Here is a 57,671-nt window from a genome sequence, read left to right as displayed (position 1 = left end):
AAAGACACTCCGGGAGGCAGACATACCGGACTGTATCATCATCGGGAAACTACAAAGTTTTATCCGGTATGGATAATGCCCTATTATAAAATAAACAAGGAAATATAAACTATTTAATGTACAATGTTATGGAATATCCAAGTTATAATGTAAACACTCCTCAATGGAGGGAAATTACAGTCGGTTCACATCTTCCCATGGAATTGGGAAAACTTGCGGAAATAGCACGTAATCTATGGTGGACATGGAATGATGACGCCAAAAGTATGTATTGCGACCTAGATCCGGAGCTTTGGGAAGAAACGGAGCAAAATCCGATATTGTTCCTGGAGCGGATGAATTATGAGAAGCTGGTAACACTGGCACATGATGAGTTTTTTATCCGCAAGATGAATACCGTCTATACTGCTTTCAAGGAATACATTAATGTAGTTCCAGATCATAAACGTCCGTCAGTAGCCTATTTCAGTATGGAATACGGCTTAGACAAGGTCCTCAAAATATATTCCGGTGGTCTTGGAATACTTGCGGGCGATTACCTGAAAGAGGCATCAGACAGCAACGTTGACCTTTGTGCCGTAGGACTGTTGTACCGTTATGGCTACTTTGACCAGTCTCTTTCCATGGACGGGCAGCAGATTGCCAATTATGAAGCACAGAATTTCGGACAGCTCCCAATCGAAAAAGTGATGCAACCAGATGGAAAACAGCTGGTAATCCACATTCCCTACGCCGACAGCTTTATTGTACATGCCAATGTCTGGAGAGTCAATGTAGGAAGAATCCCCCTTTATCTACTGGACACGGACAATGAACTCAATAGCGAGTTTGACCGTCCAATTACCCACCATCTGTATGGCGGTGACTGGGAGAACCGGCTGAAACAGGAGATTTTACTCGGTATAGGCGGCATGATGACACTGAAAGCTTTGGGTATAGAAAAAGACGTATATCACTGCAATGAAGGCCATGCCGCATTAATCAACATTCAGCGGTTATGTGATTATATAGCCGGTGGTCTGGATTTCGGCCAAGCGATGGAATTAGTACGCGCTTCTTCTCTTTATACCGTACATACACCTGTACCCGCCGGCCATGATTATTTTGACGAGGGACTTTTCAACAAATACATGAAAGGGTATCCCGACAAACTGGGCATAACCTGGAATAACCTGATGGATCTCGGACGCCATAATCCGGGAGACAAAGGAGAACGTTTCTGTATGTCTGTATTCGCCTGTAAAACCAGCCAGGAAGTAAACGGAGTCAGCCTGTTGCATAAAACTGTGTCACAGGAAATGTTCGCTCCTATCTGGAAAGGCTACTTCCCGGAAGAGAATCATGTGGGCTATGTGACTAATGGCGTACATTTCCCTACTTGGTGCGCCACCGAATGGGAAAAGCTTTTCAAAGACAATTTTGATGAGAGCTTTATTCATGACCAGTCCAATCAAAAAATCTGGGAAGCTGTCTACGACATTCCGGACGAAGAAATATGGAATACCCGCCTGAAACTAAAAACCAAACTGATAGATTATATCAAAAGAAAATGCAGCAAAGACTGGCTTAGAAGCCAGATCGATCCGTCATTAACCATTTCCATTTTTGAGAAGTTTAACCCGAATGCCCTTCTGATTGGTTTCGGACGACGTTTTGCTACATATAAAAGGGCGCATCTTTTGTTTACCGATATCGACCGCCTGGCTAAAATAGTGAACAATCCGAAATATCCGGTACAATTCATCTTTACAGGGAAGGCTCATCCCAGTGACGGTGCCGGCCAGGGACTAATCAGGCAGATTGTGGAAATATCCCGGCGTCCTGAATTCCTAGGTAAAATCATATTTCTTGAAAACTATGATATGGATCTGGCAAGACATCTTATCGCAGGGGTGGATATCTGGCTGAACACTCCCACACGTCTGGCCGAAGCCTCAGGCACATCAGGGGAAAAGGCACTGATGAACGGTGTACTTAATTTCTCAGTGTTGGATGGTTGGTGGTATGAAGGCTATTGTAAGGATGCAGGATGGGCGCTGACCGACAAAAGTATCTACCAGAATGAACAATATCAGAACCAGCTGGACGCCGAAGCAATTTACTATCTATTGGAGCATGACATTCTTCCTGCATATTATGAACATGGAGATAAGGAGTATTCGGAAAACTGGATTAAGTACATCAAGAATTCAATCGCACAAATAGCTCCCCGTTTTACCATGAAAAGGCAACTGGACGATTACTATGAGAAATTCTATATCAAACTGTCGGAGCATTTCCACATTCTCTCTGCTGACAATAATGCAAAAGCCAAAATGATATCTGACTGGAAAACCGCTGTCCGAAACAGGTGGGATTCCATTGAAATCAAATCCATAAAAGCCGGAAACGGGTTGGATGCGACAATCGAAGCCGGAAAGGAATATGAAGTAACAGTTGTTGTCGATGAGAAAGGTCTGGATGATGCAATTGGAATTGAATTGGTCATTATTCAGCATGAAAGTGGTCAAGATCATATCTATGAAGTCATACCTCTTCCACTAGTTTCCAAAGACGGGAATCTATATACCTTCAAGGGGACATCTCAAATTTTTAATGCCGGAAGTTTCAAACAGGCTTTCCGCATGTATCCCAAAAATAATCTATTACCACATAGACAAGATTTTTGTTACGTCCGATGGTTTTAAAAAAAAGGGAGGTGTGTCATAATGAATAATAAAACGCAAATTATCGCAGAAATAATTTCATAAATCGTTGATTAATATATAAATATAATTGAAATAATCTGCGATAATTTGCGTTAATCTGCGTTTTGACACACTCCGCTTTTATACATGACAAGTTTCAAAGGTTATTCAATAAAAGATAAAGAACAATGAAACCGAACATTATTCTTATGAATTTCACTCATGTCTATGAGCAGGAAAGATTTATAAACGACATCCATTTCCAGTGGATAGATTGTACCGACCTAAACGGAACCAACTGCTACTGTGATGCAGAAGCAGCCAAAGTCATTAGACAAAGAATGGCCCCCTACTTACCTGAAGGAATACATTTCATTGATTCCGGTAACTATCATTATATCAGTAAATTTTGGACGGATAAAATAAAGACCCCATTCTCACTAGTTGTCTTTGATCATCATCCAGATATGCAACCTTCCTTATTTGACAATCTAATGTCATGCGGATGTTGGGTGAAAAAAGTATTGGATACAAATCCTTATCTTCAAAAAGTATGTATCGTCGGTGCTGCTGAAAAGTTGATCAAAGCACTGCATCCCAATTATGGAGAAAAATTAAAGTTTTATAGCGAAACAGAACTTTCTCACGAAGAAGGATGGAACAGATTCTCTCATGAACATCTGAATGAGCCTGTCTATATATCAGTGGACAAAGATGTATTGGACATAAAATCAGCAGTAACCAATTGGGATCAGGGTTCCCTATCACTGACCGAATTGGAGAAACTCCTCTCCATCATTCTAAAAAAAGAAGAAATTATCGGAGTAGATATCTGCGGTGAATGTTCCAGTTCTTTGGATGTTTTCCAAAAAAACAGAGAACTTTCAATTAACAGTAAGGCCAATAAGGAACTATTAAATCTATTCCTGTCCAATCAAAACGAGATTCATCCCCTATAAGTAAATCATTAACATAGTCATGAATATTATGCTTAGCACAATAATTAGTGAATTGACCGTACATGATAATTCCACATCTCTTTACACTTTTCTAATTCTCCATCTCTTGATATTGCTATTTTCAATAGAAGGTTGTACTTTTGTCATCATTTTATCAGTCAATCTTTTATACAAATGGTCTTTATACACAATTTATTACTTATTCTGGGACGTGGAATAGGACAAGTGATGTTTCAGAATAATGCGTTATCCGGATTATTCATGCTAATTGGAATATTTCTAAACTCATGGCAAATGGGAATACTAGCAGTCTGCGGTAATATAATAAGTACACTGACAGCCCATTTTTCGGGATATAAGTATGATGATATTAAAAATGGATTATACGGATTTAATGGAACTTTAGTAGGTATAGCAGTTGGCGTATTTCTACAATTATCGGTAGGAAGTTTAATCATGTTGATTATCGCTTCGGCCCTTTCCACATGGATTGCCTATTTTTTTAATCAGCAACGTTTAATTCCTGGCTTTACTGCTCCTTTCATTCTTGCTGTATGGGGAATGTTGGGAGTTTGCAGCTGGCTTATACCAGATTTACTATCAGTTTCCTATACGGTTATTGATACCACACAGAATATTAATTATTTCCAAGCCTTCTGCTTAGGTATAGGGCAAGTCATGTTTCAGGGAAATACAATTCTATCCGGATTATGTTTCCTTATAGGCATTTTGATTAATTCTCGAAAGGCAAGTCTCTATACTATCTTGGGAGCACTTCTTCCTATTCCCCTAGCCATTTTACTTGAAGTGGATGCTACAGACTTAAATGCCGGATTAATGGGCTATAATGGGGTATTATGTGCAATAGCTTTAGGAGGAACGGGCTGGGAAAGTGGCGTATGGGCAGGATGCTCTGTCTTACTGTCCACCGTATTACAGATTCTAGGAATGAGTTTGGGTATCACTACCTTAACCGCTCCCTTTGTTATATCTGTATGGATCATACTAATGATACAAAAAGTAATAAGAACGCAGAATAACTAAATTAGTCTTCAAATAAAAGTTTGTGATATTTTTTTTCAAAGAAAAAGATAAAAGATATCATCTTGTCACCCGAAATATTTGCTTTTGTATTATGAATACTACACCATAATGCAGTAAACTTAAAAATAGCATCCAAACTCCTTGAATTAAAAAGAGTTTGGATACCTCAACATTTACAGTAAAAAATATTATTTATAAAGTCTCAATCAGATCTTAGTTATGCTTACAACATAAAGGTGATAACTACCCATATAAACAACAGACAGAAGTGTATCACATAATTATGATAACATCATCTCATATCTTTTCACCCACAATCAGCAACAGTTTTTCATTTTCCCCTCTTAAAAACTTTATTTCTTCTTTCAACCAATCTATTTCCTTGTTTTTTGAGGAAATCAATTCAGCTATCATTGTATCAGGAATATAACTACTACTGATAAAATTCAATATCTTGGAGATATTTATTTCTTCTCTTTTTTTAAAGTTTCAAATTGTTCCTTTTGTTTATCCAACAGCTTTTCGAAAATCTCAATTACCTGTTCAACAGGAAAACTATTAAAGGTCTGATTATTGCCTGTATTACTGACAGCACTTTTAACACCACAATTCTCGTAGAAGTTATTCGTATTATACAGGATTGTCTCTTCATTAAAACTCTTCAGCCCATCTACAGTAACGCCTAGTGCTGAAGCAATCTCACCTAACCGTTCATCGTCAAACTTCTCTGTTTGTTCTATTTTCGAAACAGCCTGTTTCGTTATACCTAACAAATCACCGAGTTCCGCTTGAGTCATTCCCCGAAGCCGACGCACCCGTTCAATTTTTCTTCCCAGATGAATTGTATTTGTGTACTTTTCCGTTTCCATATTCCAGTCTGTTGATTATTTTCCCTGCTTTATGCACTCTCTTAGAATCTCTATTTTCTCTTGTTCACTTTTCAACAAGCGTTCATACAGTTCAACCACCTTTTCAATAGGATTAATCTGTTGGTTATGAGCATAAACAGTAGCAATTGCTCCCGGAGAAATGGTAGCATCTTTATAATTATTAATATTACAAATGGCTTTTTCAACATCAAAATCCTTGATGACATCAGTAGATATTCCCAAGACTTCAGCTATTTTTGTCAACAGTCCGTCTTCTATTTCATCTTGTTTCTCTATTTTCGAGATCTCCTGCTGACTAACACCCAGATCAGAAGCCAACGCTTCCTGTTTCATACCCAGATACACACGGATTCTTTGCAGATTGCGACCGACATGCCTTTGATTCACCTTGTCTTTTACTTTAATATCCATATCATTGTTGCTTTAGTAAATACATTGAGACAAAGATAATGAAAATAAAATTCGCAACTACATATCGCCCTTTGAAAAAGACAGCTTTCTATCTGTTTCTCTTTTAAATATAACCTAATTAGATCTATTTTATCCCAGTCTTTATCATTTTATCTACTTCTAAAACTTTACTACCGTAAAGTTTACGACGGGTAAAGGTTTAATCAACAACAATATTACTTTATAAAATCAAATATACAACAGGTAGTAAGAAACAACTCAGTCTGATAAAAGTCAACTCTATATTTTTCAATCCCCAGTTCTATATGCATAATTTTGCCCTGTCAGTTTTTAGCTGACATGAATCGTGGCGCCACATTTAAAACAGTGCAGAAGGATGTGCAATTGACATTCTGAACAATCATCATTAAACCAATAAAATCTAATAGCCTATGGGGTAAGTAAAGTCGTTACAATCGAGACATAGCTTTAAATCGGCCGAAAATTTAGCTATCCAAAAACAAATTAGTAAACATACAATTAAACAAAAAGCATGAAATCATTTTCTGATAAAACAAACATAGGGTGGAATAATTCCCTAAAGACTGTTTATAGAATGAATTTTTACCTATTATTCCTATTAATAGGTTCATTATCGATACTTGGATCAACACGGGCTTATTGCCAACAGAGCAGAACGATCTCGGGTATAGTGAAAAACTCTCAAGGAGAGACGATTATCGGAGCGAATATCGTTGAAAAAGGTACCAGCAACGGGACGATTACGAATGTAGACGGACTGTTCACACTGCACGTATCGCCCAATGCAATATTAAAGGTATCTTATATGGGATACACGGAGCAGGAAGTCAATACACGCAACAAGAACAAGCTGGAAATCATACTGACGGAAGATGCCAGACTGATTGATGAAGTAGTGGTGGTAGGATACGGATCGGTCAAAAAACGGGATTTGACGGGGGCGGTAACCTCCGTCAAAAGTGCGGAAGTACTGGCCGCTCCTACCAATAATGTGATGGAAGCCCTTCAAGGCAAGATACCCGGAATGGATATCACCAAAACTTCGGGACAGGTAGGAGGTGATGTCACTATCCTGTTACGTGGTTCACGATCTATTTATGGCAGCAACGAACCATTGTTTATTATCGATGGAATCCCCGGCAGCTATAGCCAGGTCAGCCCGTCGGATATTGAGAGTGTAGATGTATTGAAAGATGCTTCTTCCACCGCCATTTATGGTTCCGCAGGAGCAAACGGCGTTGTCATTATCACCACCAAAAGAGGAAAAGAGGGGAAAGCTACCGTAAACTTCGATGCTTATTACGGATTCAGCGGTTCACCCAACTACAGGCATGGGATGACGCGGGATGAATGGGTCACCTACCAACGGGAAGCATATAAATATAAAAACGGTGACTATCCCACCGATATGTCCGCCCTACTGGGAAAACAGGATTTTATAGATGCATACAACGATGGCAAATGGATAGACTGGATAGATGAAGTGTCGGGCAACACGGCTACCACACAGAAATACAGTCTTTCGGTCAGCAGTGGCACTGAAAAGACAAAATTATTTGCTTCAACTTCTTACAACCGGGAGGAAGGTTTACTTAATAACGAAAATCTGAACAGATATTCGTTACGCCTCAACCTGGATCAGCAGATATTTTCGTGGGCAAAGGTGGGCTTTACCTCCAATTTAGTCTACCGGGACTTGAACTCCGGTGTAAAAAACACATTCACCAAATCTCTCTCCGCCATCCCGTTGGGTGATGCATCTACCGAAAAAGGGGAGATCAATCACGAATACATCACGGGACAATATTCCCCAATGAGTGATTTCATAGAGAATCAGTATGTAGACAACACACGTTCCACCTACCTGAACGTGAGTGGCTATGTCGAACTAACTCCCGTCAAAGACCTGACTTTTACCAGTCGTGTCAATGGTACGTTGAATCACTCACGCCGCGGGCAATACTGGGGAGAGAAGTGCAATGCCAACCGTCCGTCTTATGCAGGTTCACCGCATGCTTCCATCACCAACAACAATGCCTGGAATTACACTTGGGAAAATATTCTCGCATACAACACAACCATCGCCAAAGACCATAATCTGGGAGGTTCACTGATTACTTCCTGGAATAAGAACCAGTCGGAAAGTAGCATGGCTGCCTCCAGCGGTCAAATGGTAGATCAATGGTCTTTCTGGCGACTGACATCGGGCACTTCCCAACATGTAGAATCCGACTTCGCACAGACGCAGAAAATGTCTTTTGCCTTCCGTCTGAACTATTCATACAAGGGTAAATACCTATTTAACTTCTCTACCCGTTGGGACGGTGTTTCACAATTTTCTACCGGACATAAATGGGATGCTTTCCCCGCAGGTGCACTGGCGTGGAGAATATCAGACGAGGCATTTATGGAAAAGACACGTAGTTGGCTAGACAACCTGAAGTTGAGAGTGAGCTACGGTATCACGGGTAACTCGGGAGGAACCACCGCATACAGTACCACAACACAAGCATACGTATATGCCGCTTCGGGAATTTCCATTAATGGGAAGATTGTTCCTTTCACGCAATACTCCGGTACCTACGGTAGTTCCGATCTCGGCTGGGAGAAGTCATACAACTGGAATGTGGGGTTGGATTTCGGTATCCTAAACGGTCGCATTGACGGATCGGTAGAATGGTTCAAGACAACCACCAAAGGATTATTATTCAAACGTACATTGCCCATCACCAGCGGTCTGACCGGATGGGGATCGCCTCTGGCTATCTGGCAGAACATCGCCCAGACCAGTAACCAAGGCGTGGAAGCAACGATCACTTCGCACAACATACGGAATAAAGATTTCACCTGGAATACCACTTTATCCGTCACCTGGAACAAGGAACAAATAGACGATCTGCCTGACGGTGATCTGATCGCCGAAAACCTGTTTGTCGGTGAACCGATTAAAGCTATTTACGGATATAAATATACCGGAATTTGGGGAACCGATACTCCACAGGAAACATTGGATGCCTACGGCGTAAAACCCGGATTCATCAAGATAGAAACCTTAGACCAGAAAGGCGATGAAGGTGTGCATAAATACAGTACGGAAGACCGGCAAATTCTAGGACATTCCAATCCGGACTGGATCATCGGATTCAGCAATTCCTTCACCTACAAGAATTTTGATTTATCCGTCTTTGCCATGGCGCGTTACGGACAGACAATCAACAGTGACCTGCTCGGTTATTATACCGCCGAACAGAGCGTAACCAAGAATCAACTGGCAGGCGTAGACTACTGGACAGAGGATAATCAAGGAGCCTATTTCCCCCGTCCCGGAACGGGAGACGAACAAAAAACCGTATATCCTTCATTAAGAGTGCGCAACGGCTCCTTCATTAAGATTAAGAATATCACGCTGGGATATACACTACCCGTCAATATTTCCCGCAAAGTTTTAATGGAGAAATGCCGTATTTATGCCACAGCCTACAATCCGTTCATCTTTGTAAAAGATAAGCAGTTGAAAGATACTGATCCCGAAACCAACGGTTCGGATGCATTTCCTACCTACCGGCAATTTGTTTTTGGCGTTAATTTGACATTCTAACAAAAGATTATAATCATGAAAAGGATATATATAAAATTCATATTTTGCAGTGTGCTGTTCTCGGCCTTATCTCTACATTCCTGCACCTTGGAGGAATACAACCCGGGCGCATTTACCAAAGAGGCTTTGGCTACTTCCATCGATGGATATGAAACCCTGATTAACCAGTGTTATTTTGCTATGGAAAGGTTTTACTACGGTTCTGCGGACTGGATGTCACTGACTGAAGGCGACACCGATCTTTGGACGTATAAAGCCAACGAATCAACAAGTTACACACAGTGGTTCTGGTTTTTCGCAGGAACATCACCCAATACGACTTACACCAATAATTGGTGGAACGGGACGTACGACGGTGTGGGAGCCTGTAACGAAGCTATCGCATTAGGAGACAAACCTCCTTACACCACGGAAGAGGAGCGGAATGCCAAGATTGCGGAAGCCCGTTTTCTTAGAGCTGTCTATTATTTCAATGCAGTGGAACAATTCGGAGCAGTGACAATGCTCACAGAACCGATAACAGCGGAAACACTGACTTACTCCCCCACCCGTACCGATCCGATGACTATCTATCAGGAAGTAATCCTGCCCGATTTAAGATTCGCATCCGAATGGTTGCCAACAGGTACGCATGCAACTACTACCACCCCGACGAAGAAAGCCGCTCTCGGTTTTCTGGCTAAAGCCTGCTTACAGACGTACGAATATGGAAGCACCGAATATTTGCAGGAAGCTCTGGATACAGCCAAAAAATTGATTACCGATTGCGAAACTGGCGGTGGGAAATACAATACGTATATGTACCCATCTTATAGCGAAGTATTCAAAGAGAGCAATAACTGGGAAAACAAAGAAGCTCTCTGGAAACATCGCTGGTATGCAGGAGCAGACGGTCACGGATCAAGCAACGGAAATTACAAGCTAAATCGCAACGATGAGTATTTCTTATGCAATATCAATAAGTTTGGTGCTCGTGAAGATAATCAGGAGACACGCCTTACTTGGGAAGGCTCAATTACCGGTATCTTTATGCCCACACAGCATTTGTTGAGTTTGTATGTACAGAAAGACGGAACATTGGACCCCAGATTTCATGAATCGTTCACTACTGAATGGAACGCGAACAAGAATTACACGTGGGATGAGAGTGCCGTACATATGTATGACAAAGAAGAAACCGTCATTGGCAAAGCTCTGAATAAAGGTGACTTAGCCATTAAGTTTATCATGCCCCAGGACATTGATTATGCTACAGAAAAGCAAAAAGAACATATTTCTGATTACTTGCTGATTGATTATCACCATGTATATAGTAATGACAATAATAACGTGAACATGAATTATGCTTATACAAACATCACAGGCAATTACAAGGATGACGGCACAAACGAGAACCAGTTCCGCTACTATTATCCGTCACTGAATAAGCATAACAGCAGTAATTATTATGTAGCCAATGCTTCCAAACAGAGAAACGGTAATCTGAATGCAACATTTATCATGCGTATGGCAGAAGTTTATTTGATTGCGGCAGAAGCTGATATTTACCTGAATGGTGGTGCAAATGCAGCCGGTTATATCAACAAGGTTCGTGAACGTGCCGGAGCAAATCCGCTTACAGGGAGTATTACGGTGCGTGATATCTTAGATGAAAGAGGCCGTGAACTTTGCGGAGAATATTGCCGCTTCTACGACTTGAAACGGACAGGAATGTTTAAGAACTCGGAGTATCTGGAGAATACTCATCCGGACTTAGCACAATTCTTTCACCCGAATTATGCATTACGTCCCATTTCAACTACATTTACTGCAACAATCACCAATGGCAGCGAGTATCAAAATCCGGGATATTAAGTAGGAATTTCAATATGTACAGGTATTATGGAATCAATCTTGGCACCTGTACATTATTATAAATTAAGGAATGCTCCCTGTCTCGTTTTGAGATGGGGAACATACTTTTCAAATATGAGAAAAACAAGGTATAGATTAATTATATCGAAAACTGTTTGCTAGTCAGAATAAAGTCTCTACCTTTACAGAGGATAACCATGCCACTTATTAACGGCTATTTTAAACCGCTTATGCCTGTTGAAAATGAAAACAGCTATCATATATTATTCAAAACATGGAACTACCGAGCGAGTAACACACCTTATCGGAGAAAAGTTGACTAATAAAGTTGACTACATCTCATTAAAGGAGTGTCCGAGACCTGATATCCGAACTTACGATCGAATAATTCTTGGAACAGCTATTTATGCGGGCTCTCCAAACCGAAAAGTTACTCAATTCTGTCAAAATAACCAACCGTTATTAGAGCAAAAAGTAATAGGGTTGTTCATCTGTTGTATGAACGAAGAACAAGAAGCGGAAGAAATGAACAAGGCTTTCCCGGAGTTCTTACAGAGATTATCGATTCCCAAAGCCATTTTAGGTGGTGAGTTTCAGTTTGACAAAATGAATTTCATCGAAAGGTTTTTAACGAAGAAAATAGCGAAAGTAAACTCTTCTGTTTCGAAGCTGAGATATGATGCCATAAATGAGTTTACAAGTCAGATAAAAGATAATCATTTATGGTAACTTCTTGAGTTATCTATTGAGCAACTTTGTATTCAAATAATAAATAGAATGGCCGTATAAGAAAACTTCTTTCAAAAGATTTCTTATCTATTTAAGACAATACCTATAATCGCAATCTTTTACTTTTACGAATCCATTACTTAACAATGTTCTTATGGATAAAACATTAGCCTCATCAGGGTCAGCCAATATCTCTTTCCCTCCTATTTCGGCAATTTCCCCGATCAGCTTCTTTACAATAATCTTCCCGATGCCCTTACCCAAATATTCCTCTTCGCCTATGAGATAACCTATTTCAAAGACTGTCTCTTTCTCATCGACAGTTTTTCCGTAATGTTCCGGTATATATTCTTTTTCAAAATAACAATCCAAGTATAAACAAAAGCCAATGGCTTTATCATTATAATAAACAATGAAATGTTTCATATAATGATATTGGGTATTTCTATTATTTACCTCATCCAACCAAGCCATTTTATGTTCTTCTCCGTCAGGGCAGAACCATTTATAAATATATTCTTTAGCCAACCATTTACTGAAAATGCCTACATCTTTATCACGCAAAGGCTTTATTGTGATCTTATCATTCTTAATATCCATACTTTTTTGTGGTGAAACGCCAGCCTCTTTTATAAACTCCATAAATCCAACTATCTGAAATACAAAGATATAATTTTCAATACAATAAAGAAGAACTAAAGGATATTTATAAAGCAACTCATGTCCACAGATATCACAACAAGAAAACGAATGAGCAAGTATAAAGAATCTAAAACAAACACAAATGTCGAAATCATACGTTGGGAATCGTACATGATTACTTATATTTGCGTTATCGAGCAACTTATTAAGAACCGGATGATATGTTAAAACGGATTAAATTTCAAATTCTGTAGAAGTGTACATCCCAATAAAATACTAAAAAGGCAAGAACATGAAACTTTGGAAATATAGTGGAACACTTTTAACAGCAACAGGAATCATTCATACCATTTATGCGCTATTTCTTGGAAAAGAAGCTTTTACGGAAATGCTTAACAATGGATTAATAGACTCTATTGGAGAAAATCATAACCTGGGCTTTGCTTTCTGGTTCCTAATCTGCGGAATAATACTTATTCTTTGGGGAGAGACACTTCAATACTATATCAGAAAAGAACAAAAACCGGCACCTTTATTTTTAGGTTACTTCATTCTACTGTTCACCATAATCGGTTGCATAGTCGAACCAATATCCGGTTTCTGGCTTTTCTTACCGCAAGCACTTATTATTATTTATTCAAACATGAAAAAGCAGTGAGAAGCATCATCCATAGCGAACTCAAAACCGAGTGCAGTGCTTAAATGCAACTTATTAAAATCCCATAGCATCTTTCACTAAAACCATTTCTTTATGAGAGGTCAACTTCTCTAATAAAAGCAATGCAACCCCGTATGATGTTTGAGGACAATAAGAAGTTATGATATTATCATCCACCACGATGGGAGAATTTACGATAGTTGCTCCAAATCCCTGAAGCACTTTCTGTTTATGAGCACCCCTAAGATGATAAGTTGTTGCTTTCCGACCGTTCAACACTCCACTTTTCCCAACAGGCAAAGCTCCCACGCAGACTGTTGCGATCCATTTCTTTTGCGAGTCAAACAGTCGTATCAATTCCAGAAGTTGTTCATTATATGCCTCCTCATAGAATCCGAATTCTTCAAATCCGCCGGGTATCGCAAGCGCGTCATATTCATCTGCAGACACTTCATCCATAACTTTATCCACCAAAACAGGAACATTGAAAGAACTAATCACTTTTTGATTCAAGCCACAGGTCACAACATCTATTTTACAATCAAAATCCGTCTTTGCCCATCCCATAACATCTATAAAAGCACTAAACTCAATCGTTTCAAACCCTTTAGCAAGGAATACCAATAATTTCATAATCAAATTAGTTATATATTAATAATATAAGAAACAGCATTGCACTAAAAAGAATGTGAACTAAAATCACCTTCATTCTTTCCTATAATCCCCTCTTTACCTCACCTTTTGCAGCCTCCCAACCAATCATTGCAGTCTTGCGAATCTCTCCCCAATGGTAATTTCCCAACTCACCGGAAGCACGAATGACCCGATGACACGGAATAAGGAAAGCTACGGGATTCTCACCAACAGCCGTTCCAACAGCCCGACAAGCTCTCGGATTATTGATTCCTGCGGCTATATCTCCGTAAGTAGTCAATCCACCGACAGGAATTTTCAGTAAGGTTTCCCATACCTTTAGTTGAAAGTCGGTACCTTTCAGATGCAATTTTATTTCTTTGAGTTTACTCCAGTCCTGCGTGAAGATAAATAAAGCATTTTGCTGCACTTCATCCACAATCGAGGTAAACTTTGCATTAGGAAACTTCTTCCGTAAAGAGTTAAAAGCCGCGTCATGTTCGTCTGCAAACTCCATACAACAAATACCTTTATCGGTAGACGCAATGAAGATTTCACCGAAAGGACTTTTGGCAAAACTGTAATTGATAGAAAGACTTTCACCTCCGTTTTTATATTCGCCCGGCGTCATCCCTTCTATATTTACAAACAAGTCATACAATCTGCCCGTACCGGAAAGCCCTGTTTCCTGTGCCGCATCGAATAAAGACGCATGAGTTTCATTCAAGATTCTCTTGGCATATTCAATACTAGTATATTGCAAGAACTTCTTAGGGCTAATTCCCGCCCACTCAGTAAACATACGTTGGAAATGCGCTGTACTCAACGCCACCTCCCCGGCAATCTCATCCAATCCAGGTTGCCTTTTAAAATTCTCCCTTATATACCCGATTGCCTGCGCAATACGTGCATAGTCAAGCGTTTTTTGCTCATTCATAACAGAGGTTTGCCATTTAATTCCAAATCCAGCAACCGCTTTTTGGCAGGCAATCCGCCTCCATACCCAACAAGCGTGCGGTTACTACCGATGACACGATGGCACGGAGCAAAAATAGAAATAGCGTTCGCCCCATTAGCGGCAGCAACAGCACGGACAGCTTTCGGCAAATCGAGTTGTTTTGCCAGCTCACCGTATGACACAGTCGAACCGTATGGAATCTCCAACAACTTATACCATACACTCTTCTGAAACTCCGTACCAACAAAAAGCAAAGGCACCTCAAACACAGTCCGCTCGCCATTGAAATATTCATCTAACTGGCTCATCGCCTCCTGTATCACATCTGACGTACTTTCCTCATAACCAGCTTTCAGCACTTTCCGCAATCTCCTGTCTACGATATCCCTATGACTTTCAGCCGCCCAGTCACAAAGACAAAGCTTATCCTCCAGCGAGCCAAGCATCAAATCACCACAAGGAGAATGATAACGCTGTATCTTAATCACATTCGTTTTATCTTCCATACTTCCAAAGATACGTTTATTATATTTACAGTTGAAATAACAGCTAATAATATTTTCGTTTTTATACTCGCACTCTTATTTCCAATGCCGCAAAATTACTACACGCATCACTGATAAACGACCCGAAAATTGCTATTCTTACATAGAAAAGACAATCTCCCCTCCCACTCCTCCATACAATCAATCGTTCTCAATATACTTTATTACCCGGCAAGGACTGCCGATCGCCACACAATTCTTAGGAACAGCATTGGCCTTCATACTCGTACAAAGTGATATAAAGCAGAAAGTGGGAAAACCTATCCCTCAATTCAATCTCCAATTATTTTTTATACATGATTTACTCTCACACCCTCACACTTTCCCTGCATTCCCCTATTCATCGTCCTTTCAGTAATGAGGGTAAGAGTGAGGTAGGTGAGGGTAAAAAGTTACCCTCACCCTGTCTCGTCCTGATTTTGGTTGACAAAGCCCCCTTTCACACCACCTTTATCAATTACTCCACTTTCATCAAATGATAAAGCGTCCCTTTACGAGACTTACGACAAGGAATATTCAGTTTTTGAAGTGCACGCCCAAACTGTCCTACCTTATTAATAGCCAGTTTATCCCGTGTTTTCGTCTGTAAATAACTCAAAATCTGCATGGCAGTCAGCCATTCGCCTTCCATTTCCTCTTCTACGGGATTAAGATAGCAGTGGAACAGCTGTTCCAGCGGACTCGCCTGTTCAAACTCACGGTTAGTCTGTTTTAATATGTTTTCATCCTCATCATTCAGCCAATAACGTTCACCTTTATAAATAGCCTCCATCGCTTGAGCATAAAGCTGCTTGTAATTAATCGTAACATTCGTATTAATAGGAGCCGTCACCTCGATGCAAATAAAACGGCGGCTACCGCTAGGATCGGTAAGCAAATCTTTCTGATTGCTGGTACCGATAAAAGAAGCATAACGCCTCATTTCCCGAATCGTATTACCGTATGGTTTGCGCAGATTCGCCACAGGCTTCTGCAACAAATGCTTCAAGAACCCCTGCTGACTGACATTAATCTGATCGAACTCATCAATATTGATCAGAAAAAAACGTCCCAAATAGCGTTCCGCCTCCTGTTTACTTTTGAAATCAATACTGTCCGTATAACCGAAACGCAACTCCGGCGGCAAAATAATGCGACAAAATGTAGACTTGCGATACCCCTGCGAACCGACCAATAAAGGCGAAGTATTATTACCATGTTGCCGATCAACTCCCCTCCAATGCGCCACCATACTAAGAAACCAGCGGTAAAATAATTCCTGCCAATGCGGATTATCACAAGGCACCAGACCAGCCAATGCACGGATACGATCCTTCCCGTCCCAGCGACCTGTCTCATAAAGATATTCCTCCACAGGATTATACAAAGGAACACATTCCGAATTCAGAAAACGATCCACATCACGGTCCCACGCACTGATGCCTTCCTTCAAAGCATTGATCGCAATACTGTTGCGCACCCGTTTATCCACCGGCTTAAAGCAAAAGTGAACAGAATCGCGCTGCCGATATTCCAAATCGTCCTGCACCGTATTGTAACGGAATTCATACCGACGTTTCATAAACTCTTCCAACAGAAAAGCCGTCTCCTGCTCTTTACTGATACTGCTTTTCTTGCCGAATCCCTTACATTCCTGATAAAGATTATGCAATATCGAACGGATCACCTGCTCTTCTTCTTCGCGATAATAATGAATCATCGTCTGCCGTATCGCTTCCTCTTCGGGAAGCCCCGCTTTGAAACAATGCTCGGCAAGGCGAACCAATAAAGGCTGCAAGTCGTCCCCACGTTTCCAATCCTCCATTTCCTGAAGTGCCCTGTTCAAGGCCGCTTCATAAATCTTCGTGAATGTTTGCGCCGACTCATATCCCGGCTGCAACCGTAATAACGGATTTTTCTCTCCCTGTTTCCGCTGGCGGAAAGTCTCTTCTCCCAGCATCGTAAGCGGTTGTTCCAGGCAGAACGGCACCGCATCCGGATTATAATAAGGAGATTCGTCCAGCGTCATACGGCATCTCTGTGCCAAAACCGGTTCTTTCAAGTCAATATCGAAAGGCAACATCGGCTGATAACATTTCACAGCCAGCCAATAAGCATGAACATGAAATAATTCCGCCTCCGCTTCCTTGACCGGCAACCCTCCGTCATCCGGCAAAGCGAAACGCACCCATATTTTCACGCTACGCCCGCTGGAGCCACAAAAAGCGGCAAAAGTCTGTGGCAGAAGTGCCGCTTGCCGTTTCACAAACTCCGCTTCCGAGCCACCGGCCAACCGGCTCACTTCCAACTGTACCAAACCGTTGTACTGCTTCATTTTCCGTTCGCCCTCTTTGGTACGGGTATATTCCACAGCAGAATAAATGTATGGCAATTTATCAATATGTTCGTATCGGGCATACGTACCTTCCAGCAACGGTATAATCTCCCGCAAAGCCGTGATATGTCCCGCTTTAGTTTCCGTCTTCATTTTGTCGAATAGTGTGCCTGTCTCACAAATGCTAAGAGTTTCTTTTCCGCTCCCGTTGTCTTGTCTGATTAAAGTAACTTTCATCCTATTTTTGTCTATTTTTTCTACAATCACATCTACATATTTAATTCCTGTAAAGATACGCTTTTATCCTCCGGTAAACAAGCATTTTATCCGATAAATACCTGCATATTATTTGCATTTGCCTTATTATTTATGTATCTTTGCTTAGTAGTTGTCAAGGGCTCACCCGTGTGAACAAACAGGCTATCAATTGTAAATAAAAACGTCTACAGACGTAAACAGCCTTGTTCACATGGGTGAGCCCTTGCAAATCATTAGAGTTTAACAAAAGAAACATTAAGCATTAATGTATTACTATCTAAGAGAATACATAACAAGAAGAGTTCATTTAAAACAAATATAGAGCTATGGCAATATTATTCGATTGGTATGAAGACCCGAAGCCTTCAAACAAACAGCAGGGAGAAAACGGAAACACCCTGCATCCGCGCATCAAATACAACGGTTCCACAGGGACCGACGTACTGCGCCGACGTATTCAAGAACGTTGTTCACTGACAGAAACAGACGTCACAGCCGTACTTGATGCGCTTTCACACATCATGGGACAGGAATTGGCGGAAGGACGCCAAGTTCATCTGGACGGCATCGGTTATTTCCATCCCTGCCTGACGACCACGGAACCTGTAACGGTAGACACAAAACGGAAAGTGACCAAAGTGAAGCTAAAGGCCATTCAGTTTCGTGCCGACCAGACATTGAAAAACGAATTCGGCGTTCTTAAAGTGAAAAACCTCAAAGGTGGACTGGATTTCACCCAACTGACGAACGAGGAAATTGACCTGCAACTGACTAAGTACTTCCGTACTCATCCATTTATGCGGAGACACGACTTCCAATATCTTTGCGGAATGGCAAGAAGTACAGCCATGCGACATATCCGACGTCTGCGCGACGAGGGTAAATTGAAAAATATGGGTGGAGCCATGCAGCCGATTTATGTGCCGGGAAGTGGATATTATGGTAATAATAAAGAAGTTAGTGTAAAAACGGAATAAGATTGGTCAACTCAAATCAGGACGAGACAGAGTGAGAGTAAAAAGTTACCCTCACCTACTCTCACCTTTACCCTCACGCCTGTAACCCCGATGAATAAATGGATTGAGCACAAAGGGTGAGGGTGTGAGGGTAAAACGTCACCAACATTTATTTGAGAGCATTCTTAATGCGAGCAACTATTATACAAGAGCACCTCCATACCGTTCCATATTTTACCGGGGAATCTTAACCATTTCAACCGGCTGCTCCTGTATCTTATCCAACGGTTGTGATTGATATTTTACCTTTGAGAAATCAATAGCTTTTAAGTCAATGCAACGTATCGAATTGTTATAAGCTGTTTTATAATAACCTTCCGGTTCGTGAGGTCGATAGCTGAGGTCCATTGCGTAGCACTGGGAATATCCGGAATATCACCCTGTGAATGTTCTATACCAATAGGAATATCAAAATTATTAAGCAAGTGGAAACATTGCTGCACGGTATCAAAGCCTGTGGCACGTTGCGGAGCTGTCCCCCGGTAAAAGGCCGCACGCACAAACCGCGAAGGAGGCGTGGCATCACCCGGAATGCCGAGAAAACCGGAGTTGCCACCAGTAGGTTGCAACGTAATACCGCTCAATTTTTGCACGGAAGCGTCACCCGGATGAAGATTGACGTAATTGTTCAAATTTGTAAGTTGCCATTCAAAACCGGGGGCATTCGTCAATACTCCTACTTCATTCTCATAAAAATGCGGCACACCACCTACAATTTCCAACACAACCTGACGCCCCGACGGTTCACCGATACGCCAATGTACTACCGCTGTCTTTTCCAATCCTACAACACGTACAGAAGAAAGGGCTGCCTTCACCTCGTCGATAGTGGAAAACTGCGACAACAGCCACTCCGTCACTTGAGGTCTGCCAGTGTCCGCTGGTTCTGTGCAGCATCATACGTTTTATATCCCCCATAATGAGGAAAGAAAAATAGTCCGGCCGAAAGTCCGGCCTCATTGATTCCTTCGGCAATAAATTCTTTTTGTACAACAGCCAGACCAACCACTCCATATTTTGCCGTAAACGTTAGTCCATTGACACCTGTAGGAGTGAATGACGTGAGCTGTTGGCCACGTGGAATAATCACATACTCGCTTTGCAACACACCGCGCGCCCATTCAATCGTACGGGCCTGCACATAACTGCCGTCACGGGATGTCAGCGAGATTCCCGTACAAGCTACAGCCTGAAAAGTGCTGCCACATACGGCAGCAATCCCTAGCAATAAGTTCTTTGTCATCTTCATCATTATTTATATATTTATTTGCTAAAAACTCAATACTGTATAAAGACAACAAAATATGGGTTATTTTAGTTTGCAGACACCTCTCTCAAGAAAACTATTGTTTTTTGTTCGTCCCGTACTTTGCGGAACAATATACGTAGTTTGCTTCAATATGCAATCTCTTTTTTTTGGTTAAGCACCGGGAACATACGGATGAGTGAACCAGAAGCACGACCCTTCCCCCTCACGGGATTCGACTCCAATCTTTCCGCCCATCCTATTGACCAGGCTTTGACAGATGGATAATCCCAATCCGGCACCTTGTACAAATGAGTCTAATTTTACAAAACGATTAAATATTTCATGTTTTTGTTCATCGGGAATCCCTTTGCCCGTATCCGTTACACAAAAACGCACCTGACTCTCATCTTCCAATGAATAGGAAAGTGTGATTGAGCCTTTAGTCGTAAACTTCAAGGCATTAGTCAGAAAATTAGAGAGTACTTGCATGATTCGGTTTTTATCAGCATCAATCACAATCTGCGGTGAATTTTCATCAAACCGCAGTTCGACCGCAGTGTCACGTTTTTTGTGTGAGAAGGTAGCAATCACTTCCCGGCAAAGTTGTGGTACATCCACCCGTCCCATAACAAGATCTATCATACCGGCTTCGATTTTGGAAATGTCCAGAATGTCGGAAATAAGGTTGAGCAACAGCTCATTGTTCTCCTGCACTAAAGACATATATACATGACGCAGCTCCGCCTCATCGGTTTCGGCAAGCAGACTGGAAAAACCGACGATGGCGTTAAGAGGAGTACGTATCTCGTGGCTCATATTGGCAAGGAATGCTGATTTGAGCCTATCCGATTCTTCCGCTTTTTCTTTGGCCTGAATCAGTTCCAGTTCCACCTGTTTGCGGGTGGTGATATCGGTAGCCAGTTCCATGATTGCCCAACGTCCGTCGAGCCATTTTATTGCCATGCTCTGGATGGTATACCAACGTTCGGTGACCGGATTGTAGTCTTCCCAAAAATGAACGCCTGTAAACTTACGGTTGGCATCAAGCAACTTCGGCTTCGGGCAGTGTTTACACCCATTTTCCAATCCTGCATTCAACATTCTCCAACATTCCGCATTTGCCGGGACTTCCCCGGCTTCTTTTCTGAAAGGCTTATTGGCAAAAATCACTTTCAACGTATCGTAATCACTCACAAAAATATTGGCATTGATATTATCCAATACCTTTTGCATGGTTCGCTGTGACTGTTGCAACGATGTTTCAACTTGCCAGCGTTTGGTAGCAGTAGATACGATTTGCGATATCTGGCTCATCAGTTCCACATCTTTTTCATCCCATTGTTTGTTCCAACAAAAGTTGAACGAAAGAAAGCCGAAATGTACTCCCAATTGTGACAGGGGAAAAACTGCGATGGCTTTTACGCCTTGCACTTCGAGCATTTGAGTAATAAAGGGATCGAGCGAATAAATATCGGACGTGCAAATGATATGGTTTTCTTCCAGCATGTCGAACCAGGGTTTTCCCGCTTCAATGGTCATACTCCGCAGGTAATCGATAGCGGGTTCTATACCGTCGTTGCACCATTCGTTGGTGCAGCCATACGTAACTCCGTCGAGGTGGTTTTCCCATGTCGCCAAACGGTTGACACCAGTATAACGGCCAATTTCGGCCAGTGCCATATTCATAGCAGTAGGTATATCCGGTTCCAATTGCAGAATTTGCAGTACCTTGATAAATAATGCCTGCCGCCGGTTGGTTGCTTCGAGATTTTCCTGAATAGCGATCAAGTCTTTAGATTTCTCTTCAACCATCTGTTCGAGGCTGGTACGGTACTGTTCCAGTTCCATACCGCCCTCTTGAGGTTCAGAATCAGTGGATTTCATGTTTAACAGATAACAGTAAATAGAATTTTAGTTTAGTTTCGAATCCGGACGAGATGCGTCCCACATTCTGCAAATATATACATTTATTTTAGAAACCAAACTTTTTCCCATCAAAACGACTTCTTATAAATGCCTAATAATCGCAGAATTACGAAAGCAGATATTACATAATCGACCTCGTCAGTTCCAAACTTCCCCAATATTATACCGGATGGAATCTTTTCAACAATATATGACTTACACTGAAAAAGTCCTTATTACACTTTTCTATCTATTAAAACTAAATCCTATTCGTCTGATTATATCAGTTTCAACCCTACGATTGAAATAATCAGAGTCGTCATAAAAAACAAACGACCCAAAGTTGCCGGTTCATGAAAGAACAGGATACCGTTCAATACGGTTCCCACCGCTCCTATCCCCGTCCAAACAGGATATGCAGTGCCAATAGGCAATGTTTGCGCAGCCTTTGCCAGCAGGAACATGCTTAAGGTTACAGAGATTACAAATCCCGCTCCCCACAAATAAAAATCGGTGCCTGTCGCTCCTTTAATCTTGCCTAGGCAAAAGGTAAAACCAACCTCAAACAGTCCGGCAATAATCAATATAATCCAATTCATATCCTTCTATTTTAATATTAGATTGCAAAATTAACAAGATGCCCGGAGCTTTCACTTTACATTTGATAAGAAACGCCGGTGTAAGAGTATCATCAATTCTTCTTTTCCTAATATAACTTTTTGTATTTTTGCAGAATAATGATTCAATGCGATATGGATATACACGAGATTATAAACAGGATATATCGGATGCCGGAGGCTTCAGCGGATAAGGTGGTCAAACATCTGTCAAAAGTCACATATCCCAAAGGTTATCATATATTGGAGGCTGGCAAGACTGAAACGAATATCTTTTTCATCGAGAAAGGGATTGCCAGAGCTTATATTCCCGTAGACGGAAAAGAGGTAACGTTCTGGATTGGGAAAGAAGGGTCAACCATTGTCTCATTGAAAAGCTATGTAAATAATCAACAGGGGTATGAGTCAATGGAACTGATGGAAAACTCGGTGTTGTATCTATTAAAGCGCAAAGACTTACACGAATTATTCAAGGAAGATATCCATATTGCCAACTGGGGGCGCAAGTTTGCCGAATCAGAGTTCCTGCAAACAGAGGAAAGACTTATTTCTCTCTTATTCACCACCGCGTCCGAACGGTATATGAAGCTGATACAAAATAATCCGGAGCTATTACAGAGAATACCATTGGAATGTCTTGCTTCTTATCTGGGAATAACTCCGGTAAGTTTAAGCCGGATAAGGGCGAAATGAAACGGGTACTTTGAGATAGAAACATATTTTTCAAAAGCGAACAGAAAGTGATATATTTGTGTTTTGAATGAATCAAAAGAGAGAAGCCATGAATAGAAGATTATAGAGAATATTGCCTGTCAGTCAAAGGAGCAACAGAATGTATGCCGTTTGATGAACATACTTTGGTTTTCAAGGTTATGGATAAAATGTTCACTTTTGCTACATTACGTCCTAAAAACGGAAGATTCTGGGCGGATATGAAATGTAATCCTGATAAATCAGAAGAGCTCATAGAACAATACGAAGACATTTTTTGGGGACCTTTTTCGGATAAGAAACATTGGATAACCGTTTACTTGGAAGGAGATGTTCCCGATAAACTCATAAAGGAGTTGATTAGCCACTCGGTAGAAGAAGTTATAAAGAAGTTACCCAAGAAAAAACAAGAGGAATACAAGAACATGATTTAGGATTCGAAAAATAGACATATCCGGCACTACTATTATTGCTAAAAGTAGAGCCGGATAAAATCACTATACACCCCAAAACGCACACACGGATAAAATCATCGTATATTTAAAAACGTATGTCCCAGGAACACTTGCATTCTTCATTCCGGCAATCATGAATCTGGAGAAAAAATAAATGACTAATTTTATTAACTAATGCTTTTTTAGAAGCATTTTTTTAGGTTATTTTGCGGAACAAATATCACGAACTCGTCAAATTATGGATTGGATTGGCCTTGATTTAACATTCCCTATCACCGACCCTACATGGATATTTCTCCTTGTACTCCTAATTATATTGTTTGCTCCGATATTATTGAATAAACTGCGCATCCCTCATATTATCGGTATGATCCTGGCAGGACTGGCTATTGGCGAACATGGATTTAATATCCTGGCACGAGACAGCAGCTTTCAGTTATTCGGGAAAGTCGGACTCTATTACATCATGTTCCTGGCTGGTCTGGAAATGAATATGGGAGATTTCAAAGAAACGCGAAACAAAGCATTGGTACTGGGATTACTGGCTTTTATCGTTCCTATCGGGATTGGATTCGTGGCAAATGTATCTTATCTGAAATATGGTGTAATCACCTCTGTATTATTAGCCAGCATGTATGCCTCCCATACGCTCGTGGCCTACCCTATCGTCACCCGCTTCGGCATATCACGCCGTCGTAGCGTAAGTATTGCCGTAGGAGGAACGGCCGTAACGGATACACTCACACTGCTGGTACTGGCTGTTATAGGCGGATTGTTCAAAGGAGAAACCGGAGGATTGTTTTGGATTTGGCTGGTGGTAAAAGTAATCTTTCTAGGGGCACTAATTATTTATTTCTTTCCGCGCATCGGTCGTTGGTTCTTTCACCGGTACAATGACAACGTGATGCAATTTATTTTCGTACTTGCGATGGTCTTTCTAGGAGCAGGGTTGATGGAGCTTGTTGGTATGGAAGGTATCTTGGGAGCTTTCCTCGCAGGATTGGTACTTAACCGGCTCATCCCACACGTCTCTCCATTGATGGATCATTTAGAGTTCGTTGGTAATGCACTTTTTATTCCTTATTCCTTATCGGAGTGGGAATGTTAATCAACTTACGTGTTATTTTCGGAGAGGGGGATGCCTTAAAAGTTGCCGCCGTGATGATAACCATGGCGCTGACAGGCAAATGGATTGCTTGCTGGCTCACTCAAAAGATATATAAGATGTCTGTTCTTGAACGAAATCTGATGTATGGTTTGAGTAATGCACAGGCGGCAGCCACATTGGCGGCTGTGTTAGTTGGATACAACATTATTCTGCCCACCGGCGAACGGTTATTGAATGATGATGTACTAAACGGAACAGTCTTGCTTATCCTGGTTACTTGCGTAGTGAGTTCACTGATTACCGAACGGGCAGCCAGAAAAATGGCGATGGATGATTCACAACCTGAAAATGAATCGTCGAAAGAAACAGAGAAGATTTTAATATCTATAGCCAACCCGGACACTATCGAGGACATGGTGAATCTTTCTCTAGTCATACGTGACCCCAAATTGAAAGATAATCTCCTGGCATTAAATGTCATCAACGACGATAATAACTCTGATAATCTACGAATTCGAAGCAAACATTATCTGGAAAAAGCCGAAATGATAGCAACGGAAGCAAATGTACCACTCAAAAAGGTCACCCGGTATGATTTGAATATAGCTTCCGGTATTATCCATTCAGTCAAGGAGAATGAGATTACGAGTATTATCACCGGCCTGCACCGCAAGAAAAACATCACAGATTCATACTTTGGAATACTTGCCGAACACTTATTGAACGGATTAAACTGTGAAATAATTATCTCTAAATTTCTGATACCGGTCCATACAATCAAACGGATTGTCGTTGCCGTCCCTCCTAAAGCCGAATATGAATCCGGTTTTCCTCATTGGATGGAGCACTTTTGTCGCATGGGGAGCACTCTTGGATGCCGCGTACACTTCTTTGCCAATGAAAAGACTACCATCCGCCTACAAGCGTGGATAAAGAAAAGGCATAAACAGACGCTTACCGATTTCTCTCTCTTAGAAGACTGGAATGACCTGCTGGTATTGACAGGACAGGTAAGTTACGATCATTTATTGGTTATTATCAGTGCACGACCAGGAACTCTTTCGTATGACAGTTCTTTTGAGAAGTTACCGAGACAGCTCGTGAAATATTTCTCCAACAATAGCTTTATCGTGCTGTATCCCAATCAGTCGGGAGAGCCATTGGATACGTCTTTCTTCTCTAAGCTATATACTGATACCGAAACCCGACATTACGAAAAGGTCGGTAAATGGTTTTACAGGTGGTTTAAGAAAGAGGGATAAAATTAGAATTGAAAAGTTCCGTTTAATTTATAAATATCGACACATTTATCTATATTTGTACCATTAGCAATTTTGCTATAAACACCTAAAGGAAAAGAATGGTATGTCAAACGTCGATTTTTCCAAAATAACAGAAGGAATCTATCATGTGATAGAAACTGAAGAGAAAATACTAACCGGGCTACAAAATGATACGATCACGTTGAAACGTAATAAACAAAATCGTACCATCAAACAGATTCTCGGACATTTGATTGATTCGGCATCAAACAATCACCAACGCATGGTCAGATTGCAATACAGTAAAGATTTGCTTTTCTTTCCCGATTACCGTCAGGATAATGATCTGTGGATAGCATTACAAGATTACCAAAATGAAGATTGGAATAACCTGATTCAACTATGGAAGTTTTTTAACCTGCATATCATTCAGGTTATAAAATCTGTAGACCAGACAAAACTGAATAGCTACTGGTGTGATTTTGAAGGAACAAAGGTTACGCTACAAGACATGATAGAAGGTTATCTAAGTCATTTACACCTGCATATTCATGAAATCCATGAATTAATGAATGCCTAAAAAGGATAGCGGTTGCAGTTCTTTTATGTTCTATAAATATTAAGATGTACCCACATGGCAACTTACACTCATTTCGCAAAACAACCCGATGTACTGAAACATCTGATACTCTGTGAAGTTCTTAGAAATGAAGCCCCACAAGTATATGTAGAAACCAATTCCGCATGTGCCATCTACTCCATGACACAAACCCCGGAGCAGCAATATGGTATCTATCATTTCCTGGAGAAAGCAGATGATGACAAATCTCTAAAAGATTCCATTTATTACCAACTGGAAAGTACAGAAATGGCAAAAGGAAATTATCTGGGTTCTCCTGCCCTGGCAATGAATGTATTAGGAAAGCAAGCAAAAAGGTTCGTATTCTTCGATTTAGAAAAGAGTGCGCTGGAGAATGTAGACATTTATGCCAAACAAATCGGATTAAGTACATCCGTAGAAATACATCATACCGACTCCCTGAAAGGCACAATAGAACTGTTGCCTTCACTTCCCGCATCCTCTTTCATCCATATCGATCCTTACGAAATAGACAAGAAAGGAGATTCAGGAGTAACCTATCTCGATATCCTGATACAGGCTACTCAATTAAGCATGAAGTGTTTATTATGGTATGGATTCATGACCGGAGATGATAAAGAATCTTTGGACAACTATATTGTATCCAGTCTGGAAAAGGCAGGTATCAAGGATTACATAGGTGTAGAGCTTACCATGAATTCAATAAGAAAAGACAATATATTATGTAATCCGGGCATTTTGGGAAGTGGTATTTTGGCTACAAATGTATCACAAATCTCCAAAGATACCATTCTTGATTACAGTAACAAACTGGTTGATATATACAAAGATGCTAAATACAAAGATTATGATGGAAGTTTATATATTCAGCATCTTTGATATCCACTTATTAATTTAATTACCTAGAACATTACTCTACAAACAGAGCGTCAGAAAGCCGGAGCTTTTAAAATCAGTTTCCGGCCTTTTGGCTATAAATTAACTTATTTCTTTGGCTGATTGTCCACAAGCCATCTATTAGCCGTACATTTTTCGTATCGTCATCTTCCACGTTCCATGCATAACCTCCTGAAGGCAGGCCACGTCTCTCCAATATTTCATTGGGTTGATTATTGGAAAAGAAAAGTTCCAGTTGCGTAGAGTCAGGACTAAATACAATAAAGGCAGAAGCATTGCTATCGTCCACCGATTCCGTGCGGATTCCTTTCTCAAACAAGCGGATACAGTCTTTTTGCACTTCACACCATACATATCCGGCAGAACCGATACAGCCATGTCCATCCCGATCACCTCCCACAATCGGAGATTGCGGATACTGAACTAATTTAGAAGCCGGCATTCCCGGTGTATATTTTCCGGTATAGAACACTTCCAGCGTATCATTCAGAAGCAAACCGTTGACTTCATCTTTATTTGCATCTATCGTACTGAACGAAAGGGTATCATTCTTATCAGTAACAATCGTTACCGTATTCATGGTTGCATCACTAACGATTCCTTTTGAGCTTGCCACTTTTGACGAGCAACCTGCCATGAGGCAGAGCGTACCTACTGCTAATAATATTGTTTTCATTTTCTTTAATTGGGGCTTTGTTTTTAAATTAATGCAAAGATAAAGGTTATACTGCCAATATTTCGCTTTTACAAAATAAATTAATTTCCGGGCAGATTGTTCACCAGCTACACACAAAATGCCTATATTGGACAACGATCTATTAGAAAATCAGCCTACCTTTGTGATATGGATAATCAAAAGTAAATACAGAATACCATGAAAGAAACTTTGCAGATTCCCACTCCCGAAACACTGGAAGCCTTGACAGGTAAGGAACTTTATGATATATGGACTTCACTTTGCCAGCTAATCGAACAAAAGTACAATATGGAACAACTATGGAACCATGGAGGAAAAAAATGGATATACGAATATAAATATCGCAAAGGCGGAAAAACGCTATGTGCCCTATACGCCAAAGAACAAACGATTGGCTTCATGGTCATTTTAGGTAAAGATGAGCGTGCCAAATTTGAATCTCTGCGAGAGGTCTTTTCCAATGAAACTCAAAAGGTATACGATGAGACGACTACTTTCCACGATGGAAAGTGGCTCATGTTCGAATTGAAGGACACTTGTTTATTTAATGATATAGAGCGACTTCTATCCATCAAACGAAAACCCAACCGATGATTGAATCAGATATAAATAAAAGGTATTGTCAAAGTTGCGGGATGCCTCTCCGTTTTGATGTAGAGAAATATCTGGGTACTAACTCCGACGGTTCCCGAAGTGACGAATATTGCTACTACTGCCTGAAAGATGGAAAATATATCGTCGACATTCCGATGTCGGAAATGATTAATATCTGGATAAAATACACCGATAAGTACAATGAATATGCAGATACCGCTTATTCGCCGGAGGAACTTAGGCGAATACTCAACGAACGGTTACCCAAACTGAACCGATGGAAACAGAAGCTGGAAACCAGTAATATCCATCACCAAAAGATTCAGGATATAGTCGTTTACATCAATAATCATTTATTCGATAGTTTAGATGCAGATATACTTAGTACGATAAGCGGACTTTCCAAATATCACTTCAGAAGAGTGTTTCAAACCGTTGCCGGAGAAAATATTGGAAGCTACATACAACGTTTGCGTCTCGAACATATAGCACATCTGTTAGTATCCACCGACTTTACATTAAATCAGATTTCGGAGCAGACAAACTATCAAACTAAATTCAGTCTGGCAAAAGCCTTCAAAAAACATTTTGGAGTGTCAACTTCTCAATATAGGGAGAAGTATAAGCCGATGTATGACGAACAGCATGCGGTTATCACTCCTGAAATCCGGTCGATTCTGCCGATGAAAGTATTTTGTATCGAGGTGGGTGAAAAGTATAAGGATGAACTCCGATACAAGTTAATATGGGATAGGCTCACCAACTATGCGAGGCAGCACAATGAAGAAAAGTCGAATGATAAGTTTGTCAGCCTTAGTATGGACGATCCGTCCATCACCCCAATGGATAAATGTCGCTTCTATCTCGGGATAATAATCGATAACAAAGAAAATGATTCCCAGCCGGGAGTGATGGAAGTTCCCGGTGGTCGTTATGCTGTATTCAGGCATATCGGCGACTACTCTTTATTGCATAAATTCTACCGGACTATTTATGAAGAGTGGTTCCCGGAAAGTAAATATCGTCCTCAAAGCACCTTTAGCTTTGAAATGTATATGAACCGCCCTGCCTCCACCCTTAAAACAGAACTAATTACCGACATCTATATTCCGGTCATCAAGAAATAATTAATTATCAACCCTCTAAAAACAATGTATTATGGGAAAAATTTCAGAAATCATGCTATTGAAGCAACCGGAACAATCCGCTTTGGCTGTTGAAGTACAAACAGATATGAACGGAATGTCGGAAGCTATCGGGAAGAATTTTGTAAAAATAGACTCTTTATTTAAGGAACAGGGTGAAGTCACTACCGACATCCCCTACGTTGAATATCCCAACTTTGAAAGTCTGACGGAACACAATATCAAAATGATTATCGGTCTAAAGTCATCCAAAGAATTACAAGGTGAATGGGATATACGATCTATAACGATACCGGAAAGAAAAATAGTTTCCTGTTTGCATAGAGGAACTTACAGTGAATTGGCTGTCCTGTACAACGAGATGATGGAATGGATAAAAACCAACGGTTACAAACCTTCGGGAACATCCATTGAATATTATTACAGCAATCCTAACGTACCCGAAGAAGAACAGGTGACGAGAATAGAAATGCCACTATTATGAATGTTTTCTTCATCTAGTTATTTCTTTCTTCCTATCAATAACCATCGAAAACACAGCCTTACGCTCAATCTCCGGGAAAGGAAGAAGCAGACTTAAAAAAAATAGCCAATGCTTTGTACATTGGCTGTTTCTAATCTGTACGCAAAATATTCCCCTGTATTTTCCCCAGAATCTTGGGGAACTGCCAAAAGAACAACAAAGTACAGCAAATTGCCGCAGTGGCATCAGATATAGCTTCAGCTGCATATACACCGGTTACTCCCATATAATGCGGTAATATCAATGCTAATGGAATCAGTAGAATCGCTTTACGCAACAAAGCAATAAAAATAGATATTTTTGCTTGTCCCAAGGCTACAAACATATTCTGACAGGCTCGCTGTAATCCAAAGATAGTCATACCGCCCAAGAAAACAGGCATTGTCCAGCGGACTGTTTCTATCAATTTTTCATCACTAGTAAAAGCAGATGCTACAATCGTAGGAAACAAGATCATAAGTAGCATTAATAACAGGTTAAATGAAAACATGGTTATCATCACAATACGAAAACAGTCTTTCACACGTTGTTTATCACCATGACCATAATTATAACTGATAATCGGAACAAATCCCAGCGCAAAACCGGTTAACGGAACACTTGCAAACTGCATCGCACTTTGCAAGATAGTTAATGCGCTGACATAAATATCTCCAAAATTTTTCAGACTACTATTCAATACAAAACCAACCAGGCTCTCCGTACTTGCCATTATAAATGGAGATATTCCCAAAGCTAACATGGCGAATACAATCTTCCGGCTCAACCGCATATTACGCTTTTCCAAAGGTAAGGAAGCACGACGGGAAAAGAGAAAACTCAATACCCACGCCGCACTACATGCTTGAGACAATACGGTAGCCAAAGCAGCTCCTTTCACTCCCATATCAAACCAGAAAATGAAAATAGGATCAAGAATAATATTCAATAAGGCACCGATCAAAACGGAGTACATGGCAATAGCCGGCCGTCCCTGTGCATTAATAAAGCTATTCAGTCCTGTAGATATTTCAACGAAAACAGTTCCTAATAAATAGATGGAAAGATAATCAACCGCATATTCCAACGTATTTTCCGAAGCACCCGTAAAAAGCAAAATCGGTTCCATAAAGGTATATGCGATGAACGAAGTGAACAAGGTGAATAGTATTAATAAGACAAAACCATTCCCCAAAATTTTTCCGGCACGCAGACGATCGCCCTGTCCCAGTGCCATGGCTGCCAATGGCGCGCCCCCTCCTCCTACAATCGCCGAGAAAGAAGAAATCAGTATAACAAGAGAAGTCGTCACTCCTACCCCAGCCAACGCATCAGTACCAATACCCGGAATATGTCCGATATAAATACGGTCGACCATGCTATACAGCAAATTGACGAATTGGGCTATTACTGCGGGAAGCGCCATTTTAAAAACGAGCGGCAACATACGCTCTGTACCTAGCCGTGCTTCATACTTATTTATCATTCCAAACTTCTTTTTCTAAAATCAGTTGCAAAGTTATAAGAAAAACAGGCTCCCGATTTAAAACCGTTGGATAAAATAAATAGAATAGATACCTTTTATCCACCCGGGATAACTAATCGTACCTGCCAGGTAATCATTCAGTTCATCATACAGCTTTTCCAATTCATTTATATCAGCAAAAGTTCCGGGTTCTATTATAAATTTCATATATGCATTGTTTATCTTTTCATTAGTTCTTCTATCTTTCCACCTGTAATATAAGGTATACATTCGGAGATCTTTTCGACGCTCCAATCCCACCATTGCAATTCTTGCAATCGGGCAATCGTTTGCTCATCAAAACGTTTCCGAATCTCCCTGGCTGGCGTTCCGCCTACTATTGTATAAGGAGGAACATCTTTAGTAACCACTGCCCGCGACGCAATGACTGCTCCATTCCCGATATGTACTCCTGCCATAATAACAGCTTCATATCCAATCCATACATCATTACCTATTACTATATCCCCTTTATTATCCCAGGCGGAAGTTACATCTCCCTTATCTAAATTCCATTCCTCAAAAAAGATAGGAAACGTATAATTGGATAAAGAATTCAATGTGTGGTTTGCACTATTGAAAAGAAACTTAGCTCCACAGGCTATGGAGCAGAATTTTCCTATTATCAAGCGGTCTTTATTAATCGGATAATGATATAAGACATTGTTCTTCTCAAAAAGCACCGGATCATTTACAAAGTCATTGTATATTGTATAATCACCTACGATAATAGCAGGATTCTTAATCACCGTATTCAGGTAAATAGTCTGAAAATCATTAGAACGAGGATATATGTTCGAATTCATTGTAATGGCTTCTTTTATATAGTTTATTGAATAGAATAAAAAAAATAACTTGTGACTTACGTTAAATCACAAACAGTTGTAGCAGCAGAACTCTCTATTGTTACAATCCATATGGGCGAAGCTATTTACAAAGTTGCCATTTCATTGTGTCAGCAAAACAGGATTTATATTACATAGCAAATATACAAGATAAATTTCAGACTATCACACAAAGGACTAAATATGTATCCCATATTGATGCTTCACTTCCGCCATCACAAATGTACTTTCCAGTGATCCCAAACTATCAATCGTTCCCAACACATTCAGAATAAACTCCTGATAGTATTTCATATTGGGAGCGTGAATCTTCAACAGATAATCATAACTTCCTGATATGTTATAACATTCGGTTACTTCAGGAATGTCCTGTATGATCCGTGTAAACTCTGCCGCTATATCCCTGTTCAGACGTCTAAGCTTCACACTGCAAAACACGACAAATCCCTGATTCAGTTTTTCCGCATCCAATACGGCAATATACTTCTTTATATAACCTCCATTCTCCAACCGTTTAAGACGTTCAAAAACAGGAGTTGAAGAAAGACTCACTCGCGCAGCCAACTCTTTCGTTGTCAATCGGGCATTCTCTTGCAAAGTACGGAGTATTTGCAAATCTACTTTATCCAGTTTATCAAAAGTATCCATAAGAAAAATATTCTTCTAAAAGGTAATTTCCAAGAATAACGCAGTTGTATTATTCCATATAACGGCACAAAAATAGCATTATTTTCTACATTTCAGCCATATCTTGTTCGATATATCTTCATCTCATAACTTTGCAAGAAAATAAAGAAAGAATATAAACTTTAAAAATATACGATTATGGCAACAAAGAAATTACACTTCGAGACTTTACAGGTTCATGTAGGACAAGAACAAGCAGACCCGGCAACAGATGCCCGCGCAGTACCTATTTACCAGACCACCTCTTATGTATTTCACAACTCCGCCCATGCAGCCGCACGTTTTGGTCTGCAGGACCCAGGAAACATCTACGGCCGTCTGACCAACTCCACTCAAGGAGTCTTTGAACAACGCGTTGCCGCCCTTGAAGGAGGAGTAGCAGGGCTGGCAGTCGCTTCGGGTGCCGCTGCCATCACTTATGCTTTTGAGAATATCACTCGTGCAGGCGATCATATTGTAGCATCCAAAACTATTTACGGAGGAAGCTACAACCTACTGGCTCATACCTTGCCCAGCTATGGCATCACAACAACATTCGTTGATCCAAGCGATTTGTCGAACTTTGAAAAAGCTATTCAGGAAAATACGAAAGCTGTATTTATCGAAACCCTCGGAAATCCGAACTCAAATATCATTGATATAGAAGCAGTAGCAGAAATAGCCCACCGCCACAAAATACCTTTGATTATTGACAACACATTCGGAACTCCGTATTTAATCCGCCCCATCGAACACGGAGCAGATATCGTAGTACATTCCGCAACAAAGTTCATTGGCGGACACGGTTCCTCATTGGGAGGGGTCATTGTAGATTCAGGTAAATTCGACTGGGTAGCCTCCGGCAAATTCCCACAACTGACCGAACCCGATCCATGCTATCATGGCGTACGCTTCGTCGATGCAGCCGGTCCGGCTGCCTATGCAATCCGCATCCGTGCCATTTTGCTGCGCGACACAGGAGCTACCATCAGTCCATTCAACGCTTTTATCCTGTTACAAGGTCTGGAAACTCTTTCCTTACGTGTAGAGCGTCATGTAGAAAATGCATTGAAGGTAGTGAATTTCTTAAACAATCACCCGAAAGTGAAGAAAGTGAATCACCCGTCATTATCCAACCATCCTGACCATGCACTATATCAACGTTATTTCCCGAATGGCGCCGGTTCTATCTTCACTTTCGAGGTAAAAGGCGGACAAGACGAGGCACACCGTTTCATCGACAGCCTGGAGATTTTCTCCCTGCTTGCCAATGTGGCTGACGTGAAATCATTGGTGATCCACCCGGCGAGCACTACCCATTCACAACTCAATGCACAGGAGCTAGCCGAACAGGAAATTTATCCGGGCACCGTACGCCTATCCATCGGAACAGAACATATTGATGACCTGATTGCGGATTTGGATCAGGCACTTGCCAAAATCTAACATTCAATCATTGAACTTTCCATGACTGCGGAATGTTATATCTGTAATAACATTAAAAACATTGCAGTCATGGAAAAACATTTAATACACAGCAACGAACTGCATCTGATAGACGCAGAGAAAATCCATCAAGCCGTAGAAAAGATGGTGGAATCACTCGATTTAGCCGCGGGATCAACTACTAACTTCGATCTCTATCAGGTTGTGGAAAACTACTTTAAAGATCTCGAGAAAAGGAGAAAAATTAATCATGTACTGGGAATCAAAGAAGATAGATATGAACTAGCTGAAGATTTCGGCATAAAATAAAAGAAAGAAATTTATTCAATCACACCAGACAAGTTTTCCAAAAAATAAGGGAGTTTCACTTAATGTGAGACTCCCTCGTTTTTTGTAATAATCAGCGTAGAATAATTAATTTCCCTGATGTACTGTAAGTTGTGGGAAAGGGAAGTTGATACCTTTTTCATTGAAGGTTTCGTAAATCGCTTTATTTATATCGAAATAAACACCCCAGTAATCTCCGCTATTTACCCATACACGTGCCACTACATTCACACTGCTGGCGTCCAACGCATGAAGAGCCACAAAGGGAACCGGCTCATTCAGGATGCGTTTATCAGCAGCAAGAATCTCATAAACGATTTTCTGTACTTTCTCATAATCTTCTCCATAATCTATACCAATAATCCATTCTACACGGCGGGTTTCCTGATGACTGTAGTTGGTCACTATTCCACTGCTCAATGAACCATTGGGAATATAAATCAGTTTGTTGTCCGCGGTAGTAAGGATGGTATGGAATATCTGAATTTCTTTTACCGTGCCAGCTGAACCTTGCTGTGTTTCTATCCAATCGCCAACTTTATAAGGTCTGAACAAAAGAATAACCAATCCCCCGGCAAAGTTCTGCAGATTGCCGGATAAAGCCATACCGACAGCAACACCGGCAGAAGCCAATAAAGCTGCGAACGAAGTGGTTTCAACCCCTAGAGCGCCAACGACAGAAATGATTAACAGAATCGTCAACAGAATATTGACCAGACTTTTAACGAAAGTTTTGATACTTACATCCACTTTTCGTTTATCCATCAGGCGTCTGATAAACTTGTTGAGCAGCGAGATGAGGAAACGTCCGACGACAAAGACAAGGATCGCAATCAATATACGTTCTCCGGCACGAATACCGAAGTCTATCAGTTGTTGAGTAATCAGCGAAAGTTTATCTAAGCCGTCAGCATTGGCAATCGCCTCTTTTATTAATTCATCTGCAGCCACTTGCACAGAGTCCGCAGCTTGTGTTGCTTGCAATAATAGTAGCATAATTAAAATGTATATTAAATGAATAAATTGTTGTTTTGTTATTTCAACAATTTACAAAGTTATATTGTTTCTCGTAAATAAAAAAGTTTTTTAATAATCGAGATTATTATTCCTTTTATTTCCTACACTTTATTGCATACAACTTCATTTATATCAGTTATCATCTAAGATCTGATTTATTTTGTAAATCAAAAAACCATAATATTCCTTCATGTCCGGAGAAGCAGATGAAATACGGCTACTCAAAAGATTTCTTATTTTTAATAGCATATCCCAATAAACTGAGGCGTCTTGATGTGAGTTCACTGGTACTATATCCTGCGCCTGCCAACCCATTACGAAAGAATTAGCCTCATTAAAAATATCCATTTTAAAACTATCTCCCCGTAAAGCTTGCTGACGTCCGGCATTCTTAGCCGTACCTCCACCCATATTTTTCGATATATTCTTTACTAAATAATCAATAAAGGCATTTTGATACAGCATCTCCGTATTCGTCAGTACTCTGTTTTGCAACACTCCTTTCCAAACAATAGAATGAATATCATCCATATAGTTTTTTACAGAGTATTCTCCGTCGGATTTCTCCGAGCATAATGCCACATAACGGATTCTGTCGAATAATAACTGAAAAATGTATTTGCGTGTCTTATCTACGATCAAATCCTGTAATTCCAAACTGGATTTAACTTCAGCATTTGTCAGCCAGTCCAAATCCATCGACATTTTCACCAGATAATTCAATGCTTTCTGTTGCATTTCCTTAGATACCGGAAAGCTTATTCCTTCCTTTCCTTCATCCAGATAAAGTCCACCTATCCAGAATGATAATTCCATTGCTCTATTGGTAAATAGCTTTATCAAACTTGCATATAGTTCTGCACGCCGACTTATATCATAATCCTCTTTTGCATACCACTTCATAAAGTTTGCAATTGAAATTTTCAAATTTTGAATCTGATAATCTGCTGCTTTAAACGGATCATCACCGAGATCCCAATATAATGCAGTCGGATCATATAGGGCATAAAACTCCTGTCTTGGCCCATAATGATACTCATGAGCAGTATAAGCATCTTCTACCCATTTATTTAAAGTAACGAGTTCCTTCTCCGGCTTATCAGCAACAACAGGAGCATACAAATAACGAATTGGGAAATAGTCATACGGACCAATTCCCGGTTGCACTAACACAGCACCCTTTTCAACATCCTCCGGCTGGGCAATATAATTACACATTATGTTATCCATAACAGAAGCAGTCAATCCGTGCTGACGCGTAAATTCAGCACTTCGGAGCGAGTCTACCGGGTAATGATAAGAAGCCCCCATATTATCTGTAAGTCCCAAACAACGACCTACTTGCTGTGCAATACCGACTTTTAACAATTCTCCCATCTGCTTTTCCGAAAGTGTCAATGTTCTGGCCGTCGGATCAGAAGCCATAGTCTGCGTACAACGACCGCTATATAACAAAGAAAGAAAATTATGATGGATGTAAACTGAAGCATTCAGTATTTCGCCGGTACGAGGGTCTGTGTGCATAGAAGTCTGTGCCATATACATCCAATCCGGTGCATAACAAATAGAAGAATGACGGATGTTGGAAGAAGAAAAGTCTGTTCCTTTCGGCCATTCTTTAGCCTGAACAGCATTTAAATAGCCAATCTTCTCAAAACTTTTATTCCATTCTTCTACTCCTTCCTTGATATAAGGTTTCCAAGAATCCGGCATTAACGTATCGATATAAAATACTATCGGCTTTTTAGGTTCTACCTTTTCTCCCCTTTTAAACGCAGCTTTGTCCGAAGCTCCAAACGCCAACGTTTTACTAAATGAGTGCTTTTCAAAGGAGACATCTCATCTACATACTGCTTACGGACTAGAAATGCCGTATTCACTTTTTGATTAGCATATCGGATATCCATCGGCGTTTCCGGAAGTAATACCAACATTCGTGCTGCAGTAACCGTCACCGGTACATTTCGTTGCATAGTAATTGTTCCGAAAGCAGTATAATCCACATCATATCCCAATACACAGGTTACCGAAATATTATCCGGATAACTATGAATATCCTTTAAAAAAGAACGTGAAGTGTCACATCTGAATTTCCGGGTTACCATTCCATACATTGAATTAGGTGCATAAGACGAAAAAGGATTCGAGTAATCCGAATGTTCCAAAAATAAAGGAGCCAGGTTAACCAGAACCGAAGAACTGTCTTTTGCAAAAGCTTCTATCTTAAAAGATTTATAGACACCTCCCGAAGCAGACTTCAACAAAGAAGATGCTACTCCTTCTTTTCCCGTTTCCTCACGCATTAAAGGTTGGTTAGTCATCATTCTTGCTTCCAACTTTTTGCCATTTCTCACAAAACGGAACATGACTTCCGGAGAAGTGAACTGCCCGACTACTCCTTCTCCATTGTCACTGATATTAATAATCGAAGAGGCTAAAAGCATTTCTTTCTCCAATAACCTGACTGGAAACTCTACCAGAACTTTATCTTTAGTCCGGTGCATGATCATTAACCCCGTCGAATCAGAAGCAACACAATCTTTTAAATGATTCTCATATCCTTTGATTTCCGTTTTTGCCGACTTCTCCTTTTTTTTACGTGCACAAGCATCCTGTACAGTAAAGAGCAACAATAGAGACAACAAAGAGAAATATATAATTTTCCTATTCATACACCTATTTTAAAGATTGAGATATTTTATAAACCAACAGACGATAATGAGTGCGATTCTCATCACTACCGGCAGACATTCGATTTTTAGCCAACCGCTCAATCTTCCGTAACATAGAATAATAATGATGTTCCATCGACTCTACAGGGATAGTAACAGAAACAGTATCTTCAAATCCCATAACTTCTTTAGGATCATTGAAATGATTCAATGGTCCATCATACAAATAAGTGGGAGCAACAATACCTTCAGGCAAAGGTATTCGTTCATCCGTCAACATTCTCCCTGATGTTCCGGCAGCACTTCCTTTCTTGACTGTTTTGATTCCATTCATTAAATAGGATACGAACTTTAGCTGCATATTTTTCTCAGAAGCCGAAAGTACATTTTTTTTATCCGGGACCATAAACATATAATAGTATAGATCATCCATATAATCCAGCTGCGTATAAGGATTCTGCTCCATCTTATCCCCACAAATTGCCACCGAAGGGAAACGTTTTAGCACATAGTCAATAATCAGGTTCTCTATCACACTGCTCAAATTCGAATGAAGAGGCAATATTTTTTGTAGAGCCGGTTCATCTATCCATGAACAATCAAGAGCCTGCTCCCAAAGAAATTTTAACGACTCCCTCTGCTTCTCCTTTGTCACAGGAACGTATGAAGGGAACGGATCGCCTTCATAATGTTCATTTACATAAATACCGCCAATATTAAATAATACATTATTAATATAACGTATATACTGACCGATAATCTCGTTATAAATTTCTTTTCGGAAGTCACCTTCTACATCGTCTTTAATCCACTCGTTCATCTGAGACAAAATATATTTCAGATTCATGACTCCGTAAGAGGAAGCTTTCACCGGATCGTCCCCCAGATCTTCTTCAAAAGAACTTGGGTCGATACGAGTACGAATCTGTTGTCTGCCATAACGATAGGCCGGGTCGGGCAACTTCTCACTAATCCATTGCCTCAAAATAGGAATTTCTTCCTCACTGGATTTGGCTGACATAATAGGAGAATATAACCACTTTACTGAAAAATAATCATATATCCCCAAATCAGGAGGGGTCAAACGAACTCCTTTTTCTTTATCTCCCGATTGTGCCACATAATTATTGCGTGCATAGTCCATAATTGAATAAGTAGTTCCATACTTATTGGTAAAAGAGGCAGAGCGTAATGAATCCACAGGAATCGAAGAAGACGCGGCCATGTTATGCATAAAAGCAAACGTATGTCCTACTTCGTGAGCCACCACATAACTGATACAATCACCCAATATATCTGTAGGAAGTTGTTTCCGGCGAACATCCGTGTCCGCCTGTGCCGTCTGTACAAAACGCCAGTTACGTACCAGCCCTACTAAATTATGGTACAAATAAACAGATGCATTCAAAATTTCCCCCGTACGCGGATCACTCCAAGAAGGTCCCATAGCATTGGCTATAAAAGAAGGAGAATATCTCACACAACTATATTTTATATTATCCGGATCAAATTCAGGGTCATCTAATGGAAAGTCTTTCACACAAATTGCATTCTTAAAACCGATCTTCTCAAAAGCATCATTCCATCTTAAAATTCCACGACGAATATATTTTTTCCAAAAATTAGGGAAAGCATTGTCTATATAATATATAATCGGCTTCTTAGGTTCCACCAATTCCCCTTTCTCATATTTTTCTGCATCTACAGGCTCTAAACGCCATCTTAATGCATAATAAACATTCTCAACGCGTTGACTCTCATTGCTGAATTTAACTTTAGGAGTATAAAAGATATTGATACGAGAATCCGCATAACGAGGACGCATCGGTTTCTCCGGCAGTAAAATAATACTACGTGTCAACACCGCTGTAAAAGGCATCTGCTTAATATATGTCACTCCCATACTCGATACAGTAACATTGTAAGTCAAAGAAGAACGAATACTTAAATTATCATCGAATGATTTGATTGACATAATAGATGAATCCTCCTTTCTGAACTCCTTGCTGACAGTGTATGCTGCCATAATAGGAGAAAATGGGGAAAAGGGATTCATATTGTCCCGATTTGCCAATAAAAAATCTGTCATATCAAAAACCACAGCTGTACTGTCCGGTGAATATGCTTTTATATTAAAGTTCTTCAGAATTGCCGGTCGGGTACTTTCTGATATTCTCTGCTGTAGATTGCTATCATGTGACATATAATCATCAGATACTTCACATAAGCTAATCAACGAGTCTGTTTTTATAAATGTAATATGCAAAGGAGCATACGGTTTTTCACCAACACTTCCAAAACGATTATCTGTAGTCTCACTAATAGTAGAGCCTAACAACATATCCTTTTCCAACAAATTCAAAGGTAATTCAAAATAGACGCGGTCATCCATTTTATGAAGTGTTATCATACCTTTTACTGTTTCACACTTTTTGCCACGAAACAGTTTCTCATAAGGAGTAGCTTTCTTCACCTGTTCCGATTTTGCCTTTTTCTTTTTCCAAGGAAACTTAGCATGCCCTTCATTAGAAAACATAACTAACAACGAAAGACCCACTAGAGTCAATAAACGTATTTTCATTTGAATAAATTATTAACGATACATTTTTGACGGACTTCCATAACGGTAAATCACGTCTACCACTTCTCCAATATTATTTACTTCGTGAAGTTTCTTTGCTTCACCACCCATAATAGTCGATTCATCTACAGCGTATACGACAAAACCGTCCTTCATTCCAACTCCTAAAGTCATACTTTCATAATTCAATTGAAGATCTGTAATTTCACTATTACAAATAGTATAAGGTATTACACGCTGAGTACTTTTCTCATAATAATACAATTCATTATTAATGGCTCCACCTGAAAAGAACAAATAACTTCCTGAAGCATCCTTTGAACAATAAAACTTAGATTTATCTGTCAAATAGTCGCCACCGTCAGAGAAACTAAAATCTGTTTCATTCTTTATTATTACCTTACCCTGCCAATCATATTCCAAATCGAATGTCTTCACCGAATAGTTTCCATCCGCATCTTGCAACACTAATACATAACCACAAAGATAATCCGTATAAGGATCTGGAAGATAAGCATCTGCATATATTAACTTTTTACCTTCCAATCCATTGATCGGAACATCATCTATTGCACCCGTATAGTAACTATAAAGGCTACTCAAACTGAGGAAACGATGATTCTTCTCATCATACATCAATACATGTCGTGTTTTATAAAAATTGGCTTGTACCATTCGTGTTATTTTCATTCCCATGTTATAATGCACGGGAATACTACTGTAAGGTGCCGAATGGAACCCCGCATTATCAGGATTCTTCAACAAACGAATATATATTTGTCCGTTAGCTGTCAACAGAACATCTGTATAATAAAGATAAGCAGCATCTGTCACAACAAAATCTTCAGGCACTCCTTCGGTAAATTCCTGTGTAGTATATAAAACTTTCATCATCGAATTCCCCTCCAATTCCAATGGACCTTTTGCATCCTGATTGACAACCAGAATTTCCGGATTAGTTTTCTTACCGGAATAATGTTCTACTAATTTATATGGTTGACTGCCTAGTTCCTCGCCATTTACCTTCTCATAAATATTTAAATAATCCACATACTCATCATTATCGTCACGAACTTGTGTTAATATAGCCTTATGATTCAAATCTGACAAAATAGCCCATCCTGTTTTATAAGAAGATTTAGCTACCAGTTGCAGATTTTTCATTGTTCTAATCTTACTGTCTTTATGGATGACTGAGTACAAAACATAATAAGTAATAGCTTCTTTGGGTACAAATGAGAGTATCTGTTCGTTACACACAACCTCACCATTTAGCTCCCATTCAAATTCATAATTAGAGACATCATCTCCCTCGCTAAAAGACAGATTAGGTTCAATATGCGTTTCTTCTCCAATGACCCCGTCATATATAGACTCACTAAAAGTTATCTTCACCGTGGGAGTTTGTAAGTAGTCATAAGAGCCTTTATCATCTACACAAGAGTAAAAGGTCATCAACCCACTCAATAAATAAATAAGATATCTTGCTTTCATAATCATATCGTTTTTAAATTATCCTACTACCGGAACAGACATATACGATCCATCTTCATCCTGCACCGGATTTCCCTCATCTTCTTTTTTTATGAGATAGTACTTGAACTGGCGAGCCAAAGACCATCTTTCAGATTCTGACAGCTCCGTCAGATCTCCCACTCCTGTAACTTCCATGAAAAGCCTGAACTTAGTTTCTGTATATTTTCCTAATAAGCTTTCTGTTACAACATCATCCCACCAAAGAGGTTGAGATATTAAAGAGCTAAAACGAACGACTTTACGAGTATATATATTTTGTCCGGGTTTTAAAACATCATTCTCCACAATGTCAATCACAAGCCGGACTTCTTTGTATCCAACAATGCCGTTTTCTTCAACAAAAAATACCCAGTTTCTTCCAAAACATCTTTCCGAAAAACCATCTCATTCTCCAATTCATACGAATCCGGTTCAGCTGTTGTCAGTTCCTTATTAACCCTCAGACTAACATAAGCATCATTTGCCAACGGTAATCCTATCAATCGCATATTGAGAGGTACCTTTATTTCCTCTTGTGTCCCATAGAAGAAAAAAGAATAAGTCAAGGAATCTTTATACTCTTCCACAAACTGCACATAGTTACCGGAATCCCATATCCGGATTTCGTCCTTTTCACAAGCAACCAACAAAAAGAAGGTTGCTATCAATAATGAATATATCTTTTTCATTTTGTTTATCTCCATAAATTAATAGATTATCTCACTTTCCGGTATCGGCATTACATATCTGCCATCCATTTGTATTACTTGTGTTCCCGTGGTGACAGGCATATTCCAGCGTTTAAAGAAATAAAACATCTGTCCCTCCGCCAAGAATTCTTTCTTGTATTCTGCTACCAACTCATTATAATAGTCTTTCGATGCTGTGCCTGAAATATCTCGTTTCGCTCCACGTGCTTTTCTAACTACCGACAAATAAGAGAGAGCCTCCGACAGGCTTGTCTTAGAACTAGCCTCACTCAAGATATAATACATTTCACTTAACCGAATCATCGGTATCAGCTTATACTGAATGGTGACACTCTGGTTCGTTGAATTCGTATTTATCCATTTCATTGATGTTTTACCAGTTTTACCGTCAGAGGTCGCTAAAGAAGTACGATAGTCGTCCGCATCCAGTTCAAACAAAGCATCGTAATTCTTCAGAGTCATTAATAAACTATTATTAGCAGATTTAAAATTATCAATACGCTCCAATAACTCCCGGTCGTAAAAAGCCAGGAATGTGTCTTCATACAATTTGACATATTTATATTTATCCGTAGCTTTCGCATAATCGTAAGGATCTGTAAAATAAAACCATTTTCGACGAGTTACGAAATCATCTATTACATGCTTGGCATACTTAGCAGCATTGTTCCAATCATTATCATACAAATATACACGAGCTAAAAGCGCATTAATAGCCACATAATTCATACGAATTCCTCTTTGACCAAAAAAGTCACCACCTGTAGCCTTATTCGTACCTCCCATCCGGTAATCCGGCATTGCCATTGTTGACGTATTGACAATCGTATCATGCTTTGCAACCAGCTGACGAGCCTCAAGTAAATCTTCTTCTACTTTCTTCAGTATTTCCTTTGTTGAAAGATTCGGTTCATATTTAGATGGATATACAGTAAAGTATGGAATCCGCTTGCTTTCATCACCGGACTCTACCGAAGGAGCAAATAAACGTAAAATGTCAAAATGCATCATGGCTCGCAATGCTTTAGCCTCCCCGATAATCAGATTCCTTTCAAGTGCTCCCTCACGAAAAGCAGTCGAATCTTTTGCTTCTGCTTCTGATATCAACTTATTGCAATTAGCAATTACATTATATCCTTTTGACCAAACTGATTCCAGCACCGCTTTGATCTCCGTTTCTCCGTATTCATATTCCATAGCGCTACCATATGCTTTAGATTTGGCGATATCGTTATCTGCATATGTTTGAGAAAGAACACTGGCAAGCCCCCAAGACAACTCGCGCCCATACAGTTCGGAAGACGACATAGCAATATAAATTCCGTTTAACGCATTTCTGAATCCATCTCCACTTTCAAACAATTTCTCGCTTGATACCTGATCAGAAGGATCAATATCCAGCCAATCATTACAAGCGCTTAATGACAGCAACAAGGTAACACCTATTATAGCAAAATTATATTTTTTCATATCCGTTGTTTTTAGAAACCTAAATTTAAAGAGAAAGTAAATGTACGTGCATAAGGATAAGAGAGACCTCTTTCTTGATGAATAGAAGAAATACGAGCAATATTATTCATATTAAATTGTACACGCAACATACTGAGATTGATAGGAGCAAGCAACTTATTGCTAAACTCATAGGCCAAAGTAAATGAATTAAATTCGAGTGTATTATTATCCTGCACGAAACGAGAAGTCGGTCGTGTCGTTTGGTAACGGTCTTTTATTGATTTCAGCATAGTTACATCTCCCGGCTGTTTCCATCTGTCAGTCAATACCCGTTTATCTGCATTGACTTCGTAAATATTCACATTTTCGACCTTGTTTACCAACGTGCTATTATACAGCTGCCCGCTACATTCGTATTTGAAAGTAGCATACATAGTGAATTGCTTATAACGTAGATTTACACCAAAAGCTCCTTGTGCAGTAGGTTCCGTATCGCCTATGATCACCTGATCCGATGAATTCCAATCGGAAGTAATTGTTCCATCTTTCTTCAGAAAAGTCTCTTGACCATCCGAAGGATTAATACCTAATGACTGCATTCCCCAAATGGAAGTCAACGAACCGCCCTCTGTATATTTCATAAAAGGTTTACTATACTTAGAATCCTGCATGGTACCTATATTCTTATCATAATCGGCAAAGTATGTGTCTACACGATCATTATAAGCCTTTAATGATTCTGAGATCTTTAATATTTTATTCTTATTATGTGCCAGGTTACCAAACAAAGTTACTGTCCAATCTCTATTTTTGAATACATCGGCTCTGATATCCAACTCAATACCACGATTCTGTACCTCTCCGAGATTATCACGATATACGGTGAAACCTGTTGATGAAGGAAGAGTAACATCCGTAATCAAATCGACCGTTTTCTTGTTATACCAAGAGAATCTGAATAAAACCGCATCGTTGAGCAATGATATATCCGTACCGATATCAAAAGTGTTAGTACGTTCCCATTTCAAGTTTTCATTCCCCATGTAATAAAGTAATACACCGGCTCCGGTTCCATATTTATCCGATAAGATCTGATAAGTGTTCTTTGCTGCATAAGCCGGAAAATTGACTTTACCAATCTGACCATAAGAACCGCGAATCTTGAATTGGCTAAATAATGTCTGCTGTTTCATAAACGGATAATTATGAATATTCAATCCGGCTCCAAACGACCAGAAAGGAGCGAATTTCTTTTTCGAGCCAAATTCCGAAGAACCATCCATACGGAAAGAGGCATCCATCAGATAAATGTTATCATACGTATAGTTGGTAGAAAGGAATGTACCCATTAATCGGGTATGATTATCCGAAAACGAAGGCTTGGTAGCGATTTCATCCGCATAATTCGGAGAGTCCAGCTTACCGGAAGGAAATCCACGATACAGCGCACTCTCCGATTCATCCTTGGTTTCACGTATATTCAAACCTAAAGAAAAATTCATGTGATTACGGTTTACTGTCTGTACATAATTTGCCAATAAGTTAGCATTCCAATAAATACTTTGCGAACGGCCGGACAATAATTCTCCTTTAGGATCACTATCCGCATAATTGACATATTTACCGCTTCCCGGATCTGTAAATTGCCTGGATTCATCATCACGTTTTGTTACGGAGAACTGTGCTTTCAACTGAAAGACATCCGCCAGATGATAATTTAGGCTTAGGTTGTTAGTCAAGTCCGTATAAGACGAACGATCATAACTGCTCAACATGGTAGCATCATACAAAGGATTACGGAGATTCGAAGTTCCCGTATGCCAAGTAGTCAGATATTCCACGTAATTACCTTCTTCATCTTTAAATGAGTCATAGGGTTGCCTGGAAGTATAATCAGAAAAAGTCCCATACGGAGAATTCTCCGACTTTACAGAGTTGAATGTCACATAATTCTTGATTTGCAGATTGTTAATACGATAATCGATGTAAAATCCTCCTCCCGCACGCTTTCGATATGAACCTTTCATTACTCCATTCTGAATGTCATAGTTCATCTCAGCACCGAAACGGATATCATTAACGCCTCCCTCTATATAAAGACTGTGTTTGTGATTAAAACCGTTTCGTAACGGCTGTGCAATCCAATCGGTATCAATACCCTTTAATATATTATTCTGTTTTGCCAGATACTCTTTCTGTAAGTTCAGGGCTGTACTGGGCGAGTCGCTTTCATAAAGTCCGGCCAGACGTTCAGCCTCAAGTTTCTCACTGGCATTCATCAGATTATAGTCAGATATGTCCGGAGCTGTGAGTTCTGCAGAGAAATTATAGTTCACACGCAATCTGCCGGGAACCGGTGCTTTCGTTTCAATCACAATCACCCCATTTGCCGCACGTGAACCATATATGGCAGTAGCGGCCGCATCTTTTAAAATCGTAATCCGTTCTATACGGTTAGGGTCAAAGTCATACACTTTCGACACAGATACCTCAAAACCATCCATAATAAAAATAGGAGTGTTCGGATTATTTGAAAGAGCGGATTGGGAAACTGCATCCTTATCCAATTCCATGACTCCGACACCGGAACGTCCACGGATATAAAACTCCGGCAAACTATTGGGATCTGACCCCATTTCATTATTAACCGCTATCCGTAAAGAAGGATCGTACACTTGCAATACATCAATCATATTACGTGTAGACACTTTCAATAAGTCATCTTTTGTGACGGTTACCGCATTTCCGGTAAAACTTGTACGTTTCACACTCGAATAACCATTCACGACCACTTCATTCAAACTATTCGAGTTTTCTTCCAAAAAGATCTGTAAAGGTTTATTAGCAACGACCTTTACAGATTTGTTCTTGTAGCCTATATATGATGCAACAACCTCCTTTGTATCTGCCGGAACTTCCAATGAGAAATCTCCATCCAAAGTAGCCGCTGTCCCCACCGTGCGCTTATCATTCTTCATAATAAAAACGGTAGCTCCTGCTAACGGAGATCCATCTTTACTATCCATTACTTTTCCTGTAAGTTTGATCTTCTTCTCCTTTTTTCTCAGATGGATAACAAATACTCCGTTTTGTTTTTGGGCAACCAAGTTAGTACCACTTAAACAAGCAGTTAATGCAACTTCCGGTGTCACATTATCCACGTTTACCGTAATATCAGTTACTGACTTCACATCTTCATCACTATACATGAGATTCAGATTTGATTGCCGTTTAATCTCATTAATGGCCTCAAGCAAGGATACATGATTCAAATGTAAACTAACAGAGTGTTCCTGCGCCAAAATTGGAAAGGTCGTAAACAGCAACCAGCATGCAAATGCCATTCTTAACGCTATCGCCTGTATAACTGCCAGACTATAGCCTGTTTTAGAAAGCTCTTTCATCATTAAAAATTAAAGTTAGTATTTATATTTATGAAGTTTAATCGATATAAACAGTACGCCCTTTGACAGAGAAACTCACTTTTTCTGTAAGTTCTATCATACGTACAAAGTCTACAAAATCTTTAGAACGCGGCAACTCTCCGCTGAACAGTGTATGCCTTCTTTCTTCTGAAACCCATACTATCCGGATGTCATACCAGCGTGCTGCTTCTTCCATAATCTGTTCCAAAGTAGAACTGCGGAAAACAAACATATCATCCTTCCAGGATACGACTTCCTGTACATTGGCAGTTACTACATCTATCTCTTGATTGTCTGTAACAACAGCAGTCTCACCCGGATGAAGCTCTATAATATCCTCTGTTTCATGGGATGAAACCAACACTTTTCCCTGTACCAGTGTGGTTACCAACTTCTTTTCTTCCCGGTAACTCCTCAGATTAAAAGAAGTACCTTTTACCTCCACCCGGCCATAATCGGTTTCAATAATAAACGGCCAACTATCGTGATGCGACACCTCAAAATACATTTCTCCGCTTGCTTTCACAATTCGTTGATCAGAAGCAAAAGCAGATGGATAGTATAACTCCGAATCAGAATTTACCCAAACTTTAGTTCCATCGCAAAGAGTTATGTCATACTTACCATTTCTTGGAACAAACAGTTTATTTTTCCTCTTTGTATCTGTTCCTTTTTTATTGTCAAGAATATGAATACCTGCTTCATCTCTAATAGCATAATTTTCTCCTACCAATGCCAGACGTATACGGGAGTTCAAATAATATTCGCTCCCATCAACCAAAGATAGTATAGCTTTGGAGTCTCCCGCTCTAATAGCGGTCAGATCATCTTGATACTCGAATTGATGAACATCAGATTGAATAATCCAAAGAGCACCTGCAGACAATAGCAAGGCAAAAACGGCAGCACAAGAAACGACCTTTACTAATAATGCCCGTTTCTTCTTTTTGGCAATGCCAGTCTTAATACTTTTCCAGATTCTTTCCGAGCTTTCATATTCTTTTTCTTTCACGATAGACCGTGCTCTAAAATACTCAGCATCCTGATATTTCTGATATAATCTCCGGTTTCTGTCTGAAGCATTACGCCATACATCTAATTCATTGCGTTCCTCTTCAGATTCTTTTCCTTTAATAGATTTTACGATTAGCGCAGCAATGCGATAAATGTCATTATATCCCATAATCTTGTCGTTATTTACTTAAAGACACACGAGCTGGAGAAATTAGTCGCTTCGTGGTTACTTTTTTTTCAAGAAATTATTCTTTTGTCAGTTACCCGGCCCAAAAGTTATGATTTAGATAAGAACAACCAGACTGTATGCCCGACATGAAAGTTTCTTTTTCAAGCTACTCTTAGCTCGTTTCTTGTACGCATTTACCGCATTCCGAGTAACTCCCATTATTTGCGCTATTTCATCTGCATGTTTGCCCTCCAGACTAAGTTCGATCACTTTACGATAAGATTCCGGGAGTTCTGTTATCGCTTTACTCAACTCAATAAAAACTTCTTCATCCAGCATGACTTCTTCAAAAGCCTCATCCGTGATTTTCTCAATGCAGCGCTGCTCCATTGCCTGCGAACGAATATAATTAAAGCAACCATACTTTACTGCTGAATAAAGATAATCTTTCACTGATTCAATCTTATCCAACTCCTTCCGCTTCTCCCATAATTTTAGAAACACATCTTGAATAATGTCTTCAGCAGCTGTACGAGGAACAAAATGACTAGCTACAACTAAGAGGGAAAGATGGTATCTTTCAAAAAGAAGTTCGAAGTTTTCTTCATTCTTCTTATTTTTTCCCCACTCAATTGGTTGGATAATCATAGGCTTATAATAAAACGAAGGAATAGTAATTAGTTCCAAATATATCTTATGGCTGGACAAAGTTATACTATTTTTCCAATAAAACATATATTTTTTGTTTTCTTCGGGCAAAAACCGTATTTTTGTAACCGATTCACTGGTAGGGGTGCCTTAACATGACGGGCTGAGAACATACCCATAGAATCTGATCCGGGTAATGCCGGCGTAGAGAACTAATTAGTAAGCAAGATGAAAAAAATTGTATGGATGGCCATCGCCTTATCGGGCGTAGGCATCACTGTTCATGCACAGACGAGTGTAAAGGATAGTATGAGAGTAGTAAACCTGCAAGAAGTGCAGGTAGTATCCACGCGTGCCACCGCCAAAACTCCCGTGGCATTCACCAATATAGGCAAAGCGGAATTGAAGAAGGTTAACTTCGGACAGGACATCCCTTATCTGTTAAGCATGACTCCTTCTACACTGACCACATCGGATGCAGGAGCAGGTATCGGCTACACGACTCTTCGCGTGCGCGGAACCGACGGTACACGTATCAACATCACGGTAAACGGCATACCGATGAACGATGCTGAAAGCCATAATCTGTTCTGGGTAAATATGCCCGACTTTTCTTCCTCCGTAAAAGATATGCAAGTGCAACGCGGCGCAGGTACGTCTACCAATGGGGCAGGTGCCTTCGGAGCCAGCGTTAATATGCAGACTGAAGGTGCATCCATGAAGCCGTATGCCGAATTCAACGGTTCATACGGTTCATTCAACACGCACAAGGAAACGGTGAAAGTGGGAACTGGTTTGCTCAATAATCATTGGACGTTTGACGCCCGTCTTTCCAACATCGGTACGGACGGATACATAGACCGCGCTTCGGTAGACCTGAATTCTTACTACCTGCAAGGAGGCTACTTTGCAGAAAACACATCTGTGAAGCTGATTGCATTTGCCGGAAAAGAAAAGACATATCACGCCTGGGGATACGCAACCAAAAAGGAAATGGAGGATTTCGGCAGACGCTACAACCCCTGTGGCGAGATGTACACCGATGCCAACGGCAACAAGCATTTTTATGACGACCAAACGGATAATTATCTGCAAAAGAATTATCAACTTCTCTTCAATCACACTTTCTCAACGGCTTGGAACCTAAACGTTGCCTTACATTATACCAAAGGTGACGGCTATTACGAAGAGTACAAAGACGGCAGATCCCTTATAGAATATGGCCTGAAACCATTCACAATTGATGGAACCGAAATAACCAAAAGTGATTTAGTCCGTCAGAAGAAAATGGACAACAAATTCGGCGGCGGCGTTTTTTCTCTCAATTATACAGTCAACAGGCTGAATGCGTCTCTAGGAGGTGGTTTGAATCAATACCGGGGCAATAACTTCGGAAGAGTTCCTTGGGTGAAGAATTATGTGGGCACTCTATCTCCCGACCATGAATATTACCGCAATAAATCCAAAAAGACCGATGGCAATATTTATCTGAAAGCAAACTACGATCTTACCAGAGGATTAAGCGCGTATGCCGATCTTCAGTATCGACACATCGACTATACCATTGACGGCAACAATGATAAATATGACTGGAGCAAAAATGCCCTGCGTCCACTGGCAGTAGACAAGAAGTTCGATTTCTTTAACCCGAAAGTCGGATTAAACTGGAACATCACGTCCAACCATCGCGTTTATGCCTCTTTCTCGGTTGCTCAAAAGGAACCGACCAGAAACAATTATACGGATGGCGATCCGGATTCGTATCCCAAAGCAGAAAAATTACTCGACTATGAAGCGGGATATACTTTCGCCAACCAATGGCTGACAGCAGGTGCAAACTTCTACTACATGGATTATACCGACCAACTGGTTCTGACCGGAGCTTTAAATGACATCGGTGAAGCACTGACCGAAAACGTGCCGGACAGTTATCGTATGGGAGTCGAGCTAATGCTGGGAATCAAACCGTGTAAATGGTTTCAATGGGATATAAACGCTACATGGAGCAAAAACCGCATCCAGGATTTTGTAGAAAGCCTGCCGGGCTACCATTATAATGAAAACGGCAGTTCTACTTCCCTCCCGACTGTTCAGATCAAGCATAAAGACACTCACATCGCTTTCTCACCTGACTTTCTATTTAATAACCGTTTCTCATTCAATTATAAGGGATTCGAAGCGGCTCTGCAATCGCAGTTCGTAAGCAAGCAGTATATGACAAATGCGGAAGTAGAAGAATTGACTCTTGATAAATATTTTGTCAGTAACCTCAATCTGGCGTACTCCTTCCGTCCCAAGAAGGTGTTGAAAGAAGTCACGGTAGGGTTCACTGTGTACAATCTGTTTAATGAAAAATATGAAAACAACGGTTGGGCCTCGAGCGACTACACCGATACGGTGGAGAATCGGGGAAACTATGCCGGATATGCAGCGCAGGCAGGAACAAACGTTATGGGACATGTTTCTTTCCGCTTTTAATACCACAGGGCTATGGAATTGAATTTTCTGGAAATATTCGGTACGATTGTCGGGCTAGTCTACCTTTGGTTGGAGTACCGGGCAAGTATCTACCTTTGGATAGCAGGCATTGTGATGCCTGCCATCTATATCTTCGTATATTACAAAGCAGGACTGTATGCCGATTTCGGTATCAATATCTACTATCTGATAGCTGCCATCTACGGTTGGTTCTTCTGGATGTGGGGACACAGAAAGAAGAAAGGTCAACAGTCGGCAGATGCTTCAACCGGTGACAAACCCAAAGACCTTCCTATCGTGCATACTCCATGGAAATGTTACTTACCTCTTTTTCTGGTATTTATTGTTGCATTCATCGGCATTGCATGGATACTGATCGAATATACGGACAGTAACGTGCCCTGGCTGGATAGTTTTACCACGGCATTGAGCATTGTCGGCATGTGGATGCTGGCACGCAAATACGTCGAGCAATGGTTTGCCTGGATTCTTGTGGATATTGTCTGCTGCGGACTTTATATCTACAAAGACCTTTATTTTACTTCTGCTTTATACGGACTTTACTCCATTATAGCTATCTTTGGCTACTTTAAATGGAAAAAAATAATGAGCGTACAATGATAAGTGAACACTATACTCCCGAAGCCGTCATACTTGCCAACGGCGAATATCCTACGCATGTGCTTCCCCTGAAAATACTGGAAGAGGCTAAATTCGTGATTTGTTGCGATGGAGCAGCCAACGAATATATCTTACGTGGACATACTCCCGATATTATTATTGGCGACGGAGATTCTCTTTCGCCGGAAAACAAAACACGCTTTTCGGACATTATTCACCATATAGCCGATCAGGAAACGAATGACCAAACCAAAGCTGTCCACTTCCTGCAAGAAAAAGGCTACCGGAGAATAGCCATCGTCGGTGCTACCGGAAAACGGGAAGACCACACATTAGGAAATATCAGTTTGCTGCTGGATTATATGAAAAGCGGTATGGAAGTACGAACCGTTACGGATTACGGAGTATTTATTCCCGCAAATGGCACGCAGACTTTTATGTCTCACACAGGCCAACAAATTTCCATTATCAATTTCGGAGCGAAAGGATTGAAAGGGGAAGGATTGGTTTATCCGCTTAGCGACTTTACGAATTGGTGGCAAGGAACTCTTAATGAAGCTACAAGCAATCGTTTTACCATTCAATGCACGGGAGAGTATTTAGTGTTTCTAGCTTCTATGTAAACCGATATTAATTCTCAAACATTCTCATCACTATGAGAAAAAATTCTCACTGCGATGAGAAAAAATACTCATAGTAATGAGAACTTTTTCTCATTGCGGTGAGAATCTTTCTTTCATTTCAATAGACTGACAACGCTTCATAGTTCACTGTGTAACAGTCTATTAAGACTAATTACAATGAAAGTAAATAGCTCTTGAAATCTGCAAACTCTTTCGTCATTTGCAAACTCTTCTTTTCGCCTTTCATAAATTCCTGCAATTTGGCAGGTATCTCTACTGATTCACCGATAATGCTTTCCACTGTTTCAAGGAATTTGGCCGGATGAGCCGTTTCAAGAAATACACCCGTTTCGCCTTCTTTCAAGCCTTCTACCAATGCACGGTATCCGCAAGCTCCGTGAGGATCGAGGAGATAATGATGTTCTTTCCAAGTTTCTTTCACCGTTTCACGGATCTGTTCATCGGTATAAGTTGTTCCTGAAATTTCGGCAGAGATAGCAGCGTGCGAACCATTATACAAATCAAGTACACGGGCAAAGTTGCTAGGATCTCCCACGTCCATGGCGTTAGCGATTGTTGCAATAGACGGACGGGGATTGTATTTACCTGTTTGCAGATATTGATAGAAAATATCGTTGCGGTTGTTGGCAGCAATAAAACGCTTCACAGGCAATCCCATTTTCTTTCCGAATAATCCTGCGGTGATATTTCCGAAGTTTCCGCTAGGTACGCAGATGACGGCGTTATCCGCTTTTCCGGCACGCTTCAGTTGAGCGTATGCATAGAAATAATAAAATGCTTGCGGCAGGAAACGGGCTACATTGATGGAATTGGCAGAAGTCAATGATAGATGTTCATTCAGTTCCTTATCCATGAAAGCAGCTTTTACCAATGCCTGGCAATCATCAAACGTTCCGTCCACTTCGAGCGCAGTGATGTTCTGTCCCAGTGTAGTGAATTGCTTTTCCTGTATTTCGCTGACTTTTCCTTTCGGATAGAGCACATATACATGAATACCGTCCACACCCAGAAAACCGTTAGCCACAGCACTTCCCGTATCACCGGAAGTGGCTACCAGTACATTTACATTCTTTTGTCCTTCCTTCTTAATGAAGTATCCCAGCAGACGTGCCATGAAACGACCGCCTACATCTTTGAAGGCTAGTGTCGGTCCGTGGAAAAGTTCGAGCGAGTAGATGTTATCCGCTACTTTCACCAAAGGTACATCAAAACTTAAGGTATCATATACAATCTGTTTCAGAGTGTCGGCAGGAATATCCTCACCGAAGAAAGCATCGGCTACACGGTAAGCTATTTCCTGAAAAGACAACGTATCAATTGTATCGTAAAACTCTTGTGGAAGAGGCTTGATAGACATAGGCATAAACAACCCTTTATCGGCTGCAAGACCTTTTACAACTGCTTCCTGTAAAGAAGCCACCGGCGCTTGTTTATTCGTACTATAATATTTCATGGAATGATATTTTTAGTGCTCACCACAGATTACACAGATTTACACAGATATTTTCTCTATTATTACATAATACAAAAGTCTCTTATCACTTTAAATCTGTGCGAATCTGTGTAATCTGTGGTGAACATTATTTCATAAATTCTTTAATAAACTCGTCTTCTTTCAACACACCGTAACTACCATTGCAGGCAGATACTTCGTCGTAAGTTTGCACCTCGTCCGGCTCAATTCCCGGATACCAGATAAGGAACGGGATAGGATCGGAAGTGTGCGTGCGAAGTTCGCAGGGAGTAGGATGGTCAGGCAATACGGCTATTGCTACCGGTTCATCCCAATCTTTCACTGCTTCGTAGATAGGTCCTACGGCACGTTTATCCAGATTCTCGATAGTGAGAAGTTTCAAGTCGATGTCTCCTTCGTGTCCGGCCTCATCGCTGGCTTCGATATGAAGATAGACAAAGTCATCGGTTTTCAAGGCTTCCAATGCAGCAGCCACTTTATTTTCATAATTCGTATTATACAGGCCGGTTGCCCCTTCTACCGCAATACGACGTAATCCGGCATAATAACCGATTCCGTTTATCAGATCGACTGCCGAAATCACCGCACCTTTTTTCACTTGCGGGAAAGTTTCGGAGAAAGTAGTCATCTGCGGACGATAACCGGGGCTCCAGGGCCAAATACTATTGGCGGGGTCTTTACCTTCAGATATACGTTTCAGATTCAACGGATGATTCTTCAACAGTTCCTGTGATTTTAGAATCAGGTCGTTAATCAGGTCTGCCGTTTCTTGTGCTTCCGGGGTCAATGGTTTCACCATCAATGGGCGGAAAGGTTTCAAAGGAACATCGTGCGGAGGAGTACAGTCCAGTTCTTTATTTCCTCCCTTGATAACCAATAGATGACGGTACTGGACTCCTGTGTGGAACCGTACGCGGTCATTGCCTAGTTTCTCTTGCAGGTATTGAATCAATACGTCCGCTTCTTCTGTAGATATGTGTCCGGAGGAGTGATTCTTCAGAATTTTTCCTTCCACACAAATCAGGTTACAACGCATTGCCATCTCGCCCGGTTTCAAATCCACGCCGATACTGGCAGCTTCCAGCGGTCCACGACCTTCGTACACTTTCGGAAGATATATCCCAACACTGACATGTTGGCTACTTCACTACCCGGATGGAAACCTTCCGCCACGGTAATCAGGCGGCCGTTACGCCCCATTCGGGCTAACTGATCCATATATGGCGTCTTCGCATATTGCAGGAGCGTCTTGTCCCCTAATGACTTCACTGGCCAATCGGCCATTCCGTCTCCCAATATAATGATATGCTTCATTTCTTTTGAAAATTAAGAATGAAGAATGATGAATGAAGAATTGGCTGCACCATTACGCTGCATAGTAATTCTTCATTCTTCATTTTTAGTTCTTCATTTAATTAAACGTTTGCGATGCTCATGATGTCGGCAAATACTCCGGCAGCTGTTACTCCGGCGCCGGCGCCG

At 40.4% G+C, this 57,671-nt stretch carries 43 protein-coding genes, 5 pseudogenes and 1 riboswitch; of the genes and pseudogenes, 21 read left to right on the top strand and 27 right to left on the bottom strand.

The genetic code is table 11. The annotated features are described in order from the left end of the window. Positions 1-128 precede the first annotated feature (128 nt). From glgP to DXA05_RS17855, 3 genes are all read left to right on the top strand, one after another. A complete protein-coding gene (gene glgP / locus DXA05_RS17865; RefSeq protein WP_004326384.1) occupies positions 129-2,687 on the top strand; it encodes an alpha-glucan family phosphorylase in 2,559 nt (852 codons plus the stop codon). A gap of 188 nt (positions 2,688-2,875) precedes the next feature. Further along, complete coding sequence (locus tag DXA05_RS17860; protein ID WP_004306464.1) at positions 2,876-3,646, top strand: arginase family protein; 771 nt, start codon at positions 2,876-2,878, stop codon at positions 3,644-3,646. 174 nt (positions 3,647-3,820) lie between these two features. Further along, the gene (locus DXA05_RS17855) at positions 3,821-4,690 is read left to right on the top strand and encodes an urea transporter (protein WP_080558394.1); all 870 of its coding nucleotides are present in this window, start codon (positions 3,821-3,823) and stop codon (positions 4,688-4,690) included. 464 nt (positions 4,691-5,154) lie between these two features. Here the strand turns inward: DXA05_RS17855 and DXA05_RS17850 are convergent, their stop codons facing one another. Both DXA05_RS17850 and DXA05_RS17845 read right to left on the bottom strand, forming a co-directional pair. Continuing rightward, positions 5,155-5,559 (bottom strand): helix-turn-helix transcriptional regulator, encoded by a 405-nt coding sequence (locus tag DXA05_RS17850; protein ID WP_004309090.1) that lies wholly within the window; start codon positions 5,557-5,559, stop codon positions 5,155-5,157. Positions 5,560-5,574: 15 nt separating this feature from the next. Next, the gene (locus DXA05_RS17845) at positions 5,575-5,991 is read right to left on the bottom strand and encodes a helix-turn-helix domain-containing protein (RefSeq protein WP_004306458.1); all 417 of its coding nucleotides are present in this window, start codon (positions 5,989-5,991) and stop codon (positions 5,575-5,577) included. 532 nt (positions 5,992-6,523) lie between these two features. Here DXA05_RS17845 and DXA05_RS17840 point away from each other — a divergent pair. From DXA05_RS17840 to DXA05_RS17830, 3 genes are all read left to right on the top strand, one after another. Then, positions 6,524-9,610 carry a TonB-dependent receptor gene (locus DXA05_RS17840; protein WP_128859447.1) on the top strand — a complete coding sequence of 1,029 codons (3,087 nt, stop codon included), beginning with the start codon at positions 6,524-6,526 and terminating at the stop codon, positions 9,608-9,610. Positions 9,611-9,625: 15 nt separating this feature from the next. Next, positions 9,626-11,464 carry a RagB/SusD family nutrient uptake outer membrane protein gene (locus DXA05_RS17835; RefSeq protein ID WP_118196712.1) on the top strand — a complete coding sequence of 613 codons (1,839 nt, stop codon included), beginning with the start codon at positions 9,626-9,628 and terminating at the stop codon, positions 11,462-11,464. Between the two features lie 243 nt (positions 11,465-11,707). Continuing rightward, positions 11,708-12,193 carry a flavodoxin domain-containing protein gene (locus tag DXA05_RS17830; protein WP_008777387.1) on the top strand — a complete coding sequence of 162 codons (486 nt, stop codon included), beginning with the start codon at positions 11,708-11,710 and terminating at the stop codon, positions 12,191-12,193. Between the two features lie 87 nt (positions 12,194-12,280). On the opposite strand, the gene DXA05_RS17825 is transcribed toward DXA05_RS17830, so the two are convergent. Next, positions 12,281-12,793, bottom strand: coding sequence for a GNAT family N-acetyltransferase (locus tag DXA05_RS17825; RefSeq protein ID WP_074705883.1), 513 nt, complete (start codon positions 12,791-12,793; stop codon positions 12,281-12,283). Between the two features lie 334 nt (positions 12,794-13,127). On the opposite strand from DXA05_RS17825, the gene DXA05_RS17820 reads away from it, so the two are divergent. After that, positions 13,128-13,493 (top strand): DUF6463 family protein, encoded by a 366-nt coding sequence (locus DXA05_RS17820; protein ID WP_074910975.1) that lies wholly within the window; start codon positions 13,128-13,130, stop codon positions 13,491-13,493. 54 nt (positions 13,494-13,547) lie between these two features. Here the strand turns inward: DXA05_RS17820 and DXA05_RS17815 are convergent, their stop codons facing one another. From DXA05_RS17815 to DXA05_RS17800, 4 genes are all read right to left on the bottom strand, one after another. Next, positions 13,548-14,126: a DJ-1/PfpI family protein gene (locus DXA05_RS17815; protein WP_004306443.1), complete on the bottom strand. Its 579-nt coding sequence runs from the start codon at positions 14,124-14,126 to the stop codon at positions 13,548-13,550. An 82-nt stretch (positions 14,127-14,208) separates the two neighbouring features. Further along, on the bottom strand, positions 14,209-15,063 hold the full coding sequence (locus DXA05_RS17810; RefSeq protein ID WP_128859446.1) for a bifunctional helix-turn-helix domain-containing protein/methylated-DNA--[protein]-cysteine S-methyltransferase: 855 nt from the start codon (positions 15,061-15,063) through the stop codon (positions 14,209-14,211). Beyond that, on the bottom strand, positions 15,060-15,590 hold the full coding sequence (locus tag DXA05_RS17805) for a methylated-DNA--[protein]-cysteine S-methyltransferase (RefSeq protein ID WP_015531337.1): 531 nt from the start codon (positions 15,588-15,590) through the stop codon (positions 15,060-15,062). The genes DXA05_RS17810 and DXA05_RS17805 overlap by 4 nt, the downstream gene beginning before the upstream one ends. A gap of 496 nt (positions 15,591-16,086) precedes the next feature. Continuing rightward, positions 16,087-18,180, bottom strand: coding sequence for a BT4734/BF3469 family protein (locus DXA05_RS17800; protein WP_121960320.1), 2,094 nt, complete (start codon positions 18,178-18,180; stop codon positions 16,087-16,089). A 347-nt stretch (positions 18,181-18,527) separates the two neighbouring features. Between DXA05_RS17800 and DXA05_RS17795 the strand changes: the two genes are divergently transcribed. Further along, positions 18,528-19,178 (top strand): HU family DNA-binding protein, encoded by a 651-nt coding sequence (locus DXA05_RS17795; protein ID WP_004306439.1) that lies wholly within the window; start codon positions 18,528-18,530, stop codon positions 19,176-19,178. A gap of 213 nt (positions 19,179-19,391) precedes the next feature. On the opposite strand, the pseudogene DXA05_RS17790 reads toward DXA05_RS17795, so the two are convergent. The 3 genes and pseudogenes from DXA05_RS17790 to DXA05_RS17780 all read right to left on the bottom strand — a co-directional run bounded on the left by DXA05_RS17790 (position 19,392) and on the right by DXA05_RS17780 (position 22,970). Continuing rightward, a pseudogene (locus tag DXA05_RS17790) lies at positions 19,392-20,460 on the bottom strand (choloylglycine hydrolase family protein). 177 nt (positions 20,461-20,637) lie between these two features. Beyond that, positions 20,638-22,350: a GAF domain-containing hybrid sensor histidine kinase/response regulator gene (locus tag DXA05_RS17785; RefSeq protein WP_128859445.1), complete on the bottom strand. Its 1,713-nt coding sequence runs from the start codon at positions 22,348-22,350 to the stop codon at positions 20,638-20,640. A 299-nt stretch (positions 22,351-22,649) separates the two neighbouring features. Further along, positions 22,650-22,970: a multidrug efflux SMR transporter gene (locus tag DXA05_RS17780; RefSeq protein ID WP_049703567.1), complete on the bottom strand. Its 321-nt coding sequence runs from the start codon at positions 22,968-22,970 to the stop codon at positions 22,650-22,652. A gap of 153 nt (positions 22,971-23,123) precedes the next feature. Here DXA05_RS17780 and DXA05_RS17775 point away from each other — a divergent pair, with 153 nt between their 5' ends. The 5 genes and pseudogenes from DXA05_RS17775 (at position 23,124) to DXA05_RS17755 (ending at position 28,004) form a co-directional block, all read left to right on the top strand. Beyond that, positions 23,124-23,681 carry a Crp/Fnr family transcriptional regulator gene (locus DXA05_RS17775; RefSeq protein WP_128859444.1) on the top strand — a complete coding sequence of 186 codons (558 nt, stop codon included), beginning with the start codon at positions 23,124-23,126 and terminating at the stop codon, positions 23,679-23,681. 143 nt (positions 23,682-23,824) lie between these two features. Continuing rightward, a complete protein-coding gene (locus DXA05_RS17770; RefSeq protein ID WP_128859443.1) occupies positions 23,825-24,133 on the top strand; it encodes an MmcQ/YjbR family DNA-binding protein in 309 nt (102 codons plus the stop codon). A 259-nt stretch (positions 24,134-24,392) separates the two neighbouring features. Continuing rightward, positions 24,393-26,524 (top strand): annotated as a pseudogene (locus tag DXA05_RS17765) (cation:proton antiporter). 103 nt (positions 26,525-26,627) lie between these two features. After that, the gene (locus DXA05_RS17760; RefSeq protein WP_004323543.1) at positions 26,628-27,104 is read left to right on the top strand and encodes a DinB family protein; all 477 of its coding nucleotides are present in this window, start codon (positions 26,628-26,630) and stop codon (positions 27,102-27,104) included. Between the two features lie 54 nt (positions 27,105-27,158). Further along, the gene (locus DXA05_RS17755; RefSeq protein WP_004323544.1) at positions 27,159-28,004 is read left to right on the top strand and encodes a 23S rRNA (adenine(2030)-N(6))-methyltransferase RlmJ; all 846 of its coding nucleotides are present in this window, start codon (positions 27,159-27,161) and stop codon (positions 28,002-28,004) included. A 73-nt stretch (positions 28,005-28,077) separates the two neighbouring features. On the opposite strand, the gene DXA05_RS17750 is transcribed toward DXA05_RS17755, so the two are convergent. Then, positions 28,078-28,698: a hypothetical protein gene (locus DXA05_RS17750; RefSeq protein ID WP_128859442.1), complete on the bottom strand. Its 621-nt coding sequence runs from the start codon at positions 28,696-28,698 to the stop codon at positions 28,078-28,080. 198 nt (positions 28,699-28,896) lie between these two features. Here DXA05_RS17750 and DXA05_RS17745 point away from each other — a divergent pair, with 198 nt between their 5' ends. Genes DXA05_RS17745 through DXA05_RS17735 form a run of 3 tightly spaced genes read left to right on the top strand, consistent with a single transcriptional unit; the run spans position 28,897 to position 30,942 of the window. Continuing rightward, entirely contained in the window at positions 28,897-29,313 is a 417-nt protein-coding gene (locus DXA05_RS17745) for a DUF3788 domain-containing protein (RefSeq protein WP_118220018.1), read from the top strand. Further along, positions 29,310-30,440: a GyrI-like domain-containing protein gene (locus tag DXA05_RS17740; protein ID WP_128859441.1), complete on the top strand. Its 1,131-nt coding sequence runs from the start codon at positions 29,310-29,312 to the stop codon at positions 30,438-30,440. The genes DXA05_RS17745 and DXA05_RS17740 overlap by 4 nt, the downstream gene beginning before the upstream one ends. 31 nt (positions 30,441-30,471) lie before the next feature. After that, positions 30,472-30,942 (top strand): GyrI-like domain-containing protein, encoded by a 471-nt coding sequence (locus tag DXA05_RS17735; protein ID WP_128859440.1) that lies wholly within the window; start codon positions 30,472-30,474, stop codon positions 30,940-30,942. Positions 30,943-31,072: 130 nt separating this feature from the next. Here DXA05_RS17735 and DXA05_RS17730 read toward each other — a convergent pair whose 3' ends face one another. The 4 genes and pseudogenes from DXA05_RS17730 to DXA05_RS17715 all read right to left on the bottom strand — a co-directional run bounded on the left by DXA05_RS17730 (position 31,073) and on the right by DXA05_RS17715 (position 33,978). Further along, the gene (locus DXA05_RS17730) at positions 31,073-32,446 is read right to left on the bottom strand and encodes an MATE family efflux transporter (RefSeq protein WP_120070855.1); all 1,374 of its coding nucleotides are present in this window, start codon (positions 32,444-32,446) and stop codon (positions 31,073-31,075) included. A 78-nt stretch (positions 32,447-32,524) separates the two neighbouring features. Beyond that, positions 32,525-32,653: pseudogene (locus tag DXA05_RS17725) on the bottom strand (GNAT family N-acetyltransferase); the annotation flags it as partial. An 11-nt stretch (positions 32,654-32,664) separates the two neighbouring features. Further along, entirely contained in the window at positions 32,665-33,291 is a 627-nt protein-coding gene (locus tag DXA05_RS17720) for a CatB-related O-acetyltransferase (protein ID WP_128859439.1), read from the bottom strand. Positions 33,292-33,507: 216 nt separating this feature from the next. Beyond that, complete coding sequence (locus tag DXA05_RS17715) at positions 33,508-33,978, bottom strand: Lrp/AsnC family transcriptional regulator (protein ID WP_004315247.1); 471 nt, start codon at positions 33,976-33,978, stop codon at positions 33,508-33,510. A 177-nt stretch (positions 33,979-34,155) separates the two neighbouring features. Here DXA05_RS17715 and DXA05_RS17710 point away from each other — a divergent pair, with 177 nt between their 5' ends. Further along, positions 34,156-35,442 (top strand): O-acetylhomoserine aminocarboxypropyltransferase/cysteine synthase family protein, encoded by a 1,287-nt coding sequence (locus DXA05_RS17710; RefSeq protein WP_128859438.1) that lies wholly within the window; start codon positions 34,156-34,158, stop codon positions 35,440-35,442. A gap of 69 nt (positions 35,443-35,511) precedes the next feature. Beyond that, positions 35,512-35,751 carry a hypothetical protein gene (locus DXA05_RS17705; RefSeq protein WP_128859437.1) on the top strand — a complete coding sequence of 80 codons (240 nt, stop codon included), beginning with the start codon at positions 35,512-35,514 and terminating at the stop codon, positions 35,749-35,751. A 105-nt stretch (positions 35,752-35,856) separates the two neighbouring features. Here DXA05_RS17705 and DXA05_RS17700 read toward each other — a convergent pair whose 3' ends face one another. The 10 genes and pseudogenes from DXA05_RS17700 to DXA05_RS17660 all read right to left on the bottom strand — a co-directional run bounded on the left by DXA05_RS17700 (position 35,857) and on the right by DXA05_RS17660 (position 51,059). Then, positions 35,857-36,765 carry a mechanosensitive ion channel domain-containing protein gene (locus DXA05_RS17700; RefSeq protein WP_007767329.1) on the bottom strand — a complete coding sequence of 303 codons (909 nt, stop codon included), beginning with the start codon at positions 36,763-36,765 and terminating at the stop codon, positions 35,857-35,859. Between the two features lie 153 nt (positions 36,766-36,918). Beyond that, on the bottom strand, positions 36,919-38,589 hold the full coding sequence (locus DXA05_RS17695; protein WP_284515602.1) for a zinc-dependent metalloprotease: 1,671 nt from the start codon (positions 38,587-38,589) through the stop codon (positions 36,919-36,921). After that, on the bottom strand, positions 38,538-39,458 hold the full coding sequence (locus DXA05_RS27835; protein WP_284515601.1) for a DUF5117 domain-containing protein: 921 nt from the start codon (positions 39,456-39,458) through the stop codon (positions 38,538-38,540). Before DXA05_RS27835 ends, DXA05_RS17695 begins: the two co-directional genes overlap by 52 nt. Before the next feature lie 4 nt (positions 39,459-39,462). Then, the gene (locus DXA05_RS17690; protein ID WP_128859436.1) at positions 39,463-42,039 is read right to left on the bottom strand and encodes a zinc-dependent metalloprotease; all 2,577 of its coding nucleotides are present in this window, start codon (positions 42,037-42,039) and stop codon (positions 39,463-39,465) included. Positions 42,040-42,051: 12 nt separating this feature from the next. After that, on the bottom strand, positions 42,052-43,533 hold the full coding sequence (locus DXA05_RS17685) for a PKD-like family lipoprotein (RefSeq protein WP_004315252.1): 1,482 nt from the start codon (positions 43,531-43,533) through the stop codon (positions 42,052-42,054). A gap of 18 nt (positions 43,534-43,551) precedes the next feature. Next, positions 43,552-44,243 (bottom strand): annotated as a pseudogene (locus tag DXA05_RS17680) (DUF4843 domain-containing protein). A gap of 18 nt (positions 44,244-44,261) precedes the next feature. Next, on the bottom strand, positions 44,262-45,734 hold the full coding sequence (locus tag DXA05_RS17675) for a RagB/SusD family nutrient uptake outer membrane protein (protein ID WP_004315254.1): 1,473 nt from the start codon (positions 45,732-45,734) through the stop codon (positions 44,262-44,264). An 11-nt stretch (positions 45,735-45,745) separates the two neighbouring features. Then, entirely contained in the window at positions 45,746-49,123 is a 3,378-nt protein-coding gene (locus tag DXA05_RS17670; protein WP_128859435.1) for a SusC/RagA family TonB-linked outer membrane protein, read from the bottom strand. Between the two features lie 34 nt (positions 49,124-49,157). Further along, on the bottom strand, positions 49,158-50,324 hold the full coding sequence (locus DXA05_RS17665; protein ID WP_004315256.1) for a FecR domain-containing protein: 1,167 nt from the start codon (positions 50,322-50,324) through the stop codon (positions 49,158-49,160). 114 nt (positions 50,325-50,438) lie between these two features. Next, entirely contained in the window at positions 50,439-51,059 is a 621-nt protein-coding gene (locus DXA05_RS17660; protein ID WP_008020090.1) for a sigma-70 family RNA polymerase sigma factor, read from the bottom strand. A gap of 44 nt (positions 51,060-51,103) precedes the next feature. Then, positions 51,104-51,200: riboswitch (TPP riboswitch) on the top strand. Here DXA05_RS17660 and DXA05_RS17655 point away from each other — a divergent pair. From DXA05_RS17655 to DXA05_RS17645, 3 genes are read left to right on the top strand one after another with little or no spacing between them, the layout of a single operon-like run. Next, positions 51,201-53,450: a TonB-dependent receptor gene (locus tag DXA05_RS17655; protein WP_128859434.1), complete on the top strand. Its 2,250-nt coding sequence runs from the start codon at positions 51,201-51,203 to the stop codon at positions 53,448-53,450. Positions 53,451-53,462: 12 nt separating this feature from the next. Further along, positions 53,463-54,071, top strand: a complete 609-nt coding sequence (pnuC, locus tag DXA05_RS17650; protein ID WP_009040630.1) for a nicotinamide riboside transporter PnuC — start codon at positions 53,463-53,465, stop codon at positions 54,069-54,071. Then, positions 54,068-54,694, top strand: a complete 627-nt coding sequence (locus DXA05_RS17645; RefSeq protein WP_009040629.1) for a thiamine diphosphokinase — start codon at positions 54,068-54,070, stop codon at positions 54,692-54,694. The genes pnuC and DXA05_RS17645 overlap by 4 nt, the downstream gene beginning before the upstream one ends. 172 nt (positions 54,695-54,866) lie before the next feature. Here the strand turns inward: DXA05_RS17645 and thrC are convergent, their stop codons facing one another. Beyond that, positions 54,867-56,168, bottom strand: coding sequence for a threonine synthase (thrC, locus tag DXA05_RS17640; RefSeq protein ID WP_008640729.1), 1,302 nt, complete (start codon positions 56,166-56,168; stop codon positions 54,867-54,869). A gap of 127 nt (positions 56,169-56,295) precedes the next feature. Then, positions 56,296-57,503 (bottom strand): annotated as a pseudogene (locus tag DXA05_RS17635) (cofactor-independent phosphoglycerate mutase). Positions 57,504-57,671 lie beyond the last annotated feature (168 nt).

The organism is Bacteroides sp. AM54-2NS (assembly GCF_003602935.1).
Lineage (GTDB): Bacteria > Bacteroidota > Bacteroidia > Bacteroidales > Bacteroidaceae > Bacteroides > Bacteroides xylanisolvens.
This window is presented reverse-complemented; position numbering and strand designations above follow the sequence as displayed.

Bases quoted from the DNA above. Each gene is read 5' to 3' on its own strand.
- DXA05_RS17755 (WP_004323544.1), top strand. From the start codon at position 27,159: ATGGCAACTTACACTCATTTCGCAAAACAACCCGATGTACTGAAACAT.
- DXA05_RS17845 (WP_004306458.1), bottom strand. From the start codon at position 5,991: ATGGATATTAAAGTAAAAGACAAGGTGAATCAAAGGCATGTCGGTCGC.
- DXA05_RS17700 (WP_007767329.1), bottom strand. From the start codon at position 36,765: ATGCTACTATTATTGCAAGCAACACAAGCTGCGGACTCTGTGCAAGTG.
- DXA05_RS17705 (WP_128859437.1), top strand. From the start codon at position 35,512: ATGGAAAAACATTTAATACACAGCAACGAACTGCATCTGATAGACGCA.
- glgP (WP_004326384.1), top strand. From the start codon at position 129: ATGGAATATCCAAGTTATAATGTAAACACTCCTCAATGGAGGGAAATT.
- DXA05_RS17860 (WP_004306464.1), top strand. From the start codon at position 2,876: ATGAAACCGAACATTATTCTTATGAATTTCACTCATGTCTATGAGCAG.
- DXA05_RS17715 (WP_004315247.1), bottom strand. From the start codon at position 33,978: ATGGATACTTTTGATAAACTGGATAAAGTAGATTTGCAAATACTCCGT.
- DXA05_RS17675 (WP_004315254.1), bottom strand. From the start codon at position 45,734: ATGAAAAAATATAATTTTGCTATAATAGGTGTTACCTTGTTGCTGTCA.
- DXA05_RS17665 (WP_004315256.1), bottom strand. From the start codon at position 50,324: ATGGGATATAATGACATTTATCGCATTGCTGCGCTAATCGTAAAATCT.
- thrC (WP_008640729.1), bottom strand. From the start codon at position 56,168: ATGAAATATTATAGTACGAATAAACAAGCGCCGGTGGCTTCTTTACAG.
- DXA05_RS17800 (WP_121960320.1), bottom strand. From the start codon at position 18,180: ATGAAAGTTACTTTAATCAGACAAGACAACGGGAGCGGAAAAGAAACT.
- DXA05_RS17855 (WP_080558394.1), top strand. From the start codon at position 3,821: ATGGTCTTTATACACAATTTATTACTTATTCTGGGACGTGGAATAGGA.
- DXA05_RS17735 (WP_128859440.1), top strand. From the start codon at position 30,472: ATGGGAAAAATTTCAGAAATCATGCTATTGAAGCAACCGGAACAATCC.
- DXA05_RS17840 (WP_128859447.1), top strand. From the start codon at position 6,524: ATGAAATCATTTTCTGATAAAACAAACATAGGGTGGAATAATTCCCTA.
- DXA05_RS17820 (WP_074910975.1), top strand. From the start codon at position 13,128: ATGAAACTTTGGAAATATAGTGGAACACTTTTAACAGCAACAGGAATC.
- DXA05_RS27835 (WP_284515601.1), bottom strand. From the start codon at position 39,458: ATGAATAGGAAAATTATATATTTCTCTTTGTTGTCTCTATTGTTGCTC.
- DXA05_RS17745 (WP_118220018.1), top strand. From the start codon at position 28,897: ATGAAAGAAACTTTGCAGATTCCCACTCCCGAAACACTGGAAGCCTTG.
- DXA05_RS17775 (WP_128859444.1), top strand. From the start codon at position 23,124: ATGGATATACACGAGATTATAAACAGGATATATCGGATGCCGGAGGCT.
- DXA05_RS17830 (WP_008777387.1), top strand. From the start codon at position 11,708: ATGAAAACAGCTATCATATATTATTCAAAACATGGAACTACCGAGCGA.
- DXA05_RS17805 (WP_015531337.1), bottom strand. From the start codon at position 15,590: ATGGAAGATAAAACGAATGTGATTAAGATACAGCGTTATCATTCTCCT.
- DXA05_RS17660 (WP_008020090.1), bottom strand. From the start codon at position 51,059: ATGTTTTATTGGAAAAATAGTATAACTTTGTCCAGCCATAAGATATAT.
- DXA05_RS17835 (WP_118196712.1), top strand. From the start codon at position 9,626: ATGAAAAGGATATATATAAAATTCATATTTTGCAGTGTGCTGTTCTCG.
- DXA05_RS17795 (WP_004306439.1), top strand. From the start codon at position 18,528: ATGGCAATATTATTCGATTGGTATGAAGACCCGAAGCCTTCAAACAAA.
- DXA05_RS17825 (WP_074705883.1), bottom strand. From the start codon at position 12,793: ATGGATATTAAGAATGATAAGATCACAATAAAGCCTTTGCGTGATAAA.
- DXA05_RS17730 (WP_120070855.1), bottom strand. From the start codon at position 32,446: ATGATAAATAAGTATGAAGCACGGCTAGGTACAGAGCGTATGTTGCCG.
- DXA05_RS17760 (WP_004323543.1), top strand. From the start codon at position 26,628: ATGTCAAACGTCGATTTTTCCAAAATAACAGAAGGAATCTATCATGTG.
- DXA05_RS17685 (WP_004315252.1), bottom strand. From the start codon at position 43,533: ATGAAAGCAAGATATCTTATTTATTTATTGAGTGGGTTGATGACCTTT.
- DXA05_RS17780 (WP_049703567.1), bottom strand. From the start codon at position 22,970: ATGAATTGGATTATATTGATTATTGCCGGACTGTTTGAGGTTGGTTTT.
- DXA05_RS17670 (WP_128859435.1), bottom strand. From the start codon at position 49,123: ATGATGAAAGAGCTTTCTAAAACAGGCTATAGTCTGGCAGTTATACAG.
- DXA05_RS17810 (WP_128859446.1), bottom strand. From the start codon at position 15,063: ATGAATGAGCAAAAAACGCTTGACTATGCACGTATTGCGCAGGCAATC.
- DXA05_RS17785 (WP_128859445.1), bottom strand. From the start codon at position 22,350: ATGAAATCCACTGATTCTGAACCTCAAGAGGGCGGTATGGAACTGGAA.
- DXA05_RS17850 (WP_004309090.1), bottom strand. From the start codon at position 5,559: ATGGAAACGGAAAAGTACACAAATACAATTCATCTGGGAAGAAAAATT.
- DXA05_RS17815 (WP_004306443.1), bottom strand. From the start codon at position 14,126: ATGAAATTATTGGTATTCCTTGCTAAAGGGTTTGAAACGATTGAGTTT.
- DXA05_RS17740 (WP_128859441.1), top strand. From the start codon at position 29,310: ATGATTGAATCAGATATAAATAAAAGGTATTGTCAAAGTTGCGGGATG.
- DXA05_RS17690 (WP_128859436.1), bottom strand. From the start codon at position 42,039: ATGAAAATACGTTTATTGACTCTAGTGGGTCTTTCGTTGTTAGTTATG.
- DXA05_RS17750 (WP_128859442.1), bottom strand. From the start codon at position 28,698: ATGAAAACAATATTATTAGCAGTAGGTACGCTCTGCCTCATGGCAGGT.
- DXA05_RS17655 (WP_128859434.1), top strand. From the start codon at position 51,201: ATGAAAAAAATTGTATGGATGGCCATCGCCTTATCGGGCGTAGGCATC.
- DXA05_RS17720 (WP_128859439.1), bottom strand. From the start codon at position 33,291: ATGAATTCGAACATATATCCTCGTTCTAATGATTTTCAGACTATTTAC.
- DXA05_RS17710 (WP_128859438.1), top strand. From the start codon at position 34,156: ATGGCAACAAAGAAATTACACTTCGAGACTTTACAGGTTCATGTAGGA.
- DXA05_RS17770 (WP_128859443.1), top strand. From the start codon at position 23,825: ATGCCGTTTGATGAACATACTTTGGTTTTCAAGGTTATGGATAAAATG.
- DXA05_RS17645 (WP_009040629.1), top strand. From the start codon at position 54,068: ATGATAAGTGAACACTATACTCCCGAAGCCGTCATACTTGCCAACGGC.
- pnuC (WP_009040630.1), top strand. From the start codon at position 53,463: ATGGAATTGAATTTTCTGGAAATATTCGGTACGATTGTCGGGCTAGTC.